The sequence below is a fragment of the Pseudomonas sp. BB438 genome (genome assembly GCF_057180225.1).
In genome coordinates this window covers 3,703,697-3,761,367 of the sequence record NZ_CM170001.1, presented here as the reverse complement: position 1 = coordinate 3,761,367, position 57,671 = coordinate 3,703,697, and the positions used below count along the sequence as shown (strand labels likewise).

The following is a 57,671-nucleotide window of genomic DNA, read 5'->3' as shown; positions in this document are numbered from 1 at the left end:
AGACCGATGATCGGGACCAGCAGTACCGCATTGAGGATGCCGCGCACCAGGTAGTAGCGGTAATCCAGCAGTGCCGAGCGATGCAGATGCACCTGGCTGCCACCGATGAACTGCCAGAACGACGTCGCCTGCGTCAGCCCGCGTTGCCGACGGACGCGGAATAGCGCGTAGGCGATGGCGCAGGAACATAGCAGGAAGACCACACCGACGCGGCCGCTCAGGTCGAAGAGGCCGGAGATCTGGTTGGTGACGGGAGTGATCACCCACTCTGACAGGTGACGGTGAACGTGCGAGAGATCAGGCATGGAAGCCAGCATGGGACGCGACGGTTTGTCCTGTCAAAGCTGGATGGCGCTATGAGGGGGCCAAATCGACGGGAGGTCCGGCAGGCGACACGTGGCGGCGGATTGGAGCGGTGTCGGGGAGGGGCGCGAAGCCAGGCGCCGGCGCTGCTGGACAACACGTGCAGCCACTGATCGCGGGCAAGGCACGGACCCGCAGGGAAAGGGGCAGGCTGGCGAGGACTGCCCCCTTTATGGGTCATGCCGCCGGAGGCGTGCCTTCGGCGTTGGCGACCACGGCGTCGATCTGGATCAGCGCCTCCTTGGCCAGGGCCGAGACACCAACGACGCGGCGGGCAGGAACGCCGCCGGGGAAGTAGGTGGCGTACACCTCATCGACGGCGACGAGGTCATCGATGTTCTTCAGGAAGATGTTGACCTTCACCACATCGGCGAGGGTGTGGTCGATGCTTTCGACGATGGCCTTGAGGTGCTTGAAGCATTGCGCGGCCTGCTCCTTGATGCCGCCTGCCACCCGTTCACCGGTCTTCACGTCCAGCGGTAACTGGGCGGAGATGTGGTTGTAGTGGGAGAAGGCTACCGTCTGGGTGGAGTACGGGCAGCGCGGTGCGGCATCGGTATTGCGGGCCTTGATGACGATGCCGTGGCGGTCTTCCACGGCTTGTGGCGGCGTGCCGTCGCCGTGGGAGACCACGGCCTCGACCTGCACCAGGGCATCCAGCGGCAGGGCTTGTGCCTGCACTACGGTGCGCGCGGGGACATAGCCAACGGCGCGGGCAATGGCCGAGTCGGGGAAGAAGGTGGTGTAGACCTTGTTCACGGCCGGCATGTCGGTGAGGTCCTTGACGTAGACGGTGATGCGCACGATGTCATCGAAAGGTACGTCGATGCTTTCGAGGATCGTCTTGATGTTGCGCAGGCACTGCCGGGTCTGTTCCTCGACGCCACCGACGACCAGTTTCCCTGTGCGCGGGTCGATGGGCAGTTGGGCGCTCAGGTTGTTGTAGTGGGAGAAGGCGACGGTCTGGGTAGACAGCGGGCTCAGTGGCGCGCTCTCGGTGTTGCCTTCGACCTTGATCAGGTCGCCGGCCTGCGGGGCGTTGGGGATGGTGCCTTCGCCGCACGTGATGAGGGCTTCGACCTGCACCTTGGCGCCCAGCGGTAACGCGGCCACGCAGACGCTGGTAAGGGTCGGCAGGTAATCCGGGAAGAAGGCGGCGTGTACCTTGGCCACGGCGTCGGCGTCGGCGATATCGGTCAGGAAGATCGAGATGCGGACGCTGTCGTCGAGCGTGTGGCCAATGCTGTCCACCACGGCCCTGAGGTTCCTGTAGCACTGCTCGGCCTGTTCCTTCGCACCGCCAGCGACCAGTTTGCCGGTGGCGGGGTCGACGGGCAGTTGTGCGGACAGGTTGTTGTAGTGGGAGAAGGCGACGGTTTGCGAATACGGGCCGAGGTTTTGCGGGGCCTTGTCGGTGTTGCGGGCGAGAACTGCGTTGTAGCCACTCATGTTGGTGCTCCCTTGTTCGCTGGGAATCCGTGGATTGGGTGGCAAACGCTTCGTCCAGTGCGATATCGGTCGTTGCCACTATCGGTTCAGACGACGGATATCAAGCTCGTCGAGAGGCGCGCAGACTATCGAGTCTTCCGGGGTGACCCCTTTGACTTAAGGCAAGCGTAGTGGGGTCTTCTTACCGGGTTGTTTCAATTGGCGATGTGCACGAGCTGGGATATGCCCACGGGGGCGCTCGGGAGTGCCATGACAGGCCTGTCCGCTGACTTCCGGCAGATTCCTGAGCGTCGTTGCATGGCCTTCCAGGCCTCCGGGGATGCCATCAGGCGCCTTCGTATACATGACCTGCCAGCTGTAGCGCGCCGCGGCAAGCGTGCTCCGGGATCGGCGGGCGGACGGCAATGGCCCCCTGGTTTTTCCTGGTCTAGTCTGAACCGCGGACGAACGTTGTGGTGCAGTCCTGCGTTCGAAGGTGACGGCAAGGCTTCACCACAATGTTCGAGGGAGGCCCGGGACCATGGCCGAGAAAATCAGGGTTCTGCTCGTCGACGACGAGAAACATGTCCGCCAGCTGATCAAGGCGGTTCTGATCCCACTCAACTGCGAGGTCGTGGGCGAAGCGGAGAACGGCCAGCAGGCCGTGACGCTCTACCAGGAAAAGCGCCCCGACTCGGTACTGCTGGATATCAACATGCCCGTGATGGACGGGCAGGATGCACTGCGCGCCATCATGGCCCTGGATAGCAGCGCGGTAGTCATCATGCTCACCTCGCTGTCGGATATCGGCAGCATCCAGACCTGCCTGGATGCCGGCGCCTCCCACTACATCCGCAAGGACACGCCGCCAGGGGAGATGCGCGAGATCATTCGTGAGACCTGGCAGCACAGCTTCTCCGAGAAGTTCCAGTAACGTCCCTCGCCGGGGAGTACGAACCATGCGTGAAAATGAAAAGTCAGCGGATGACCCGCGCTTCGACTTGCAGGCCATGCTCAAGGAACTGGAAGCCGAAGGCCCGGTGCACGCCAAGCCGACCGTGCAGCAGTCGGACATCAAGGATCTGGTGCGCAACCTGAGGAAGCGCGATCGTGAGCGGTGAGTCGGCGTTCATCCAGTCCCTGCTGGATCACCGCCTGGTCGACGAGGCGAGCCTGCGAGGCTTGCGCCTGTCGGTTGGGCCGGAGGAGTACGCCCTCGCCAGCCGCCTGTACGAGACGGCGGAGCTCCTGTCCGACCGCGAACTGATCAGCAAACTGTACGGCAGTAGCCTGGGCAAGGCGCACGTTCCGCTGGACCGTACGTTGTTCCAGGCTGGTGCGCTGGAGAAGCTGCTGCCGGAAATGGCGCGCCGGCTGCAGTGCATCCCGGTGTACTTCCTCGGTGAGGTGCTGACGGTGGCGATGACCCACCCGGACGATCCCGTTGCCGTGCAGAAGCTGGAGCGGATGACGGGGTGCCAGGTCAGCAGCGTGTTCGCCTTTCCCGAGGAAATCCAGAACAGCATCGATATCCAGTATGGCGGTGTTGCCGAGCTGGAAAAGCTGTCCGGGAATATTTCCAGTGCCTTGCCGGATATCCGTGTGGACTCCCAGCAACTGGCTAACCTGGCTTCATCCCAGGAGGTGGTGGAGCTGGTCCGCGGATTGATGCTGTATTGCCTGAAGAACCGGGCGAGTGACATCCACATCCAGCCGACATCGAAGACGCTGGAGGTGCGCTTCCGCATCGACGGACGGCTGCAGACACTGCTGAGCCTGGACAAATCACTGAATGCACCGGTGATTGCGCACCTGAAGATCAAGGCCAATTGCGACATGACCGAGCGCCGCCAGCCGCAGGACGGCCGGGTCAGTCTGGAGATGAAGGGGCGGCACTATGATTTCCGCCTGTCGACCGTGCCGACCGTTTTCGGCGAGAAGGCGGTGATTCGCGCCATCGGCTCGGCCGAGCAGGCGGTGAAAACGCTCGAGCAACTGGGGTTCACGCGGCGCAATCGGCAGTTGCTCGAGAGTGTGATCCACCAGCCCAACGGTATTTTCTTCGTCACCGGCCCGACGGGCTCGGGCAAGACCACCACCCTGTACTCGGTGTTGGCGATGCTGCAGGACCCGCATGTGAATATCGTGACGGTGGAAGACCCGGTGGAATTGCGCATGGATGGGATTTCGCAGATACAGACCAATGCGGCGGTCGGCCTGGATTTCGCCAAGGCCTTGCGTGCGGTGCTGCGCCAGGACCCGGAAATCGTGCTGATCGGCGAGATCCGCGACATGGAGACGGCGCGCATTGCCACCCAGGCCGCACTGACCGGGCACATGGTGATGGCGACCTTGCACACCAACAGTTCGTTGCAGGCGGTGACTCGGCTGATCGAAATCGGCGTGGACCCCTTCCTGGTAGCGCCGACAGTGCTCGGCTCGATGGGCCAGCGCTTGATGAGGCGTGTCTGCGAGCACTGCCGTGAGGCCTATGAGCCGGAGCCGGAGATACTCGACGCGCTGTTCTACAACCGCGATGGTGCACCGGTGCAGTTCTACCGTGCGAAGGGGTGTCCGGACTGCGGTAATACGGGCTATTCCGGTCGGGTCGCTATCCATGAGCTGTTCGTACCGACCAATATCATCCGCTCGATGATTGCGGACCGCGCCTCGATCATCGACATCGAGCGCGAAGCCGTGCGGCGCGGCTTCCGCTCGATGCGCTATGACGCGCTATTGAAAGCGCTGCAGGGGCAGACGACGCTGGAGGAGGTCTTCCGCGTCACCGGCGGCCTGCCGGTGAGCTGAGGGTTCTTCCGGCAAACCGCCTGCTCAGGGCGCTTTCTTCGGCAGCGGGATACGCGCCCAGAAGTAGGCACCCAGCCCGAGGGTACTGTCGCAGCCGACGGTTCCGTGGTGCAGTTCGACGATCGATTTGACAATGGAAAGGCCCAGCCCGGTGGACGATTCGCCGGCCGTGGGCCGCGCGCTCAACTTGCGGAACTTGCCGAACAACTTGGCCTTGTCGTCGTCCGTCAGTCCGGGACCCTGGTCCCTCACGCCGAATTCAAGCTGGGTTCCGCTTCCCGGAGGATCGCCGGGAACCACCTTCAGGGTGACCTCCACCGTCAGGCCCGGCGGGGAGTACTTGATGGCGTTGCTCAGGTAGTTGTCGAAGGCCTCGCGCAGACGGGTCTTGTCGCCCATCAGGAAGATCCCGGCAGCGATGTCGTCGCGCAGGGTAATGTTCTTCTTCATTGCAGCGTGGGTGTTGAACTTGAAGAGGCTCGAGCAGAGCTCGCTGACGTCGATCCAGTCGTGCACCAGGCTGAGCCCGCTCTGTTCCAGGCCTTCGGTGGAGAGGATGCCCTTGACGACTTCGGACATGTGGCTGGAGGCGTCGTGTATGGCCTGGAGGAACTCGATGGTCTGCTGAGAAGCGCCCGGATCGTTGCGCTTCATCTCCAGCAGGATTTCCGCAAGGCCGGTGATGGACGCCAGCGGGTTCTTCAGGTCATGGCTGGCGATGGCGAGCAACTCGCCCTTGGCCTTGTAGGCGGCCTCGGCGGCTTCCTTCTTGGCGCGCAGCTCTTCCTGTGCCTTGCGTTCGGTGATGTCGATGATCGCGGCGAGGACCATGACATCGCCGTTCACATCGAGGGGGTTGAGACCGATCTCGATGGGGATTTCCCAGCCGTCCTTGTGCCGCCCCAGCAGGTCACGCCCGGTCCCCATGTAACGAGCCTGGGGTCTGGCGAAGTAGCCGGCGAGCCAGCCGCCGTGCTCGCCGCGATAGCGCTCCGGCAGCAGCATTTCCACCGGCTGGTTGAGCATCTCCTGCTCCTCATAGCCGAACAGCTGGGTGACCTGGTGGTTCGCCAGGGTAATGATGCCCTCCCGGTTCACCAGGATGATGGCGCTGGGCGCCGAGTGGACCACCTGGCGAAAGCGCGCATCGGCAAGTTTGCGTTCGGTGATGTCGAGGATGGTGACCAGCACCCACGTCCCGTCGACCAGCACCAGCGGATTGAGGCCGATCTCCACGGGGAACTCGCTGCCGTCCCGGCGTTGGGCGAACAGCTCGCGGCCGACACCCATGGCGCGCATGGACGGAGCCTGGAAGAAACTGTTGCGCAGGGCCGGGTGGTTGGCGCGCAGCCGCTCGGGGATGAGCTTCTCGACCGAGCTGCTGATCAGCTCCCCTGCGGTGTAGCCGAACAGCTCCTCACACTGTCGGTTGACGTAGGCGATGGTGCCTTCGCGATTCACCAGGAGCACCGCATTGGGCGATGACTCGACAATCAGGTGGAAAGTGATTTCGGTGAGCTGAGAGCTTCGCGAATCCATGGCCAGGTGCCTCCTGGTGCTGAATTTCCTGTGCACGGCCGGACGGGCCGACACCGGTGTCGGGTAGAGCCTAGCGCCGACAGCCGGTCGTTGCGAAAACGTCCGTCGAACGGACACCTGCGCCAGCCCCTCGCGACGGCGCTGGCGCTGGAGCAGATCGCGCCGGGACGATGTCAGAAGATGTAGTCGGTGGTCAGGAAGCTCGAATCGCGGTCGCGGATGATCTGGCTGATCAGCGCCTTGTTGGCGTCGGTGAAGCGCGTGGCCACCAGCGTACGGATCGAGAAGGTGCGCAGGGCGTCGTGGACGGAAAGGGTGCCTTCGGCGGAGTTCTTGCGGCCGTTGAAGGGGTAGCTGTCCGGGCCGCGCTGGCACTGGGCGTTGATGTTGATGCGGCCGACCTGGTTGACGAAGGCGTCCACCAGCGGGCCGATCTGCTCGGGGTCGTCGCCGAACAGGCTGAGCTGCTGGCCGTAGTCGGACTGCAGGACGTAGTCGATCACCTCGTCCAGCTCTCGATAGGGCACGACGGGCACCAGCGGGCCGAACTGTTCCTCGTTGTACAGGCGCATGTCGGCGCGGACCGGGCTGAGCAGTGCGGGGTAGAAGAAGCTTTCGCGACTCTCCCCACCGCCAGGGTTGATGACCTTGGCGCCCTTGGCCAGCGCGTCCTGCAGCAGGCCGTTGAGGTAATCGACCTTGCCCGGCTCGGGCAGCGGCGTCAGGGCCACGCCGGGCTCCCAGGGCATGCCGGGTTTGAGTTCGGCGAGCTTGGCGCTGAACGTGTCGAGGAAGTTGTCCAGCACGTCCTCGTGGACGAAGAGGATCTTCAGCGCGGTGCAGCGCTGGCCGTTGAAGGAGAGGGCGCCGGTGATGGCTTCGCTGACGGCGTTGTCGAGATCGACGCTGGGCAGGACGATGCCGGGGTTCTTGGCGTCCAGGCCCAATGCGGCGCGCAGGCGGTGCGGGCGCGGGTGGAGCCTCTTCAGGTCGGCGGCGCCGGAGTGGGTGCCGATGAAGGCGAAGACATCGACCTTGCCGCTGGCCATGAGTGCGCTGACGGTCTCTCGCCCGCGCCCGTAGATGACGTTGATGACACCTGGCGGGAAGCTGTCGCGGAAGGCTTCGAGCAGCGGGCGTATCAGCAGCACGCCGAACTTGGCGGGCTTGAAGACCACGGTGTTGCCCATGATCAGCGCCGGGATCAGGGTGGTGAAGGTCTCGTTCAGCGGGTAGTTGTACGGGCCCATGCACAGCGCGACGCCCAGCGGCACGCGGCGGATCTGCCCGAGGGTGCCCTGTTCCAGTTCGAAGCGGCTGGAGCGGCGGTCCAGTTCCTTGAGCGCCTGGATGGTGTCGACGATGTAGTCGCAGGTGCGGTCGAATTCCTTCTCCGAGTCCTTGAGGTTCTTGCCGATCTCCCACATGAGCAGCTTGACCACGGCGCTGCGCTGCTCGCGCATGTGGGAGAGGAAGCGTTCGACGTGGGCGATGCGCTCGGCCACGCGCAGGTTGGGCCACTCGCCCTGGCCGTTGTCGTAGGCGGCCACGGCGGCGTCCAGCGCGGCGAGGGCGGCGTTGGCATCCAGCAGCGGCGTGCTGCCGAGGATCACCTGTTCGTCGCCCTGCTCGGTGGCGAGGAAGATCGGGCTGCGCACCGGCGCAAGCGGTCCGTCCCAGCGGCGCAGCTCGCCGTTGACCAGGTACTCGCGCTGCTCGACGGGCGCCTCGGGGCGCCAGGCATCGGGGATATCGGTGAGGCGGGGGAACAGATGGTCGAGCTTGTTGTTGTCGGGCATGACTCATCCCTCGGGGGAAGGTGGGCGACTGGTCTGTCTTGGAGCGTAGCTGTATTCAAGTAAATCGATTCAGCCAATAGTGCGATAGACGATGCCGGGGCGGGCCATGCGCGTGATTCGCGGGCATGGCCCGCCCCGGCAGGGAGCGGCAAATCGTCAGACGAACAGCGACAGCAGCAGGATGAAGCCCAGGCCGACCACCGAGAGGATGGTTTCCATCGCCGTCCAGGTCTTGAAGGTCTCCATCACGCTCATGTTGAAGTACTGCTTCACCAGCCAGAAGCCGGCGTCGTTGACGTGGGACAGGATCAGCGAGCCGGCGCCGGTGGCCAGCACCAGCAGCTCGCGATTGACGCCGGGAATCAGGTCGATCACCGGCACCACGATGCCCGCGCCGGTGATGGTGGCGACGGTTGCAGAGCCGGTGGCGATACGGATCACCGCGGCCACCAGCCAGGCCAGGAGGATCGGTGAGATCTGCGCCTGCACCGCCATGTGGCCGATCACGTCGCCCACGCCGCTGGCTACCAGCATCTGCTTGAAGCCGCCACCGGCGCCGATGATCATCACGATGGCGGCAGTCGGCGCGAGGCTCTGGTCGAGCAGCTTGAGAATCTTCTTCGAATCGAAGCCGCGGGCATGACCGAAGGTGTAGAGCGCCAGGAGCAGCGCCAGGAGCAGGGCGGTGATCGGGTGGCCGATCATGTCCAGCCAGGCGCGGATCACGTGGCCGTCGGCGAGCATGACGTCGGCGAAGGTCTTGAGCAGCATCAGGAACACCGGCAGCAGCACCGTCACCAGGGTGACGCCGAAGCTGGGCAGGTCGCTGGTATCCGGCTCGTGGGCGATCTGCGCCACCAGCTCTTCATTGGGCTGGCCGGGAATGTACGTCGCGATGAACTTGCCGAAGATCGGGCCGGCGATGGCGGCGGTGGGCAGGGCGACCAGCAGACCGTAGAAGATGGTCTTGCCGATGTCCGCACCGAACACGCCGATGGCCAGCAACGGGCCCGGGTGCGGCGGCACCAGGCCGTGCACGGCGGAGAGGCCGGCGAGCAGCGGGATGCCGATCTTGATCAGCGACACGCCGCTGCGCCGCGCCACGATGAACACCAGCGGCACCAGCAGGATGAAGCCGATCTCGAAGAACAGCGGGATGCCGACCAGGAAGGCGGCGAGCATCATGGCCCAGTGCACGCGTTCCTTGCCGAAGGCGCGGATCAGGGTGCGGGCGATCTGATCGGCGCCGCCGGACTCGGCCATCATCTTGCCGAGCATGGTGCCCAGCGCCAGGATGATGCCGACGAAGCCGAGCACGCCGCCGAAGCCGTCCTGGAAGGATTTGACGATGGTCGCCACGGGCATGCCGGAGGTGAGGCCGAGGAAGCCGGCGGCGATGATCAGGGCAACGAAGGGGTGAATCTTGAAGCGGGTGATCAGCAGGATCAGGCCGATGATGGTGACCACCGCATCCAGCAGCAGATAGGTGTCGTGGGACATGCCGAGCATGGGGCTCTCCTGTTGTTGTCGTTGTGCCGGAGCGGCTTTCTTCTGGTGTTATTTGAGATAGCGCTATCTTTCGCGGGCAGGCGCTAAAGCGTCAGGCGTTGCTGTGCTGTCGCCACCACAGGTGTGCGGCTTCCGCCAGTTCGTCGAGCGGGCGGGTGGCGTCGAGGCTCAGGGTCAGCGGTTCGCTGGTCGGTACTTCGAGGGCGGCGAACTGGCTGTCAATCAGGCTGGCCGGCATGAAATGGCCGGGGCGGGTAGCGACGCGCTGGGCGGCGGTTTCCGGAGTGAGTTCCAGGAACACCACACCCAGGCCGGGTACGGCGCGGCGCAGGCGTTCGCGGTAGATCAGCTTGAGCGCGGAGCAGGTGAGCACCGGGCGCTGCCCGGCGGCGATGGCTTTCTGCAGTTCGACGGCCAGGGTGTCGAGCCAGCCGGCGCGGTCCTCGTCGGTCAGCGGGATGCCGGCGCTCATCTTCTGGATGTTGGCTTCGGGGTGGAACGAGTCGCCTTCGATGGCGAAGGCGCCGCTGCGCAGGCACAGGGCCTCGCTGACGCTGGACTTGCCGCATCCGGCGACACCCATGATGAGCACGGCATCGATGGAGGGGAGCATGCAGGGCCTCGGTGTTGAGACAGCGCTATCTTTGGTGGGCGTAACGAAAAGCATCGGCTGCCTCCGTATTCTTGTCATTCTAGTCGGTGTGTCTCGCGCTCTCGACGGATGCTGCACTGGCAAGCACGCGTCAGCGGGCGGGGGGCCGGTGGGAGCCGGCCTCAGGCAATTGCCCTGGCTGCGAGACAGCGCTACCTTAGTGCCTCGATTTTTGTTTGGCAAGCCGCCCGATGACCGCCCAGAAGAACGACAAGAAAAACGACAGAAGCTCTCGCACCACCGGCAAACCGACCCTCAACGACGTGGCACGCAGTGCCGGCGTCAGCCCCATCACCGCCTCGCGCGCCCTGCGTGGCGTGAGCACAGTGGCCGAGGAACTGGTGGAAAAGGTACGCCGGGCCGCCGCCGACCTGGGCTACGTGGCCAACCCCGCCGCCCGTGCGCTGGCTTCCAAACAGAGTCACAACATCGTGGTGCTGGTGCCGTCGCTGGCGAACCAGTTGTTCATCGAAACCCTCGAAGCCATTCACGCCGTGATGCACCCGCGCGGCCTCGAAGTGCTGATCGGCAACTACCACTACTCCCGCGACGAAGAAGAAAACCTGCTGCGCAACTACCTCGCGTACCAGCCGCGCGGCCTGCTGCTGACCGGCTTCGACCGCACCGAGAGCGCCCGGCGGATGATCGAGGCCAGCGGTGTGCCGGCGGTCTACATGATGGACCTGGATCCCGGCGCGGGTCTGCATTGCGTGGGCTTCTCGCAGATCCGCGCGGGGGAGGCCGCGGCCAGACACCTGCTCAAGAGCGGGCGCAAGCGCCTGGCCTACATCGGCGCGCAACTGGATCAGCGCACCTTGCTGCGTGGCGAGGGTTACCGCCGTGCGTTGCAGCAGGCTGGCTGCTATGACCCGGCACTGGAAATCCTGACGCCGCGTCCGTCCTCTGTCGGCCTGGGCGGCGAGCTGTTCCGCCAGTTGCTGGCCAGCCATCCGCAGGTGGAAGGCATCTTCTTCGGCAACGACGACCTGGCCCATGGCGCCCTGCTGGAGGCCATGCGCCACGGCATCCGCATCCCCGAACAGGTCGCGGTACTGGGCTTCAACGACCTGCCCAGCTCTGAATTCATGGTGCCGCGCCTCTCCAGCATCCGCACCCCCCGCAAAGCCATCGGCACCCACGCGGCCGAGCGCCTGCTGGACCTGATCAACGACAAGCCTGTGAGCGAGCCGGTGATGGACCTGGGGTTCGAGTTGATGGTGCGCGAGAGCAGCTGAGCTCCGGTGCCCCACTGTAGGAGCGCGCCATCCTACGAAAGCGCTCCCTGCAAACCCTTTGCGCATAAAAAAGCCCGCTGGAGCAGCGGGCGTAGTGCGGAGGCAAAAGGTGCGCGGAGGCAAAACTTCGTCCCGACGGGCAAGCCGCCGGAGCAATCACTCAGTACGCATCGCTCATCCCATCGGTGATGGTGATGCCCTGCTTGCGCATTTCCTGGATCAACCCGGCACGGGTGCCCGGCAGGTTCATCAGGGCCTGGTAGCGCGTGGCTTTGACTTCCTCGGCGGTGTACGGCTTGAACTCGGCGGGCATGCTGTCGCCAGCCATGCCTTCCTTGCGCAGCAGCCAGTTGAGCAGGTCGGCCAGTTGCGCGTCGTTCAGGGCGGATTGGGACATGCCCGGCACGCGCACGAGGAACTGCCGGCCACCGTCCACCTTCAGGAAGTTGCCGACGAAGCCGTGCAGGCGCGGCGTGTCGTTGGCCTTGCTGCCGCTGCCCTCGGTGAGATGGCAGCCGGCGCATTGCAGCTGGTAGTTGGTGGCCGGGCTGTAGCTCTGCTGGGAGATCGGCTTCTGCACGAACTCGTTGCCGGGTGCCGGCCGTTGGTGCGGATCAGGGATCGCACGGGCCTGGGCCAACGGAGCGACCAGGCTGCAGAGCAGGGCGCCGACAACGAGACTGCGCATGGGCTTTTCTCCCGACTTCAGACCGCGACGCCGCGGATGATGGTGACGGTGCAGTTGTAGATGCGCGACTCCGCGCCCAGGCACCAGTTGACGTCGTTGTTGTTGAACGGACGGTACAGCGGTTCTTCGCTCTCGTTGCGGGTACAGGCGCACTGGGAGCAGCTGTGCTTACCGCAGCAGTCGTTGTAGGAAATGATGTAGTCCTTGCCGTCCGCCGGGTTGCGGCAGGTGCCGATCCAGGTCACCTGGGATGCATCGGTGCCGGGCGGGCAGGAAGTGGTGGTGCCGCCACAGCAGGAGCAGAGAAAGCCGTCGATGGAGCAGTAGCGCCAGTAGTCGCAGCTGTTCGGGTCGCCCGGATCGCCGGCCTTGGGTGCCTCGGCGGCCAGCGCCTTGGAGGTGCGGTCGATCGGCAGGATGATCGGCAGGGCCGCGCCGGCCACCAGCAGCGAGCCGAAGCGGCCCAGCAGCTTGCGCCGCGAGGTGACGTTGGCCACCTGGCGGGAGGAGCGCTCGAACAGGTTGTCGAGGAATTTCATTCTTGTTCTCTCCGTGATCAGTGGCTGTGGCCGTGGCTGGCGTCGTGGGTGTGCACGCCGTTGTGGCTGTGGCCATTCATGTACTGCTGCAGGGTGGCGCTGCCCAGGTGCTCGACCTCGAACAGGCTGTCCAGGTGTTCGCGGGAGTTCACCAGGCCCTTGGCACGCAGCACGCCCTTGCTGTCGATCAGCGCGGCGTAGGGCAGCTTGCCGATCTGGTAGGTCATGCCGACTTCCGGGCCGACCACGTAGGCAGCTTTCTCCAGACCATGCTCGGCGATCAGTGCCTGCTGAGCAGCCATGTCGCCGTCGCTGACGTAGATCACCTCCAGCTCGCCGGCCTTGTCCTTGGCGATGGACTTGATGGCCGGCAGCAGCGATTTGCAGATCGGGCAGGTCGGCGAGAGGAAGAACAGCAGCTGGCCGCGCTCGCCTTCATAGCCGAAGTTGACCGGACGACCGTGACGGTCGGCGGCGGTGACTTTCGGGGCGGGTTCGTTGACCGCCACGCCCTTGTCGACCATCAGCGCGCCAGCAGGAGCGATGCGGCCATGGAGGACGCCGATCTGGCGCACCAGCGCCATGACGGTGAAGGCGAGGGCGATGAGCAGCACCCAGAGAAGAATGTTGGAAACGATCAGACCTTCCATTTGTTCACCTTCCGATGAGTTTGAGCAGGCGAGGATGATTGGCCAGCAGGCCATCGGCCGCGGCATACAGGAGCAGGGCGACAGCACTGGCGGCGAGGATCACGAAGGCGTCGAACACGCCCATCTCGCGGGCCTGCGGAGCACAGGAGGCGATCAGGGCGAGCGCGGCGATGATCGCGTTGCGCAGCAGCAGCACCGGGCGCAGCGGTTGCATCTGGCCGGGGCCGGAGCAGCCGCAGTCGATGTCGCGGCGCCCGCGCCAGAGGTTGATGCCGATGGCGCCGGCATAGAGCAGGATCAGCGCCGTGGCGGCCAGGGCCGCGGCGTGGCGGCTCGCCAGCACCAGCAGGGCGAAGGCGATTGCGCCTTCGACCACCGGCAGCACGCGGGCCACCGGGCCGACCAGCGAGGCCGGCAGCAGGCCGTAGTCTTCGACCTGGCGGGCGAAGCGCATCGGCGCGCGCAGCTTGTGACTGGCGGCGCTGGCGAGCAGCACCGCAACGGCCACCGCACTGGCGATGATCAGGATCGGATCGGAAAACATTTCCGTACCTCTCGGGGATGACTTTCTGGAAAAGGCTTAGTGGCTCAGGACCAGGATCGGCGTCTTGGCGATCTTGTCCATGGAGCCGTTGTATTTGCCGGTCTTCAGGTCGAAGATCTGCAGTCCGCCTTCGACGTCGGTGCCCAGCAGCAGCGGCTTGTCGTCGGTGGTAGCGTGCAGGCTCCATACCGGCTTGGGCGCTTCCAGGGTGCCGATCTTCTTCTGGGTCTTCAGGTCGTAGATCCAGATGAACGGGCTCGGGTCTTCCCATTTGCCGGCGCTGTGCTCTTCATGCATCAGCACATACATGCGGTTCAGCTTGGGCGCCACGGCCATCAGCTGCCAGCCGCCGGTACCCCAGCCTTTCTTGCGCTCCTCGTCGGTGGTCAGCGACCAGCTCGGCAGCATCTTCGGCTTGTCGCCGGAGACGTCCACCGGCTTGACCATGCCGTCGGTGGTCACGAAGAAGTAGGTCTCGCCCACGGCCAGGCCGCGTTCGTTGAGCTTCTCCTTGTTCGGATCGAAGAAGGGCGTCTGGCTGCGACCGACTTCCTTGCCATCGTCACCGATCCTGGTGATCTGCAGCTGACCGTCACCGCACAGCGAGGCGAAGGCGCGCTTGCCCACCGGGTAGTTGAGCACGCAGCCGCTGATGGCGATTTCGCTGGCGACCTTCTTCTCCTGGGTGTCGACCACGGTGACCGAGGTGGACGGGGTGAAGTTGTAGATGTAGACGAAGCGGTCGTCGGAGCTGGTGCCCAGGGCGTACTTCTGGGTCAGGATCGAGGCGCGCTTGGCCGGGATTTCCACTTCCCACTTCGGGCGCAGGTTCGAGGTGTCCCAGGCGGTCAGCACGTCGGTGCGCACGCCGCGGGTGCCGCGGGAGTAAAAGGTGTCGGCGGAGTACAGGGTCTTCGCGTCGTGGCTCAGGGTGGACGGAGCCACGAAGCCGGTGCTGACCATGCCGAGCATCTTCTTCTGCTCGGGGTCGACCACGGTGACGCGGCCGGCGATGAAGTTCTCGAACTCCACGTCGACGATATAGGCGCGGTGCGGCGAGGGCGGGAACGGCAAGACGGACTCACCGATGCTCTCGGTCGGCAGCTCGGCGTGGGCTGCGCCCATCGCGAAGCATGTTGCCAGCGCGAGGACCGATGGAGCGAGGAACCTGGCGACGCTCATTGGCGGGTACTCCCTTTTTCTTGTTGGCGGGCTATCGGTTGCTGTTGGGCTGCCCGCCGGCGCTTGCAGGCGATTGCGGGCAGAAGACGGAACATTGAGGAGAGTCTGCCTGCGTCGGTTCGCGCCGGACTTGTTGTCCGTGCCATTTCCTTGTCTGGGGGTGACAGGGTGTCGCAGGGAGAAAGTGCAGACTGCCGTTGCGTTTCGAGGCTGGAAATCCGCCGAACGGCACAGGCATGGATCAAGGCTTCGTCAGGTTTTGGTGCGAAAAAGCTGCATCGTGCCCCGAAAATCCGCACAATGCACATTTGAGCTATCTTGAAACGCCGTTACACCCACCGGAAGTGTGCATTGTGAACAGTTCACAATGTTCGACATGCTCAAAATTTCCGCGTCGTTCCTGATTGGCTTTTCCGGCCCGCTATTTGCGTTGTGCCGGGAGTCCTCAACCAATCCTCGCGGAGACCCCGTCAATGAGTTCCCCCAGTGAGTTCCCCCTGAGCGCGACGCCCAGGGAAGGGCGCAAAGGCCTGCTGCCCATCGCCATGGTCCTGTTCAGCTTCACCTTCTTCACCGGCACCATGTTCGCCGGCGGCAAGATCGGCATGGCCTTCGACTTCGTCGACATGCTCTGGGTCGCCTTCATCGGCAACGTGCTGCTGGCCGTCTACGCTGCCGCCTTGGGCCTGATCGCCTCGCGCAGCGGCCTGAACACCGTGCTGATGGGGCGTTTCTGCTTCGGCGAGCGCGGCAGCAAGCTGTCCGACTTCCTCCTCGGCTTCGCCGAACTGGGCTGGTACGCCTGGGGCACCGCCACGGTGGCCATCGTGCTGGTGAAGATGCTGAGCCTGCCCGAGTGGCTGAATATCCCGCTGATGGTGGTCTTCGGCCTGCTGTTCTCGGTCACCGCGATCATCGGCTTCAAGGGCCTGGACATCATGTCCCGCGTGTCGGTCCCGCTGATGTTCATCCTGCTGGTGGCGTCGATGGTCATCGCGACCAACCACGCCGGCGGCTGGAGCGGCCTGCTGGCCAAGGAACCGAGCCAGACCCTGACCTTCTCCGCCGCCGTGACCATGGTCTTCGGCACCTTTGCCAGCGGCGCGACCCAGGCCACCAACTGGACGCGCATGGCCCGCAGCGGGCGCATCGCGGTGATCGCCAGCGTGGTCGCCTTCCTCATCGGCAACGGCCTGATGATCGTTGCCGGCGCCTGGTGTGCCATCGTCTACCAGAACGCCGATATCGTCGAAGTGATGGTGCTGCAGGGGCTGTCGTTCGCCGCGGTGATCATGCTCTGCCTGAACCTCTGGACCATCCAGGGCCCGACCATCTACAACGTCTCGGCCGCCGCCTGCCACCTGGTGCGCAGCGAGCGTCGCCGCACCATGACCCTGCTGGCCGCCGGTATCGGCATCATCCTGGCCATCGGCGGCATGTACGAATGGCTGATTCCGTTCCTGGTGCTGCTGGGCTCGATCATCCCGCCGCTGGGCGGCGTGATCATGGCGGACTATTGGTACCGCAACCGCGGTGAATACCCGGCGCTGGTAGGCACTCACATCCCGGCGTTCAACGTGTCCGGCCTCGTGTCCTACGCGGTCGGTGCGGGCCTTGCCTACGCCTCGCCGTGGATCGCGCCGCTGGTGGGCATCGCTGCGTCGGCCCTCTGCTACATCGTCCTCACCGAAGTTACCCGCGCCCGTGGGCCGGTGGCCGAGCCGCGCGCTTGAGCCTGAGCGTCGAGGAAATCCTCCGTCTGCCGGGGCTGGAAAGCCTCGCGCTGCGGGCCGGCGCGCGCAACCTGCATCGCAGCGTGCGCTGGTCCTACGTGGCGGAGAACGTCGGCATCGCCGACTGGGTGATGGGCGGCGAGCTGGTGTTCGTCACCGGCATCAACCACACCCGTGACGAAGCCAACCTGCTGCAACTGGTGCGCGAAGGTGTCGCCAGCGGTATCGCCGGCATCGTCATCCTCACCGGCGACGAGTTCATCCAGCGTATCCCGCCGTCCGTGGTTCATCTGGCGGAAGCGGAAGGACTGCCGCTGATCGAACAGCCCTACGCGCTGAAAATGGTCATCGTCACCCACCTGATCGGCACGGCGCTGGTGCAGATGACCCAGGTGAAGACCTCGCGCCGCGACATCCTCGGCCAACTGCTCAGCGGCGATTACCCGAGCCTGGAGATCGTCCGACGCCGCGCCCAGCACCTGGAGCTACCGCTGGAAACGCCGCGCCGCCTGGTGGCGTTGCGGCTGTCGGGGGTCGATACGCTGTTCCAGCAGCAGGAGCCGGAAGAGGCCGAACGCGCGCTGCAGCTGACCCGCCAGCGTCTGCTCGACCACCTGGAGAACTGGCAGCAGGAACGCCCCGAGCGTCTGCCGGTGGTGATCCAGGGGGACCTGTTCGTCCTGCTGCTGGGCGCTTCCGACAATGCCGAGCGTGCCGAACTGCACGCCCTGGCCGCCGAACTGCAACAAGAGTTGGCGCCGTTGCGCGCCTATCTCGGCTTGTCCGCCCGCGCCGAGTCCTGCGCGGAATTCCCCCGCGCGTTGCTCGAGGCCCGCCAGGCGCTGGACGTCGCCGAAGGCATGCAGGCGCCCGGTGGCGTCTGCGACTACCGTGAGCTGGGCGTGCTGCGCCTGCTGCGGGCGATCCCCGATCGCGCGGTGGTCGAGCAATTCATGAAGGATACCCTCGGCCCGCTCCATGACGCGGGCCGCAAACAGCCGCACCTGTTGATCGAGACACTCGACGCGCTCGTCCAGGAAGGCGGCAACGCGCTCAGGGCGGCTCAGCGCCTGGGCATCCACCGCAACACCCTGAACCAGCGGATTGCGCGCATCGAGGCACTCAGTGGCCAGTCCCTGGACGACGCGCAATTCCGCCTGAATACCTCCGTGGCGCTGCTCATCTGGCGCATGTCGAATGCGCCGCGCCACGAATAGCCTGAATAGGAAGAAAAGCCCATGAAGATCATCAACGCCTCGCTGCGCAAGCAGACCGGTCTGTTCACCATCCGCTGCGACGGCGACGTCATCGCCGATGTGGTGCAGCAAGCCGGCACCGTGGCCGCCAGCGGCGACGATATCGACGCCCGTGGCAACCTGGCCATCGCCCCGCTGGTGGAGCCGCATATCCACCTCGACGCCACCCTGACCGCCGGCGAGCCGGAATGGAACATGAGCGGCACGCTGTTCGAGGGCATCGAGCGCTGGGCCCAGCGCAAGGAAACCATTACCCACGAGGACACCAAGTCCCGCGCCCACACCACCATCCGCATGCTGGCCGCCCATGGTATCCAGCACGTGCGCACCCATGTCGACGTGACCGATCCAACCCTGGCCGCGCTCAAGGCCATGGTGGAGGTTCGTGAAGAGGCGCGGCACCTGGTGGACCTGCAGATCGTCGCCTTCCCGCAGGAGGGCATCGAGTCCTACGAGGGCGGCCGCGAGCTGATGGAAGAGGCGATCCGCCTCGGCGCGGACGTGGTCGGCGGTATCCCGCACTTCGAAAACACCCGCGAGCAGGGCGTCAGTTCGATCAAGTTCCTGATGGACCTGGCCGAGCGCACCGGCTGCCTGGTCGACGTGCACTGCGACGAGACCGACGACCCGAACTCGCGCTTCCTCGAAGTGCTCGCCGAGGAAGCTCGCGTGCGCGGCATGGGCGGCCGCGTCACCGCCAGCCACACCACGGCCATGGGTTCCTACGACAACGCGTACTGCTCCAAGTTGTTCCGCCTGCTCAAGCGTTCGGGCATCAACTTCGTCTCCTGCCCGACCGAGAGCATCCACCTGCAGGGCCGCTTCGACACCTTCCCGAAACGCCGTGGCGTGACCCGCGTGGCCGAGATCGACCGCGCCGGCATGAACGTCTGCTTCGGCCAGGATTCGATCAAGGACCCGTGGTACCCGCTGGGCAACGGCAACATCCTGCGCGTGCTGGATGCCGGCCTGCACATCTGCCACATGATGGGCTTCGATGACCTGCAACGCGCGCTGGACCTGGTCACCGACAACAGCGCTCGCGCGCTGAACCTGGGCGCTCGCTACGGTATCGCCGCCGGCCGTCCGGCCAACCTGCTGGTGCTCGGTGTGGACAGCGACTACGAAGCGGTGCGCCAGCAGACCAAGGCGCTGTACTCGATCCGCAATGGCCGCGTGCTGATGAAGCGCGAGCCGGGGCAGGTGGCGCTGATCGAAGGCTGATCGGCTTCCTGTAGGAGCGAGCTTGCTCGCGAAGCTTGGCCTCGTTGCACGGCCGTTCGCGAGCGAGGACTGGGCGTCCCCCTCGGCCCTACGAGATCAAAATCCCCTCTCCCTAGCCCTCTCCCGCAAGCGGGAGAGGGGACCATTCGGTGAAAGATGCTGGCCGCTGTGTCAGCCGGAACGGGCAACTCCCTCTCCCTTCAGGGAGAGGGTTGGGGAGAGGGTCACCGCACAGACTTTTCCAACGGCGCAGGGCGGATAACCCTCGCCGGATGTTGCGTCCTGCTCGGGCAGGCTCAGGGCACCATCGCCATGCCCACGCCGAAGCGGTTCCAGGCATTGATGGTGGCAATGGCCAGGGTCAGGTTGGCGATCTCGGCATCGCTGAAGTGCTCGCGCAGGGCGTCGAACCGGTCCTGCGGGGCGTGTTTCTCCGGCAGGCGGGTGAGGCTTTCGACCCAGGCCAGGGCAGCGCGCTCGCGCTCGGTGAAGAAGCGGGTTTCCTCCCAGACGCTCAGGGTCTGCAGTCGCGCCTCGGTTTCGCCGGCCTTTCGCGCGTCATTGGCGTGCATGTTCACGCAATAGGCGCAGCCGTTGATCTGCGAGGCGCGCAGGCGGATTAGCTCCAGCAGCGAGTTCTCCAGCCCGGACTTGGCCAGGGCCTGCTCCAGGCCGAGCATGGCCTTGTAGGCGTCGGGGGCGGCTTTGGCCCATTCGATTCGTGCGCTCATGGCGATCTCCAGTGGGGCCCGCGGTTGTGCGGGAATGACGCTACGTTACCGCTCGCGGCGCCGCCATCGAATAGCCAATTCCCGGCAATACCGGCAGACCAATGGAGCCAATCCCGGCGACCTGCCGGCGGTCAGTCCCAACCGCCGGGGCAACCCTTGCAGCCCGCCATGTTGCTGCCCTGGAAGTTGCCGAAGCGCTGGCGGCTGCCACGCAGGTCGGCGTCTTCCAGGTTGGCTTCGGCCAGCTTCACTTCCTGCAGGTTGGCGTCGCGCAGGTCGGCGCCCTTGAGGTCGGCGCGGGACAACCAGGTCATTTCCAGGTCGGCAGCACGCAGGTTGGCCTGGTGCAGCTTGCCGCCGCTCAGGCGGGCGAACTCGAGGTAGGCAGCGGTCAGGTCCGCGCCTTGCCATTGCGCGCCCTGGGCGAACAGGCCCCAGGCCTGGATGGCGACCAGTTTCGCACCGCTGAGGTCGGCTCCGCGCAGGTCCGCCTGTTGGAGGCTGGCGCGGGTCAGGTCGGCGCCGTTGAGGTGGGCCTTCTGCAGGTTGGCCAGGTCCAGCCTGGCGTGGCGCAAGTCTGCCCCCGCGAGGTTGGCGCCGGACAGGTTCATGCGGGTCAGGTCCTGGTTGCGCAGGTCGGCGCCACGCAGGTCGACGTTGGGACACTGGCTGTCCGCTTCGATGCGGCAGCCGGCGATGACGGTGACCTCGTCGTCATCGGGTATTTCCGCCGGTTGGCTGGTGGCGAAGGCAAGGGTGGAAAGAGGGAACAGCAGGCAGGCGAGCAGTCGCATGGCGATCTCCTGGCGAAATGAGAAGGGCCCGCACCGGGTTCGGTGCGGGCCTGGGCATCAGCGGCTGGCGGTCTTGTTGTCCCAGCTGGGCAGCTTGAACACCCAGAAGGAGCCGCCCTGGGCCACCGGCTTGGTCAGCTCGGCCATGTCGCCGCCCCACAGCGGTACCGCGCCGCCGTAGCCGACGGTCACGCCGATGTACTGCTCGCCGTCCTGCTCCCAGGTGATGGGCGGGGAGACGATGCCGCTGCCGGTCTGGAACTGCCACAGCTCCTTGCCGGTCCTGGCGTCGAAGGCCTTGAAGAAGCCCTCGCCCGTGCCGGTGAACACCAGGTTGCCGGCGGTAGCCAGTACACCGGCCCAGAGCGGCAGGTGGTCCTTGTATTCCCACTCGACCTTGCCGGTGGTGGGGTTCATGGCGCGCAGGGTGCCGACGTGGTCGTCATACATGCGCTTGATGCGGAAACCCATGCCCAGGTAGGCGCTGCCCTTGGCGTAGTTCACTTCCTCGGTCCAGTAGTCCTCCTTCCAGTGGTTGGCGGGGACGTAGAACAGCCCGGTGTCCTGGCTGTAGGCCATGGGGTTCCAGTTCTTGCCGCCGAGGAAGGGCGGCGAGACTTCCACGGCCTTGCCGTGCTTCTGCCCAGGCTCGGGCAGCGGCGGGCGCTGGCCCTCGTTCTCGACTGGGCGGCCGGTCTTCAGGTCGATGTGGCTGGCCCAGGTGATGTTGTCGACGAAGGGGAAGGCGTTCTGCAGTTTTCCGTTGGTCCGGTCCACCACGTAGAAGAAGCCGTTGCGGTCGGCGTGGGCGGTGGCCTTGACGATCTTGCCGTCCTTGGCCTTGTAGTCGAACAGCACCAGCTCGTTGTTGCCGGAGAAGTCCCAGGCGTCGTTCGGCGTGTGCTGGTAGAACCACTTCACCTCGCCGGTGCTCGGGTCGACGCCGACCTGGCCGGAGGTGTAGAGGCTGTCGTAGTCGTGCGGGTTGCCGCCCTTGGCGGTGCGCGCCCAGGTGTTCCAGGGGCCGGGGTTGCCGGCGCCGACGATGATGGTGTTGGTCTCGGCATCGAAGCTCGCGCTCTGCCACGGGGCGCCACCGCCGTGACTCCAGGCTTCCACCTTGCCGGTGGGCGAGTTCTTGTCCTCGGGCCAGGACGGCGCCTTCACGTCGCCGGTGGGCGTACTGTCCTTGCCATTCAGGCGACCCATGTGGCCTTCGACGAAGGGCCGCATCCACACCTCTTCGCCGGTGTCCGGGTCGCGGGCGAACAGGCGGCCGACCACGCCGAACTCGTCGCCGGAGCTGCCGTGGATCAGCAGCACCTTGCCGGTCTTGCCGTCCTTCACGATGGTCGGTGCGCCGGTCATGGTGTAGCCGGCGCCGTGGTCGCCGAACTTCTTCTTCCAGACCACCTTGCCGGTCTTCTTGTTCAGCGCCACGACGGAGGCGTCGAGGGTGCCGAAGTAGATCTTGTCGCCATAGATGGCGGCGCCGCGGTTGACCACGTCGCAGCACGGGCGGATGTCGTCGGGCAGGCGATGGTTATAGGTCCACAGGCGCTTGCCGGTCTTCGCGTCGAGGGCAAACAGGCGCGAGTAGGAGGCGGTCACGTAGACCACGCCGTCGCTGACGATGGCCTGGGACTCCTGGCCGCGCTGCTTCTCGTCGCCGAAGGAGTAGGACCAGGCCGGGGTCAGCTTGAACACGTTGTCGGCGTTGACCTGCTTGAGCGGGCTCCAGCGCTGGGCGTTGGTGCCCATGCCGTACTGCAGCACATCGCCGGTGGTCGTGTGGTCGTTGGCGATGTCGTCCCAGGTCACGTCCTTGGCCAGCGCAGAGCCGCCGGTTGTCAGTGCGATGGCGCAGGCGAGGCTGCTGAGGGCGAGGCGCAGGGAAGCGGCGGCGGGGGAGATTGTTGTTCTCATTGGTTGGATTCCCGTGGTGGATGACGGCAGGCCGCTGCACGTGCCGCGGCGAATCCATGGTGGGAGGCGGGGCGCTCGGCGGGAACGGAAATAGTCCCGCAAAGGCCGGGAAGTCTTCCCGGTGCGGCCATGACTTGGGCGTGCTGCCAAAGCGCGAGGAGTGGCCGACCGCCGTTCTAGTACGAAGGGAGTAGACGGGAGCATCCAAAGCAGGATTCGGCCGTTGGCCGCGCGTTCTTACCATCGTCATCACTGGCGTCGTTCCGGGCGCCGTGCCTTGCCAAGCATCTCGATGAGAGGATGAAGTGATGAACAACAAGAACGTGCTGTGTGGCCTGCTGTTAGTGGCCGGCCTGGGTGTCTCGGGTCTGGCCCTGTCCCACGGCAATGTGACGCCCCAGGCAGTGGATACCACGGGGCTGGAACCGCTGGGCAAGGAATGGCGCGACACCAACCCCTACCGCGAGCCCTACGCCAACCACGCCAAGGCGGTGGAGATCGGCGCGTCGGCCTACAACCAGAACTGCGCGCGCTGCCACGGCCTGGAAGCCAAGTCCGGCGGTATCGCCCCCGACCTGCGCATGCTCGATGCCGGCGCCGAGGGCGACGAGTGGTTCAAGGAACGCGTGATCAACGGTGCGGTGCGTGATGGCGCGGTGTACATGCCGAAGATGGCCGACTTCATCAGCCAGGAAGGCCTCTGGGCGATCCGCACCTACCTGGACAGCGTGCACGTGGAAGAGTGATCGCCATGCGCCTGCCCAGCCTGCTCTGCGGCGTGTTTCTGAGCCTGGCCCTGTGCCTGCTGAACGGGCAGGCGCAGGCCAAGGTGCGCCCCTACGAGGACATGGTCGCCAGCGGCGTGCTGCGGGTGGCCGTGTACGAGAACTTCCCGCCCTACAGCTTCATGCAGGATGGGCAGGCGCACGGCATCGACATTGACCTGGCGACGCGCCTGGCCAGTGGCCTGGGCCTGCGTCCGGAGTTCCTCTGGGTCAACCCTGGCGAGCGCCTCGACGACGACCTGCGCAACTTCATCTGGAAGGGTCACTACCTGCGCCCCGGGGTGGTCGCCGACGTGATGCTGCGCGTGCCCTACGACCGCCAGTACGCCAATCGGCGCAATGACGTGGGCGAGCTGGCCAACGAGCAGGTGGTGATGTTCGGTCCCTACCAGCGTGAGCGCTGGCAGGTGGTCAGTGACGACCGCCGCCTGCCCGAGGTGGACACCATTGCCGCCTTCCGCGAGCACCGCATCGGTGTCGAGTTGGACAGCGTGCCGTCCTTCTACCTGACCTCGGTGCTCGGTGGTCAGCTCAGCCGCATGACCGTGCACTTCCCCAGTACCCAGGCAGCCTTCGACGGCATGCGCGCAGGCAAGGTGGATGCGGTGATGGCCTTGCGTGGCGAGCTGGACTGGATGCGCGCGCAAGCCGCCGACGAGCACCTGAAGAACGCCGAGAACACCTACCCCAATCTCGGCCAGCCTGAGTGGGATATCGGCATGGCGGTGCATGAAAGCAATCGCCAGCTCTCCAACGCCCTGGACGGCGAGCTGGAGGAGCTGGTGCGCAGTGGCGAGATGGAAAAGCTCTACGCAGTCTACGGCGTGCGTTACGAACTGCCGGGACTCTATCAGGACGTGCAGTGAGGGAGAGATGATGCACCGGCGCGAACTGCTGCTCGTGATCTGCGCACTGCCCTTGCTGGCGGCAGCCGTGGAGGGCGACCCGATGCCCTCGGTGATGTGGGAGTACCACCACAAGCGCCTGTTGAACGGCGAGCCCTACGTCTTCGATGAGCGGGTGAAGCTGGGCGTGCCACCGTTTGCCGAGGACTCTCGGCAGGTACCGGTGGAGGTGGACGCCCGCGCCTTGCCGGGGCGATTCGACCGCCTGCTGCTGTGGGCCGAACTGAATCCGATTCCCCATGTGCTGACGCTCTATCCGGGCGAACACCTCGAGCCGCTGCTGGCGGTGCGTATCCGCATCGAGCAGGCCACGCCGATCCGCGCCGCGCTGCGCGACGAGAAGGGCGTCTGGCATGTCGGCTCCGCCTGGATCGACGCCGCCGGTGGCGGCTGCACCGCGCCCAGCGTGGTACGCGCGCAACCGGGCTGGGAAGACCGCCTCGGCCAGGTGCACGGCGGCGCCTACCCCAGGGGCGAATACAGCCGGGTGCGCCTCTCGGTCTCGCACCCGATGGACAACGGCCTGGTCGGCGGCATCCCCGAGTTCTACCTGGATCACGCCGAACTGCGGGGTCCGGACGGGGAGGTCTTCGCCCGGCTGGACCTGTTCCCGGCGGTGAGCGAGAACCCGACCTTCACCTTCGAGGTACGCGGCCACCCGCACACCGAACTCTGGCTGCACGACAACAACGGCAACGAATTCCAGGCCGCTCTGCGCTGACCCCGCACCGAGCTGGCGCCGCCCTGTGCTGACGAGGTGCCCATGCGTTTCCTCCTGATCGCCCTGGCCTGCCTGTGCCTGCCCGCACTGGCCGACCTGCAGTACCACCTCGAGCCGCGGCAGATCGCCGAGGGCACCTGGCTGGTGGAAGGCAGTACCGACAACTTCGGCAAGGACAATGGCGGCGCCATCGTCAACGTCGCCTTCGTCGACACCGGTGACGGTGTGCTGGTGATCGATACCGGCCCGTCGAAGCGCTACGGCGAAGCCCTGCGTGCGTTGATCCAGCAGACCACCGGCAAGCCGGTGAAGCGCGTGCTGCTGACCCATCACCACCCCGACCATGTGCTGGGCAACCAGGCCTTCACCGACGTGCCCATCGGTGCGCTGGCCGGCACCAGCACGCTGCTGAAGGAGCAGGGCAACGCCATGGCGGAGAACATGTACCGACTGGTCGGCGACTGGATGCGCGGCACGGAGGTGGTGCTGCCGAGTGAAACGGTGGCGCCGGGCGAGTTGCAGATGGGCAACCATCGATTCCGTCTCGTGGGGCTGCGCGGTCATACCGGCGCGGACCTGGCAATCCTCGACGAGACCACCGGCGTGCTGTTCGCCGGCGACATCGTGTTCTACCAGCGGGCGCTGACCACACCGAACAGTCCGGGGCTGGACGTGTGGCTGGGCGACCTCGATACGCTGCAGCAGTTGCCGTGGACGCTCATTGTCCCTGGTCACGGCCCCATCGCCACCGATGCCGCACCCTTTGCGCAGATGCGCGACTACCTTGGCTGGCTCGACAGCGTGATGCGCGACGGCATCGCCCAGGGCGCCGACATGAACGACCTCCTGCGCACACCCATCCCCGAGCGTTTCGCCGGTGTCAGCCTGACGCGCTACGAGCTGATCCGCAGCGTCAGTCATCTCTATCCGCGCTACGAGCAGAAGGCATTGCCGCGCGTCGACGACGAGCAGTGATTCCGCTCTCGCAGGATGGTGTGGAGCGAAGCGATACCCATCAATCCGTGTGCCGACAGGATGGGTTTCGCTCCGCTCTATCCATCCTGCAGGAGCACTCCCAGCCGCTCCTACGCAAGCCTTGAGTTTCGCGCCGTTGCGGCAAGGTATTGCTACCAAGGAACTAGGAAATTCGGCACTGCGTTCAATTGTTGGTGCGGCCCACCAAACCAAGAATCTGCGACAGACCGGGAAAATTTCCCGGGTACAACAACAATCGCAGAGGCGCACCGCCATGAGACAGCTTCAACCTTTCGCCCGCACCGTGCTGTTCACCGCCATCAGCCTGGCCTCCCTGGGCGCCCACGCCGGGGTGACCGACCAGGACATCAGCGATTCCGCCAAGCGTACCGACCAGATCGTGGTCAACGGGATCAACCAGCAAGGCCAGCGCTTCAGCCCGCTGAACACCCTGAACAGCGACAACGTGAAGGAGCTGCGGCCGGTCTGGGCGCTGTCCTTCGGCGGCGAGAAACAGCGTGGCCAGCAGGCGCAGCCGCTGCTCAAGGACGGTGTGATGTACGTCACTGCCTCCTACTCACGGGTATTCGCGGTGGACGCGCGCACCGGGCGCAAGCTGTGGCAGTACGATGCGCGCCTGCCCGATGGCATCATGCCCTGCTGTGACGTGATCAACCGCGGCGTGGCCCTGTACGGTGACCTGGTGATCTTCGGCACCCTCGACGCCAAGCTGGTCGCCCTGAACAAGGACACCGGCAAGGTGGTGTGGAAGAAGACCGTGGCCGACTACAAGGCCGGTTATTCCATCTCCGCCGCACCGCTAATCGCCAAGGGCAAGCTGATCACCGGCGTGGCCGGCGGCGAGTTCGGCGTGGTCGGCAAGATCGAGGCGTACAACCCCACCAACGGCGAACTGCTGTGGAGCCGCCCGACCGTGGAAGGCCATATGGGCTACGTCTACAAGGACGGCAAGCCGGTCGAGAACGGCATCTCCGGCGGCGAGGCAGGCAAGACCTGGCCAGGCGACCTGTGGAAGACCGGCGGCGCCGCGCCCTGGCTGGGCGGCTACTACGACCCGAGCACCGATTCGCTGTTCATCGGCACCGGCAACCCGTCGCCGTGGAACTCGCACCTGCGTCCGGGCGACAACCTGTTCTCCTCGTCGCGCCTGGCGCTGAACCCCGAGGACGGGTCGATCAAGTGGCACTTCCAGACCACCCCGCACGATGGCTGGGACTTCGACGGCGTGAACGAGCTGGTGTCCTTCGACTACACGGACGGCGGCAAGACCGTGAAGGCAGCGGCCACCGCCGACCGCAACGGCTTCTTCTACGTACTCGACCGCACCAACGGCAAGTTCATCCGTGGCTTCCCCTTTGTCGACAAGGTGACCTGGGCCAAGGGCCTGGATGAGAACGGCCGGCCGATCTACGACGACGCCCACCGTCCGGGAGCGCCGGGTGAGGGCGGCGAGAAGGGCTCGTCGGTGTTCGTCGCGCCGTCCTTCCTCGGCGGCAAGAACTGGATGCCCATGGCCTACAGCCAGGACACCGGTCTGTTCTACGTGCCGTCCAACGAGTGGGGCATGGACATGTGGAACGAGAACATCGCCTACAAGAAGGGCGCGGCCTACCTCGGCGCGGGCTTCACCATCAAGCCGCTGAACGAGAAGTACATCGGCGTGCTGCGTGCCATCGATCCGAAGACCGGCAAGCAGGTCTGGCGCTACGAGAACTACGCGCCGCTGTGGGGCGGCGTGCTGGCGACCCACGGCAACCTGGTGTTCACCGGCAACCCCGAGGGCTACCTGATGGCCTTTGACGCCAAGTCCGGCAAGAAGCTCTACGAGTTCAACACCGGCTCGGGCGTGATCGCCTCGCCGATCACGTGGGAGATGGACGGCGAGCAGTACGTCACCGTCCTCTCCGGCTGGGGCGGCGCGGTGCCGCTGTGGGGTGGCGAGGTGGCCAAGCGCATCAAGGACCTGGACCAGGGTGGGATGATCTGGACCTTCAAGCTGCCGAAGGATCTGGTGGCCAAGAAATGATGTTCGCGTGATCCGAGCAGAGGGCTGGCCATTGTGCCGGCCCTTTGTTTTTGACGTCGTTTGTCGACGCCGTTCGCAGGCATGACCTGCTCCTTCAATCAGCGCCGCAGCCGGCTCTGGTTTTTGCTTTGGCTCGCCAGGATTTCCAGAGAAACAGCCGCACGCTCCGATGTGCCCCTTTCAGGAGGCCTCGTTGGATTGGAGTTTCAGGGGTTGAGCGGCATGGATGCCGCGAGAGCCGCGATGGGCCAGGGATGGCCCTTCGCGGCGTGCCCCTGAAACTTCGATCCAACGAGGGAATTTTTCGCCTAAGCGAAAAACCGGATGGAGGGGCAAGACCTTTTGGTTCCTTTTGTGGCGTTTGACAAAAGGGACTCGCCCGAGGGGGCGAAACAAAGCATCTCAGCGCACGCTGAAGCGGCGCAGAAACTCCGAAGTCAAAGCGGCATAGAACAATCAGCGCCTTGCCAGCGGTTCGCGAGCAAGCTCGCTCCTACGGCCTGTGCATTCCCAAGCGACGTTGAAACGCCCAAGCACGAACAAGAGCATCGCGGAGAAGCTTCGCTCCTACGAGAGCCCAAGCGCTAGGGTAAGCCAGCAGGAGCAGTCAGCGGGCGCGATCGCGGGCATGGCCCGCTCCTGCAGTGTTACCGATTGCCTGGGGTGCAAGACAGCCCGGCGCTTCTACTACCAAATGAGTAACCCACCACTCCCATGGGTGCATTCCGGGGCGGGAAGGGCGCTGCCTAAGATCGCTCCATGACCTGGCCGATGGAGGCCGGGAACCGACAGGAGAGCATCCCCATGATCTACGCCGCACCCGGAACCCCAGGCGCCGTCGTCACCCTCAAGCCGCGCTACGGCAACTACATCGGCGGCGAGTTCGTCGCGCCGGTGCTGGGCCAGTATTTCAGCAACACCTCGCCGGTGAACGGCGAAGTCATCGCCGAGTTCCCGCGCTCCACCGCCGAAGACATCGAGCGCGCCCTGGACGCCGCCCACGCCGTCGCCGGCAGCTGGGGGCGCACCTCGGTGCAGGACCGCGCGCTGATCCTGCTGAAGATCGCCGACCGTATCGAACAGAACCTGGAGCAACTCGCCGTCGCCGAAACCTGGGACAACGGCAAGGCCGTGCGCGAGACCCTGAACGCCGACGTGCCGCTGGCCGCCGACCACTTCCGCTACTACGCCGGTTGCATCCGTGCGCAGGAAGGCGGCGCCGCCGAGATCAACGAGAACACCGTCGCCTATCACATCCACGAGCCGCTGGGCGTGGTCGGGCAGATCATCCCGTGGAACTTCCCGCTGCTGATGGCCGCCTGGAAACTCGCTCCGGCCCTGGCCGCCGGCAACTGCGTGGTGCTCAAGCCAGCCGAGCAGACGCCGCTGTCGATCATGCTGCTGGCCGAAATCATCGGCGACCTGCTGCCGCCGGGTGTGCTGAACATCGTCCAGGGTTTCGGCAAGGAAGCGGGCCAGGCGCTGGCCACCAGCAAGCGCATCGCCAAGATCGCCTTCACCGGCTCGACCCCGGTCGGCTCGCACATCCTCCACTGCGCGGCGGAGAACATCATCCCGTCCACCGTGGAGCTGGGCGGCAAGAGCCCGAACATCTTCTTCGAGGACATCATGCAGGCCGAACCGGCCTTCATCGAGAAGGCCGCCGAGGGCCTGGTGCTGGCCTTCTTCAACCAGGGCGAAGTCTGCACCTGCCCGTCGCGGGCACTGGTGCAGGAGTCGATCTTCGAGCCGTTCATGGTCGAGGTGATGAAGAAGATCAAGGCGATCAAGCGCGGCAACCCGCTGGACACCGACACCATGGTCGGCGCCCAGGCTTCGCAGCAGCAGTACGAGAAGATCCTGTCCTACCTCGACATCGCCCAGGGCGAAGGCGCCGAGCTGCTCACCGGTGGTTCCAGCGAGCGCCTGGAGGGCGACCTGGCCAGCGGTTACTACATCCAGCCGACGCTGCTCAAAGGGCACAACGGCATGCGCGTGTTCCAGGAGGAAATCTTCGGCCCGGTGGTGGGCGTGACCACCTTCAAGGACGAAGCGGAAGCCCTGGCGATCGCCAACGACACCGAGTTCGGCCTGGGCGCGGGCGTCTGGACCCGCGATATCAACCGCGCCTGGCGCATGGGCCGTGGCATCCAGTCCGGCCGCGTGTGGACCAACTGCTACCACCTGTACCCGGCCCACGCGGCGTTCGGCGGCTACAAGAAGTCCGGTGTCGGCCGCGAAACCCACAAGATGATGCTCGACCACTACCAGCAGACCAAGAACCTGCTGGTCAGCTACGACATCAACCCGCTGGGCTTCTTCTAACACGTTACTGCAAGCCGGCGAGCCTTCCCCCATCGGGTTCGCCGGCCTCCCTCTCTGGTGTAAAGCCCGGCACTCCACCGGGTATCCCTTGTGTCGACGCGCCCGTTCGGGCGGCCGTCCGCTTCCGTGCCCACTTCCATGGGCGACGGCCTTCGTCGAACGCGGCTTCTGCCGCGTTTTCTTTTTCCCGGTCAGCTTCTGTTCGCTGCAGCACCCCGTACCAATCCCGCCATCCTACAAAGGCTCCTCCCGTGTTCCGCCCGCGCAACACCTGCCTTGCTCGCGCGCAACACCTGTAGCGCCCGCAGTACCCGCATCGCGACCGGCCGAAAGCTCCAGAAGCCCCGAACGGCGAGCCTTCCAGCCAAAATCGAAAACCCTGGCACAGCGGTTGCTCTGAGCCTTGCAAGCCGCGGCGATCGATCCGCGGCACCAACAAGAATCGGAGAACCTCCATGAGATCGATTGGCCTGCACGTGCCTTCCGTTCGCCTGCAACCCGCCCTGCGTCATTCCCTGCTGACCGCCTCGCTGCTGATGGCCGGTCTGTCCCCGAATCTCCACGCTGCTGACGTCCCGGCTGACGTCGATGGCAAGCGCATCGCTGCCGCCGACAAGGAACCCGGCAACTGGATGGCCACCGGCCGCACCTACGACGAGCAGCGCTACAGCCCGCTCAAGCAGATCGACCAGAGCAACGTCGGCGGCCTGGGCCTGGCCTGGAGCTACAAGCTGGACATCGACCGCGGCGTGGAAGCCACGCCCATCGTGGTGGACGGCGTGATGTACACCACCGGGCCGTTCTCCATGGTCTACGCGCTGGACGCCCGTACCGGCACGCTGCTGTGGAAGTACGACCCGCAATCCGACCGCAGCCGCGCCGGCGAAGCCTGCTGCGACGCAGTGAACCGCGGCGTGGCGGTGTGGAAGGGCAAGGTCTACGTCGGCGTGCTCGACGGCCGCCTGGAAGCCATCGACGCCAAGACCGGCAAGCGCGTCTGGAGCGTCGATACCCGGACCGATCCGTCGCGCAGCATCACCATCACCGGCGCGCCGCGCATCGTGAAAGGCAAGGTGATCATCGGCAACGGTGGTGCCGAGTTCGGCGTGCGCGGCTACATCACCGCCTACGACGCCGAGACCGGCAAGCAGGACTGGCGCTTCTTCACCGTGCCCGGGGACCCTAAGGAAATGCCGAAGGGCAAGGGCATGGAAATCGCCGCCAAGACCTGGTTCGGCGACAACTTCCACAAGCAGGGCGGTGGTGGCACCGTGTGGGACTCCATGTCCTACGACCCCGAGCTGAACCTGCTGTACATCGGCGTCGGCAACGGCTCCTCGTGGAACCCGCGTATCCGCAGCGAAGGCAAGGGCGACAACCTGTTCCTCTCGTCCATCGTCGCGATCAACCCCGACAACGGCGAGTACGTCTGGCACTACCAGACCACGCCGGGCGACGCCTGGGACTTCACCGCCACCGCGCACATCATGCTGGTGGACATGGAGATCAACGGCAAGCAACGCAAGGTGCTGATGCAGGCGCCGAAGAACGGCTTCTTCTACGTCATCGACCGCGAGACCGGCGAGCTGCTCTCGGCCAACAACATCGTGCCGATCAACTGGGCCACCGGTGTTGACCTCAAGACCGGCCGGCCGATCCGCAACGAGAAGGTGTCCGACTACTGGAAGGACCCTGAGAAGAAGGCCCGCATCATCCAGCCGGCCTTCTGGGGCGCCCACGACTGGCAGCCGATGTCCTGGAACCCCAACACCGGCCTGGTCTACATCCCGGCACACATCATGTCGGCCTACTACCAGGACGTCGACGGCGCGCCGCCGCGCTCCACGTTCAAGAGCATCTACCAGCTCGACGTCAACACCGGGATGATGCCCGAGGACCCCGAAGGCCTGCGCAAGATCGCCGATACCTGGACCGGCAAGCTGATCGCCTGGGACCCGGTGAAGCAGGAAAAACGCTGGGAAGTGCCGTACAGCACCATCTTCAACGGCGGCACCCTGAGCACCGCCGGCAACCTGGTATTCGAAGGCACCGCCGACGGCCGCGTGGTGGCCTACGCCGCCGAGACCGGCAAGAAGCTCTGGGAGTCCCCGGCCAACACCGGCGTGATGGCCGCGCCGATCACCTATGAGGTCGACGGCGAGCAGTACGTGACCTTCATGGCCGGCTGGGGCGGCGCCTTCTCCACCTTCGCCGGCGCCCTGTCGCTGCGCGCAGGCGTGAAGCCCAATGCCCAGGTGCTGACCTACAAGCTGGGCGGCACCGCCAAGCTGCCGGACATCAACTACAAGTGGGCCGACCGCAAGCCCGAGCCGCCAGCGCTGACCGGCACCACCGCACAGATCGACCAGGGCCGCGAGCTGTTCAACTCCAGTTGCTCGCAGTGCCACGGCATCAACGCCATCAGCGGCGGCGTGGTCCCCGACCTGCGCACCCTCAGCGCGGAAAACCACCAGCGCTTCCTCGGCATCATCTACGGCGGACGCATTCCCGACGGCATGCCGTCGTTCCAGGGCCACCTCGACCTGCAGCAGGCCGAGGCCGTCCACCAGTACCTGATCAAGCGCGCCTACGACCTCAAGGAACAACTGGCCGGCGCGCAGAAGACTGCCGCCAAGTGACCGTCTTACAGGAGACCGACGCATGACTGACGTGACGACCTACCAGCACTACATCGACAACCGCTTCGTCGCCGGCGAGCCGTTGATCGAGGTGCACAACCCGGCCAACGGCGAGCTGCTGGCGCGTATTCCCGAGGCCAGCGCGGCCCAGGTGGACGCCGCCATCGGCGCCGCCCGCGCGGCGCAGAAAGGCTGGGCGGCCAAGCCTGCCATCGAGCGCGCCGGCTACCTGCGCAGGATCGCCGAGAAGGTCCGCGCCAACGCGCCGCGCCTGGCCAGGATCATCACCGCCGAGCAGGGCAAGGTGGGCGCGCTGGCGGAAGTGGAAGTGAACTTCACCGCCGACTACCTCGACTACATGGCCGAGTGGGCACGCCGGCTGGAAGGCGAAGTGCTGACCAGCGACCGCGCCGGCGAGCACATCTTCCTGCTGCGCAAACCGCTGGGCGTGGTGGCGGGCATCCTGCCGTGGAACTTCCCGTTCTTCCTCATCGCCCGGAAGATGGCGCCGGCGCTGCTGACCGGCAACACCATCGTCATCAAGCCCAGTGAAGAAACCCCGATCAACTGCTTCGAGTTCGCCCGCCTGGTGGCGGAAACCGACCTGCCCACCGGCGTCTTCAACGTCGTCGGCGGCACCGGGGCCAGCGCCGGCAGCGCACTGACCAGCCATGCCGGGGTAGACCTGATCAGCTTCACCGGCAGCGTCGCCACCGGCTCGCGGATCATGGCCGCGGCCGCGCCGAACATCACCAAACTGAACCTGGAGCTGGGCGGCAAGGCGCCGGCCATCGTCCTGGCCGATGCCGACCTGGAGCTGGCGGTGAACGCCATCAAGGCCTCGCGGGTGATCAACACCGGGCAGGTGTGCAACTGCGCCGAGCGCGTCTACGTGCAGCGCCAGGTGGCCGATCTGTTCATCGAGAAGATCGCCGCCGCCATGGCCGCCACCCGCTTTGGCGACCCGAACGTGCAGGCAGACCTGGACATGGGCCCGCTGGTCAACCGGATCGGCCTGGACAAGGTCGCGCAGATGGTCCGCACGGCAACCGGGGAGGGCGCCCAGATCATCACCGGCGGCGCCGTCGCCGACCTGGGCAAGGGCTTCCACTACCAGCCCACCGTGCTCGCCGGCTGCAAGGGTGACATGGAGATCATGCGCAAGGAGATCTTCGGCCCGGTACTGCCGATCCAGGTGGTGGACGACCTCGACGAAGCCATCGCCCTGGCCAATGACAGCGACTATGGCCTGACCTCGTCGATCTACACCCGCAACCTGAGCGCCGCGCTCAAGGCCAGCCGCGAGCTGGACTTCGGCGAGACCTACATCAACCGTGAAAACTTCGAGGCGATGCAGGGCTTCCATGCCGGCACCCGCAAGTCCGGGATCGGCGGGGCGGATGGCAAGCATGGGTTGTACGAGTACACCCATACGCATGTGGTTTACGCGCAGGAGTAAGCGGACGTTTTGATTGGGCGGGTCTTCCTTGCCAGGTGAGGCTCGCTCCTTTTTCCCTGCGCTTGGAATCTGTCGAGCGCAGGGAAAAGGGAAACGATCAATACAGCGCGTTGGGCTGCACAATGCCGTGCTTCTTCATCTTCCGATACAGGGTCGACCGGGCAATGCCGAACTGTTCCGCCACCGCACTGATGTTCCACTGCCGCTCGCGCAGCACCGCGAGCAGGTGGCGGGCTTCGTCGTCGTCCAGGCGGGCGGCGAGGGCGGTCGTGGCGGCTGTCTGCGGTGCTTCGGCAACGACGGCGGGAGCAGCCTGATGCAACTCCATCGGCAGGCAGTCCAGATCGATGCGGCCATCCTCGGCGAGGGCGGCGGCGTAGCGCAGGCAGTTCAGCAACTGGCGGATGTTGCCCGGCCACGGATGGCCGCGCAGCCGCTCACGCACGGTGGCGTCGAGGTGCAACGTGCCACCCAGGCCCGCCAGGAGGTCGTCGATCAGCGCTTCGCGGTCGGAGCGTTCGCGCAGTGCTGGAAGTTGCAGGGTCATGCCGGCGAGGCGGTAGAAGAGGTCCTCGCGGAAGCCCTTGGCGCGGATCATCTCGGCCAGGTTCTGGTGGGTCGCGGAAACGACCTGCACGTCCAGCGCCACCGGTGTTTCGGCGCCCAGCGGGAGGATTTCGCGCTCGGCCAGGACACGCAGCAGGCGCGTCTGCAGGTGCGCCGGCATGTCGCCGATCTCGTCGAGGAACAGGGTGCCGCCGTTGGCCAGCTCCAGCTTGCCTTTCATGCCTTTCTTGCTGGCGCCGGTGAAGCTGCCGCCGCGGTAGCCGAAGAGTTCGCTCTCGATCAGGCTTTCCGGAATCGCCGCGCAGTTCAGCGCGACGAAAGGGCCGGCGTGGCGTGCGCTGGCCTGGTGGATGGCGCGGGCGAAGGCTTCCTTGCCGGTGCCGGTCTCGCCGGTGACCAGGATGGAGATGCCCTTGTCGAGCACCTTGCGCAGCTTGCGCACGCCGTCCTGCAGGCGCGGGTCGGCGCCGGCGAGGCGGGCGAGATCGGGGTGCTCCGGGCATTTCACGGCAGTGGTGGCCGGCGTGCCGCGGCGTGGCGGGCTGGCCGGCGTGCGCAGGCCCACGTCCACCAGCGCGTGGTCGGCCAGGGTGCGCAGGCGGATACCCCGTGCGCCGCCCTGGCTCAGGTCGAGCAACTGGTCGACGTCCGCTTCCAGCAGCTGCTCGATGCGGCTGCCCAGCAGCTCGCCGCGGCAGGCGGTGAAGGCGGCGTGGTTGCCGCCGATCACCCGGCCCTGTTCGTCGAGGGCGATCAACTGCTCGTTGGCCAGGTCCGACACTTCATCGCGGGCCTTCACCGAGAGGGTCAGGCGGTCGCGGTAGCGCTGGCGGAAGCTGGCGTTCTCGATCAGCCGGGCATACAGGATCACCAGTTGCAGGGTCAGGTACTGCGCATCCTTGGGCCCGTCGTTGTACAGGCAGGTGGCGTTCAGGCAGCCGCGCAGGCGGTGCTGGGCGTCGAAGATCGGCGCCACCGAGCAGCTCAGGCGGAAATTGCTCACCAGGAAGTGCTCCTGGCGATGGATGGTCAGCGCTTCGCCGGCGGCCAGCGCGGTGCCGATGCCGTTGGTGCCGGCGATGGACTCGTCCCAGCGCGCGCCGACGATCAGCCCGGCCTGGGTGTAGCGATCACGTTCGCTGGGCAGGCGTGCATCGAGGGTGATGCCGCGCTCGTCGCTGAGCAGCACCGCGAAGCCCGCCGGCAGTACGCGTCGGGCGAGACCGGTGACGCCCTGGCTGGCAATAGCCAGGTAGTCCTGGTGCAGGCCCTGGTGTTCGCGGATTTCCCCGGCGGTGAGGATGTGCTTTTCCGCCCGCGCGCGGGGGTCGAGACGGTGCTCCATCACGCTGCGGTACCAGGAGCGCGCGATGGCGCCCTCGGGCTGGATGTCACGCTCGCCGAAGTGATCGGCGATGAAGGCGGCAAGGTCGTTCGGGCAGTTTTCCAGGGATTGCGGGTGCATGGTCACTCCCGGCGGCCGTCAGTCGGACTGCGGCGCGTTGTTGTTTTTAGAAACCAGTGCGTCGTAGGACCGGTCCTAGGAAGGGCTAGTCTAGACCGGTCGGTCACGGGCGACGAGAGCCTGAGCAAGGGCTGTGCCGAAATACACCGTGCGGGGCGCCCAGCCCCGCGCCAGACCGTCCGCCGCCAGAGGGCGCGGGCGCGACGGGGCAACGGCTGTCGCAGCGATGGGACAGTTGTAGCGGCGGGGCGCGACAGCTGTCGCAGGCCCGCTACCAAATCAGGGGGGAATCTCCTTCGAAAGTATCATTCGGAGTGCCTGACCCTGGTGTTTAACTCGACTTGCCGGTCCTGCCGGCACCTTGCCTAACAAAAAAATAGAGGACAGACCCATGTGGACCAAGCCTAGCTTCACCGACCTGCGCCTTGGCTTCGAAGTGACCCTGTACTTCGCCAACCGCTGATCCACTCGGCCCCGGTTCGCCGGGGCCCCTGCCCACGGGGCACTGTCATGCATATCCGGATTCTCGGGTCGGCCGCCGGTGGCGGCTTTCCCCAGTGGAACTGCAATTGCCGCAACTGCCGCGGCGTCCGCGACGGCAGCGTGATCGCGCAGCCACGCAGCCAATCGTCCATCGCGCTGTCCGACGACGGCGTGAACTGGATTCTCTGTAACGCCTCGCCCGATATCCGCGCCCAGCTGGCGTCCTTCCCGGCGCTGCAACCGGCGCGGCGCCTGCGCGATTCGGCGATTGCCGCCGTGGTCCTGCTGGACAGCCAGATCGACCACACCACCGGCCTGCTCAGCCTGCGTGAAGGTTGCCCGCATGAAGTCTGGTGCACGGAGATGGTCCACCAGGATCTTTCCACCGGCTTTCCGCTGTTCCCCATGCTGTCGCACTGGAACGGCGGGCTGAAGCACAACCTCATCGAGCTGGATGCCGAGCCCTTCGTCATCCCGGCCTGCCCGGGCCTGCGAATTACTGCCATCGCCCTGCGCAGCAGTGCGCCGCCGTATTCGCCGCACCGCGGCAACCCGCATCCGGGAGACAACATCGGCTTGTTCGTCGAGGACACCGCCACCGGCGGCACGCTGTTCTACGCGCCGGGCCTGGGCCAGGTGGACGACGGCCTGCTGGCGTGGATGCGCCGTGCCGACTGCCTGCTGGTGGACGGCACGCTCTGGCGCGACGACGAGATGCGCGTCTGCGAGGTGGGCGACAAGCTCGGCAGCGAAATGGGCCACCTGGCCCAGAGCGGCCCCGGCGGCATGATCGAGGTGCTCGACGGCATCGACGGGCCGCGCAAGGTGCTCATCCACATCAACAACACCAATCCCATCCTCGACATCGCCTCGCCCGAACGCGCCGAACTGGACGCGCGCGGCATCGAAGTGGCATTCGACGGGATGGGGATTTTCCTTTGATGGCTCTTTTTTCCAGAGGGAACCTCGCGATGACCCGCGAAGCCATGAGCCCCGCCGAATTCGAGCAGGCGCTGCGCGCCAAGGGCGCCTGCTACCACATCTTCCACCCGTACCACGTGGCCATGTACGAAGGCCGCGCGACCCGCGAGCAGATCCAGGGCTGGGTGGCGAACCGCTTCTACTACCAGGTGAACATCCCGCTCAAGGATGCGGCGATCCTCGCCAACTGCCCGGACCGCGACGTGCGCCGCGAGTGGCTGCAGCGCATCCTCGACCACGACGGCGCGCCCGGCGAGGAGGGCGGCATCGAGGCCTGGCTGCGCCTGGCCGAATCCGTGGGGCTGGATCGCGAGCAGGTGCTGTCCCAGGAACGGGTACTGCCTGGTGTTCGCTTCGCGGTGGACGCCTACGTCAACTTCGCCCGCCGTGCCAGCTGGCAGGAAGCGGCCAGCAGCTCGCTGACCGAGCTGTTCGCCCCGCAGATCCACCAGTCGCGCCTGGACAGCTGGCCGCAGCACTACCCGTGGATCGATGCCACCGGCTACGACTACTTCCGCAAGCGCCTGTCGCAGGCGCGCCGCGATGTCGAGCACGGCCTGCGCATCACCCTGGAGCACTACCGCACCCGCGAGGCCCAGGAGCGCATGCTGGAGATCCTGCAATTCAAGCTCGACGTGCTCTGGAGCATGCTCGACGCGATGAGCATGGCCTATGAACTGGAGCGCCCGCCGTACCACACGGTCACGACCGAGCGTGTATGGCACAGGGGGTTGCTGTGATGAGTCTGCCTTCGCTGGACAGCATCCCGGCGCTGCGCCGGGGTTTCCGCCTGCAGTTCGAACCGGCCCAGGGTTGCCACGTGCTGCTCTATCCTGAAGGGATGGTGAAGCTCAACGACAGCGCCGGGGCGATCCTCGACCGCGTCGATGGCCAGCGCGACGTCGCCGGCATCATCGACGGCCTGCGTGCCGATTTCCCCGGCGTGCCGGGCATCGACGAAGACATCCTGGCATTCCTCGAGGTGGCCCATGCTCAATTCTGGATCGAGCTGCGCTGAAGTGCCGGTGGGCCCGCCGCTCTGGCTGCTGGCCGAGCTGACCTACCGTTGCCCGCTGCAGTGCCCGTACTGCTCCAACCCGCTGGACTTCGCCAAGGGTGGCGAGGAGTTGAGTACCGCGCAGTGGATCGAGGTGTTCCGCCAGGCGCGCGACATGGGCGCGGCGCAGCTGGGCTTCTCCGGCGGCGAGCCGCTGGTGCGACAGGACCTCGCCGAGCTGATCGCCGCTGCGCGCGGACTGGGCTTCTACACCAACCTGATCACCTCTGGTATCGGGCTCAACGAGAAGCGCCTGAAGGAGTTCGCCGACGCTGGCCTGGACCATATCCAGATCAGTTTCCAGGCCGCCGACGAAGAGGTGAACAACCTGCTCGCCGGCTCGCGCAAGGCCTTTGCCCAGAAGCTCGCCATGGCCCGCGCAGTGAAGGCGCATGGCTATCCGATGGTGCTGAACTTCGTCACCCACCGGCACAACATCGACAGCATCGACCGCATCATCGAGCTGTGCATCGAGCTGGAGGCCGACTTCGTCGAGCTTGCCACCTGCCAGTTCTACGGATGGGCGGAGCTGAACCGTGCTGGCCTGTTGCCGACCCGTGAGCAACTGCAGCGGGCCGAGCGGATCACCGCGCAGTACCGCGAGCGCCTGGCCGCCGAAGGCAACCCGTGCAAGCTGATCTTCGTGGTGCCCGACTACTACGAGGAGCGCCCCAAGGCCTGCATGGGCGGCTGGGGCAGCGTGTTCCTCGATGTCACCCCCGACGGCACCGCGCTGCCGTGCCACAGCGCGCGGCAACTGCCGGTGAAGTTCCCCAACGTGCGCGAGCACAGCCTGCAACACATCTGGTACGAGTCCTTCGGCTTCAACCGCTTCCGCGGCGATGCGTGGATGCCCGAGCCGTGTCGTTCCTGCGATGAGAAGGCGCGCGATTTCGGTGGCTGTCGCTGCCAGGCCTTCATGCTCACCGGCGACGCCGAGGCCACCGACCCGGTGTGCGCCAAGTCGGCTCACCACGATCTCATCCTCGACGCCCGCCGCGAGGCGGAAGTCGCGGCCGCTCCGCTCAGTGCGCTGACCCTGCGCAACGAGCGGGCGTCGCAGTTGATCTGCAAGGCCTGAGATGGACCGCAGCGACTGGAGCGCCGAGCGTGCGGTGGCCGCCGCGGGGGACTTTGCCGAGCTGCACGTGGCGCACGGCGGGCTGCTGTGGGCTGCGTTCGATCCTGCCAGTGCGCGCTGCCGGCTGTTCCTCCGGCGTGAAGGCCAGAGTGTCGAGCTGACCCCGCCCGGCGCCTCGGTGCGCAGCCGTGTCTACGAGTACGGCGGCGGTTCCTGCTGCGCCACGGCCGACGGTGTGGCCTGGGTGGAGGAGGGTGACCAGCAGGTTCACTGGCTGCGATTGGGCGGCGTGCCGAGGCCGCTCACCCACCGCGATGATTGCCGTTATGGCGACCTGCACTACGTGCCGGTGTGGAACGCGATACTCGCCGTGGAGGAGGAGAACGGCAGCGGCGGTGTGACTCACCGCATCGTCCGCCTCGACGCCGACGGCCGGCGCCGAGTGATCGCGTCGGGCGCGGACTTCTATGCGTCCCCGGCTGCGGACGGCAGTGCCAAACGCATCGCTTGGGTGGAATGGGATCGCCCGCACCAACCCTGGACGCGCACGCGGCTATGCGAGTCCTTCGCGGGTGAGCAGCGTTGCCTGGCCGGACAGACCCGCCATGAGTCCATCCAGCAGCCGCGTTTCGCCGAGGACGGACGCCTGCATTGGCTGAGCGATGGCGACGGCTACTGGCAGCCCTGCCACGAAGGCCACGGCACCTTGCCCTGCGCGGCGGCCGACCACGCCGGCGCGCCGTGGCAACTGGGTGGGCGTACCTTCCTGCCGCTGGCGGGCGGCACGCTGCTGGCAACCCATTACGTGGATGGCTGCGGCCTGCTGGTGGTGTACGACGAGCGTGGCAGGCAGCACCGGCTCGCACCGGAGTACAGCCGTTTTCGCGCGCTGGCGGCGGATGAACGGCATTTCTATTGCATCGCCGCCGCGCCGGATCGACTGCCGACGCTGCTGGCGATCCGCCGGGTGGATGGCTCGATCCAGGTGCTGGCCGGTGGCGAGAAGCCGCTGCCCGAGAGCGAGCTGTCCCGTGGCGAGGCCTTCCGCTACCCGGTGGGCGGGGACGAGTGCGGGCATGGGTTCTTCTATCCGCCCCGCGCGGGCGACCCTGCGCCGCCGCTGGTGGTGTTCCTGCATGGCGGGCCGACGTCCGCCAGCTACCCGGTGTTCGACGGGCGTATCCAGTTCTGGACGCGCCGTGGCTTCGCCGTCGCCGACATCAACTACCGCGGCAGCAGCGGTTATGGTCGTGCCTATCGCGAACGCCTGCGCCTGGGCTGGGGTCAGGTGGAAGTGGAAGACATCGGCGCGGCGCTGGACTGCCTCGCCAAGGCCGGTCGCATCGACCGCCAGCGGGTGTTCGTCCGCGGCGCCAGTGCCGGTGGTTACAGCGCGCTGATGGCCCTGGCACGGCTGCCGGGCCTGCGCGGCGGCGCCAGTCTCTACGGGGTGAGCGACCCGCAGGCGCTGGCGCGGGTGACCCACAAGTTCGAGGCGGACTACCTGGACTGGCTGATCGGCGATCCGCAACAGGACGCCGAGCGCTACCGCGAGCGAACGCCCGTGCTGCAGGCCGAGCACATCCATGCGCCGGTGATCTTCTTCCAGGGCGAACTGGACGCGGTGGTGGTCCCGGCGCAGACCGATGCCATGGTCGACAGCCTGCGCCAGCGCGGCGTGCCGGTAGAGGTACACCGCTATGCCGGGGAGCGGCATGGGTTCCGCCAGGCCGCCAACCTGGCCCATGCGCTGGAGGCGGAGTGGCGCTTCTACCAGGCGCTTCTGGCGGGTTGAACCGGGGCTCCTGACTGTCTGCCAAGGTCGCATTGCAATACCTGACGGATACAGTAGGCTGCCGGAAATATCCCATAACAATAACGACAGAGCCCACGATGCCTCACGAGCTCAGCCAGCTGCGCAAGTTCGTCTCGCCAGAGATCATTTTCGGTGCCGGATGCCGGCACAATGTTGCCAATTACGTGAAAACCTTCGGTGCCCGCAAGGTGCTGGTCGTGTCGGACCCCGGTGTCGTTGCCGCCGGCTGGGTCGCCGACATCGAAGCCAGTCTGGCCGCCCAGGACATTCCCTACTGCCGCTATACCGATGTCTCGCCCAATCCGCGCGTCGAGGAAGTCATGCGCGGCGCCGAGGTCTACCGCAGCGAAGGCTGCAATGTGATCGTCGCGGTCGGCGGTGGCAGTCCGATGGACTGCGCCAAGGGCATTGGCATCGTCGCCGCCCACGGCCGCAACATCCTCGAGTTCGAGGGCGTGGATACCCTGCGCGTGCCCAGCCCACCGCTGATCCTGATCCCGACCACTGCCGGCACCTCGGCGGACGTCTCGCAGTTCGTGATCATCTCCAACCAGGACGAGCGGATGAAGTTCTCCATCGTCAGCAAGGCGGTGGTGCCCGACGTGTCGCTGATCGACCCGGAGACCACCCTGACCATGGACCCGTTCCTCTCCGCCTGCACCGGCATCGACGCCCTGGTGCATGCCATCGAGGCCTTCGTCTCCACCGGCCACGGGCCGCTCACCGATCCCCACGCGCTGGAGGCCATGCGGTTGATCGACGGCAACCTGGTGCAGATGATCGCCAATCCCGCGGACATCGCCCTGCGCGAAAAGATCATGCTGGGCAGCATGCAGGCCGGACTGGCGTTCTCCAACGCGATCCTCGGGGCGGTGCACGCCATGTCCCACAGCCTGGGCGGCTACCTCGACCTGCCGCACGGGCTGTGCAACGCCGTGCTGGTCGAGCACGTGGTGGCCTTCAACTACAGTGCGGCGCCGGAGCGCTTCAAGGTGATTGCCGAGACCTTCGGCATCGACTGTCGCGGCATGAACCACGCCCAGATCCGCCAGCGCCTGGTGGAACACCTGATCGCCCTGAAGAACGCCGTGGGCTTCCATGAAAGCCTCGGCCTGCACGGCGTGGGCAGTTCCGATATTCCCTTCCTCTCGCGCCATGCGATGCAGGACCCGTGCATCCTCACCAACCCGCGCCAGTCCAACCAGCGTGACGTCGAGGTGGTGTATGGCGAGGCCCTCTGACGAGCACCAACAGGCCCTTGCCGGGCTGCTCGGCCTGGGTAGCCATTCCGCGCGCAAGAGTCACTACCCCGAGCTAGTAGCGCGACTGGACGAGCTGGAAGCCGAGCGCAATCGCTACAAATGGCTGTTCGAGCACGCTGTCCACGGCATTTTCCAGGCCAGCCTGAGCCAGGGGCTGCGCGCGGCCAACCCGGCGTTGGCGCGGATGCTCGGCTACGACGATCCGCAGCAGGTGCTGTGGAACCTGCAGGACATGGCCAACCAGCTGTTCGTCGGCGGCGAGGCGGAGATGCGCCGGATCCGCGCCCTGCTGCGTGAGCGCGACGGCCTGTTCGGTTACGAGACGCGCCTGTACCGTCGCGATGGCAGCCATGTCATCGTCCTCATGAACCTGCTGATCAAGCCTGACGAAGACGGCCTGGTGGAAGGCTTCGTTGCCGACATCACCGAGCGCGTCCAGGCCCAGCAGCGCCTGCAGAGTCTCAACGAGGAGCTGGAGCAGCGCGTCGCCGAGCGCACCCGTGAGCTGGAGGGGCTGAACCAGCAGCTGCGCGAGGCGCGCGATGCCGCCGAAGCGGCCAACAACAGCAAGGACAAGTACCTGGCCGCCGCCAGCCACGACCTCTTGCAACCGCTGAATGCCGCGCGACTGCTGGTGTCCACCCTGCGCGAACGCACGCTGCCGGGTGCCGAGCAGGTGTTGGTGGAGCGCACTCACCAGGCGCTGGAAGGCGCCGAAGACCTGCTCACCGACCTGCTGGAAATCGCCCGCCTGGACCAGAGCGCGATTCGCCCGGACCTCGATGTGCATCTCCTGGACGAGCTGCTCGGTCCGCTGGTCTCCGAGTTCGACGAAGTCGCCCGCGCCGCCGGCCTGCGCTTGCGCAAGCGGATTCCGGCGCTGGCGGTGCGCACCGATCACCGGCTGCTCTCACGCATCCTGCGCAACTTTCTCAGCAATGCCTGCCGCTACACCGAGCGCGGCAGCGTGATGCTCGCGGCGCGGCGACGGGGGGACAGCGTTCGGGTGGAAGTCTGGGACACCGGGCGGGGCATTCCCGCGGATCAGCTGGAAGCGATCTTCCTCGAGTTCAACCAGCTGGATGCCGGCCGCGCTGCGGACCGTCGGGGTGTCGGACTGGGACTGGCGATCGTCGATCGCATCGCCGGCATCCTGGGCTGCCGTGTGCAGGTGCACTCGGTGCCTGGGCGCGGATCGGTGTTCGCCATCGAGGTGCCGCTGGTGCGCGACCTGCCGAAGGCCGGGCCGGTCGAGAACGGCCCGCGCCCGGTCACCGGCGACCCGCTGCCGGGCCGCCGGCTGCTGGTGATCGACAACGAGGAAGCCATCCTTCTCAGCATGGCTGCACTGCTCGGGCAGTGGGGCTGCGAGGTGCTGGTGGCAACCAGCTACGAGGAGGCGCTGAGGGTTCTGGATGACAAGGCGCCGGAGGTGATCCTGGCGGATTACCACCTCGACCGCGGCCGCACCGGCTGCGAGGCGGTGCGCGGGCTGCGCGAGCATTTCCGTCGCCAGCTGCCGGCAGTGATGATCACGGCAGACCGCAGCGACGATTGCCGTCGTGCCCTGCAGCGGCTGGGAATGCCGCTGCTGAACAAACCGGTAAAGCCCGGCAAGCTGCGCGCGGCGTTGAGCCTGCTGGTGAGCAACTGATCAGGCGTCTCGGCGCCCCAGCATGCCGTTGACCTTGTCGCGCAGCGCGTCGATGGAGAACGGCTTGGCGATCATCGACATGCGCGTGGCCAGCTCGCTGCCGTCGATATGGACGATCTCGGCGAAGCCGGTGGCGAACAGGATCGGTAGCTCCGGCCGAGCTTCGCGCGCGGCCACGGCCAGTTCCTCGCCGTTCATGCCCGGCAGGCCGACATCGGTGAGCAGCAGGTCGATGACGGTCTCGCCCTGCAGGATCGGCAGCGCCTCTTCGGCGTCCTCGGCCTGCAGGACCTGGTAGCCGATCTCTTCCAGCACTTCCACGGTGAGCATGCGTACCAGATCGTTGTCCTCCACGACGAGGACGCACAGTTGCTGGTTGGCCGGATCGTTGGGCGTCGCGGGAATGTCGGGGATGCTGACCACTGAGGTGCCTCTCGGGAAGTAGAGTGTGACGCAGGTGCCCTGGCCGGGCTCGCTGCGCAGGCGGATGTGACCGCCGGATTGCTTGATGAAGCCGTAGACCATGGACAGGCCCAGCCCGCTGTTGGGGCCGATGCCCTTGGTGGTGAAGAAGGGATCGAAGACGTGGGTCAGGATCGACTCGCTCATGCCCTGGCCATCGTCCTGCAGGGCGAGGGCGAGGTAGTCGCCGGCCGGCAGGTCGCTGTCGCCGCCGACGACCTCCTGGCGGCGCAGGGTGACGGCCAGGTTGCCGCCGCCGGGCATGGCGTCGCGAGCGTTGTCGACCAGATGCTGCAGGACCTTGTGCAACTGCTCGCGGTCGCTGAGCACGTTGTCGCTGGTTTCGCTGGCCAGGGTCAGGCGCACGCGGGTGCCGGCGCGTTCGGCCAGTTCGGGGAGCCAGTCGCGCAGCAGCCGGCCCAGCTCCACCGGGTGCATGGCCAGCGCCTGGCGCCGGGCGAAGGCAAGCAGGTTGTGGGTCAGCTCGGCGGCGCGCTCGGTGGCCTGGGTGGCGGCATGCAGGATGTGGCTCAGCTCCGGCTGGGCGTTGGCTGGCGCGCGGCGGGTGATCAGGTCGAGGCTGAAGCGGATGCTCGCCAGCAGGTTGTTGAAGTCGTGGGCGATGCCGCCGGTGAGTTGGCCGACGGCTTCCATGCGCTGGGCGTTGGCCAGAGCAGACTGTGCCTGCTCGAGCAGCTCGGCGGCGCGGCGCTGCTCGGTAACGTCGCGGCCGCAACCGTAGATGAGACCGCTGTCTTCGCTGGCGTGCCAGGAAATCCAGCGGTAACTGCCATCAGCGTGGCGCATGCGGTTCTCGAAGTGCTGCAGGCGTTCGCCGCGCGCCAGGCTGGTGCGGGTCTCGAGGCTCGGCGTGAGGTCGTCCGGGTGGACCAGTTCGGCGCTGTTGAGGCCGGTCAGTTCGTCTTCGTGCCAGCCCAGTGTGCTGCTCCACGCCGGGTTGACGCTGCGCAGGATGCCCCGGTGGTCCAATACGCAAAGCAGGTCCTGACTCATCGCCCAGACCCTATCACGCTCCTGGGTGCGCTGGCGCACCTCCTCCTGAACGGCCTCCTTGAGCCGGCGCTCCTCGGCGCGCTGGGTGGCTGCCGCCAGGGCGTGCCCGAGCAGGGTGGCGACTTCGTTGAAGAAGGTCGCGTAGTGTTCGTCCAGGCGCCGCCGCGGGCTGATGCCGAACACCGCGAAGCTGTCGGGGTGGCCGTCCAGCGGGGTGGCGTAGGTGCTGTCGAGGGCTTCCGGCCAGGGCGAGAAGGCGCGCACATACTGGCTGCCCAGCGGCGACTGTTGGGCGCCCTTCAGGCCATTGAACAGGTGCAGCGGGTCGTCGTCGATGCTCAGATGCGCCGGGGCGAAACGGTCGCTGGCGTCGGTGCCGCAGGCGCCGAGCAGCGTGCCGGCCTGGTAGAGCAGGCAGAAGGGCACGTCATGGCTGGCCTCGGCGAGCAGGGCGAACGCCTGGGCGCAGATCTGCGGGGTGTCGTCGGCCTGCCCGAGGCGCTCGGCCAGGCGGGTGAGCAGGCGCTGGCGGCGCTGCTGGATGACGTTGCTGGTGGTCTCGACGGCCGTGTTGAACAGGCCGATGGGCTTTCCGTCCTGGCCGAAGATCGGGCTGACGTTGTAGGTGAAATAGGCCTCCTCGACGTAGCCGAAGCGCACCATGGGCAACAGGCGGTCTTCCTCGTGCGCGGCGACGCCGGTCTGCAGGATGCCGTTGTACATGGGGTCGAGGATCGACCAGATGTCCGACCAGGCGACGCGCGCCGGTTGGCCCAGGCAGGCGGGGTGCTTGTCGCCGGGAATGGCGCTCCAGGCGTCGTTGTACAGCAGGACGAATTCCGGGCCCCAGTAGATGCAGACCGGCAGGCGCGAGTTGAGGCCCACCTCGAGGATGCCCTTGAGCGTGGCCGGCCACTGATCCATCGGGCCGAGCGAGGTAGCCGCCCAGTCGTGCTGGCGGATCAGCGGCGCCATGGTGCTGCTGCTGTTGAGGAAGTCGCCCTGGCCCTGCACTGGTGAAAGGGAGGTATCCCCTGGGGAGCTTGGCATCGAGCAAACCCTGCGACCAATCGGTCTTTTGTGTCTTGTCGAACGTTGGAAAGGCGCGCCGACAGATAATTCCACTTTTCTCCGGCCCAGGCCGTGAAAAGTTCGAACGTCCCACAAGAGTGGCTGTCAATTCGCCAGTCGGTGTGTAGCCTACAACGCTTAGCGTTATCATTTCCGCTGTTTTAAGAACGTTCTTACAATAACTTCAAATACTTACCTGGCTTCCGTCGCAACCTCCGTCATACCGGCCGAGTGCATCCAGGGAAGAAATGCCATCAGGGAATCCCGTAGATGAACCAGAAAGCCATGGCCGACGAAAGCGCCTTCCGCCGCATCCTCGCGCGCAACATGGCGCTGCCGCTCGGCATCTGCCTGCTCGGCGCGGTGCTGTTCGTCGGCTTGATCCTCTACATGCTCGATGTGCTCGGCTGGGTCGAGCACACGGACCGGGTGATTTCCAGCGCCAACGAGATGCAGCGCCTGAGCGTGGATCAGGAAAGTGGCCTGCGCGGCTTCCTGATCACAGGAGATCCACGCTTTCTCGAACCGCTGGAGCAGGCCCGGCCGCGCATCAATGCGGGCCTCAAGAGCTTGTCCGAACTGGTGGCGGACAACCCGCCGCAGGTCGAGCGGGTGGGGCGCCTGGCCTCGATGCAGGACGAATGGATGACATTCGCCCAGCAGATGATCGAGCAGCGCCGCCAGGGTCAGGACACCTCTGACGCGATCAAGGCCGGGCGCGGCAAGAGCATGATGGATGCGATCCGCGCCCAGTACGCCTCGCTGATCAACACCGAGCAGCAGTTGCGCCATGACCGCAACCAGTTCGCCTCCAGTCTTTCCACCGGCGTGGTCATCCTTTATCTGGTGTTCAGCATCGTGGTCGGCACGCTGCTGGCATATTTCGGCCGCCGGCAACTGGTCAGCCTGTCCGAGTCCTATGCCGAGTCCCTGCGTCGCCAGGTGCAGCACAACGAGACGTTGGCGCGCCAGGCCTGGCTGCGTGATGGCCAGAGTCGCCTGGGCGAGCAACTGATCGGCAAGCAGTCGCTGCCGGCCCTGGGTCGCAGCCTGATGGACTTCCTCGGCGAGTTGGTCGCCTCCCCGGTGGGCGCACTCTATGTGCGCGACGATCGCGGTGGGCTGTGTCTGTCCGGCACCTTCGGCTTCGCCGCCGATGCCCAGGGCGAGGACTACTTCGCCCCGGATGAAAGCCTCATCGCCCAGGCGGCCCGCCAGCGCAAGCTGCGTGTGGTGGAGGGTTTGCCGCCGGACTACCTGAAAGTGAACTCAGCACTGGGCAACGGCCAGCCGGTGAGCGTGGCGCTGCTGCCGCTGCTCAACGACGGTGGTGTGGTCGGTGTGCTGGAGCTGGGCTTCCTGCGACCGCTGGAAGAGCGCGACCAGGCCTTCCTGCAGAACGTCGCCGAGACCCTCGGCAGCGCCATCGCCGCCGCCCAGTATCGTCAGCGCCAGCAGGACCTGCTGGCGGAGACCCAGCAGCTCAACGAAGAGCTGCAGGTGCAGCAGGAAGAGCTGAAGACCGCCAACGAGGAGCTGGAAGAACAATCGCGGGTGCTCAAGGAATCCCAGGCGCACCTGGAAGCCCAGCAGGCGGAGCTGGAGCAGACCAACGAACGCCTCGCCGAGCAGACCCAGGAGCTGGCCGCCCAGCGCGACGACCTCGACGGCAAGAACACCGAACTGAACCAGGCGCGCCTGGACCTGCAGGGGCGCGCCGACGAGCTGCAACGGGCCAGCCGCTACAAGTCCGAGTTCCTCGCCAACATGTCCCACGAGCTGCGCACGCCGCTGAACAGCTCCTTGATTCTCGCGCGCCTGCTGGCGGACAACGAGCAGGGCAATCTCGATGACGAGCAGGTGAAGTTCGCCGAGTCGATCTATGGTGCCGGCAACGACCTGCTCAACCTGATCAACGACATCCTCGACATCTCCAAGGTCGAGGCCGGCAAACTGGAAGTGCGCCCGGAGAACGCCAGCGTGCGCCGCCTGGTGGAAGCGGTGGAAGGGCTGTTCCGCCCGCAGGCCGACGACAAGGGGCTGCGTTTCGTCGCCGAGGTGGCCGACGATGCCCCGGCGCTGCTGTTCAGCGACCGCCAGCGGGTCGAGCAGATCCTCAAGAACCTGTTGTCCAACGCGTTCAAGTTCACTGATGCCGGGGAGGTCGCCCTGCGCGTGAGCGCCGCGCCCGAGGGCCTGCGTTTCGATGTGCGCGACAGCGGCATCGGCATCGCCGAGGACCAGCTGCAGCGCATCTTCGAGGCCTTCCAGCAGGCCGATGGCGCCACCAATCGCCGCTACGGCGGCACTGGCCTGGGCCTGTCGATTTCCCGTGACCTCGCGCACCTGCTGGGCGGCAGCATCATCGTCAGCAGCCAGCCAGGCAAGGGCAGCGTGTTCAGCCTGCTGCTGCCGCTGAACTACGAGGCGCCGGCCGAAGGCGAGGTGGTCAGCGCGCCTGCGCCGATCGTTGCGATTGCGCCAACTCCCGTCGCGCCACCGGTGGCGCGTGCGCCCGTCGCAGCAGCGTTCGCCGATGACCGGGATCAGCTCAACATCGGCCAGCGCTGCGTGCTGGTGGTGGAGGATGAGCCGAAGTTCGCCCGTATCCTCTATGACCTGGCCCGCGAGCTGGGTTACCGCTGTCTGGTGGCCATGGGCGCCGAGGAAGGCCTGCGCCTGGCCGACGAGCACGGCCCGGACGCCATCCTGCTGGACATGCACCTGCCCGATGAATCCGGCCTCGCCGTGCTGCAGCGCCTCAAGGCCAACCCGCGCACCCGCCATGTGCCGGTGCATGTGGTGTCCGTGGAGGACCGCAGCGAAGCGGCCCTGCACCTGGGCGCCATCGGTTATGCGCTGAAACCCACCACCCGCGAGCAGCTGCGCGAGGTGTTCGGCAAGCTGGAGGCCAAGCTGACCCAGGAGGTCAAGCGCATCCTGCTGGTCGAAGACGACCCGCTGCAGCGTGACAGCGTCTCGCGCCTGATCGGCGACGACGATATCGAGATCACTGCGGTAGAGCAGGGCGAGCAGGCCCTGGAGCTGCTGCGCCGGAATATCTACGACTGCATGATCATCGACCTCAAGCTGCCGGACATGCAGGGCAACGAATTGCTGCGGCGCATGGGCGAGGAGGACATCTGTTCCTTCCCGCCGGTGATCGTCTACACCGGGCGCAACCTCACCCGCGACGAGGAAGCCGAGCTGCTCAAGTACTCGCGCTCGATCATCATCAAGGGAGCGCGCTCGCCGGAGCGCCTGCTGGACGAGGTGACGCTGTTCCTGCACAAGGTCGAGTCGCAGCTCTCCAGCGAACGCCAGCGCATGCTGCGCACCTCGCGCAACCGCGACCGGGCCTTCGAGGAGCGGCGCATCCTGCTGGTGGACGACGACGTGCGCAACATCTTCGCCCTCACCAGCGCCCTGGAGCACAAGGGCGCACGCGTGGAAGTGGCGCGCAACGGCCGCGAGGCCATCGAGAAGCTCGGTGAAGTCGGCGATATCGACCTGGTGCTGATGGACGTGATGATGCCGGAGATGGATGGCTACGAAGCGACCCGCCTGATCCGCCAGGATGCGCGCTGGAAGAAGCTGCCGATCCTCGCGGTAACCGCCAAGGCGATGAAGGACGACCACGAGCTGTGCCTGCGCGCCGGCGCCAACGACTACCTGGCCAAGCCCATCGATCTCGACCGCCTGTTTTCGCTGATCCGGGTCTGGTTGCCGAAGCTGGAGCGCATCTGACATGCCTGATCGCAGCCAGGACATCGAGCTGCGCCTCCTGATCGAGGCGATCTACCTGAAGTACAGCTACGACTTCCGCGATTACTCCGGTACGTCGTTGAAGCGTCGCGTGCTGCACGCCACCAAGCTGTTCGAGTGCCGCAGCATCTCGGCGCTGCAGGAGCGCATCCTGCACGACCCGCACGCCTTCCACGAGCTGCTGCAGTACCTCACGATTTCGGTGAGCGAGCTGTTCCGCGACCCCGGCTACTTCCTGGCGCTGCGCCAGGAGGTGGTGCCGGTGCTGCGTACCTACCCGTCGCTGCGCCTGTGGGTCGCCGGTTGCAGTACCGGCGAGGAGGTGCATTCGCTGGCCATTCTCCTGCACGAGGAAGGCTTGCTGGAGCGCACGCTGATCTACGCGACCGATATCAACCCGCGCTCGCTGGAGCAGGCCCGACGCGGCATCTATGCGGTGGACGACCTGGCCCAGGCCAGCGATAACTACCGCGCTGCCGGCGGCAAGGGCTCGCTCTCGGACTATTACACGGCGGCCTACGACGGGGCGCTGTTCGACAAGATGCTGCGCGCCAACGTGACCTTCGCCGACCACAGCCTGGCCACCGACAGCGTGTTCTCCGAGACGCACCTGATTTCCTGCCGCAACGTGCTGATCTACTTCAATCGCCAGTTGCAGAACCGCGCCATCGGCCTGTTCCACGAGTCGCTGTGCCACCGGGGTTTCCTCGGCCTGGGCAGCAAGGAAAGCCTGGACTTCACCGATTTCGCCTCGGAATTCGAGGTGGTGAATCGCCGCGAACGGGTGTTCCGCAAGCGATGAATGCGCAACGGGATGTTCAGCGAGAGGTCCAGGCCGTGGTCATCGGCGCCTCTGCGGGGGGCGTGGACGCGCTGTTCCGGCTGTTCGGCGGACTGCCGGCGGACTTCGCATTGCCCCTGGTGGCCGTGCTGCACCTGCCGGAAAACCATGAGAGTCAGTTGGTGGACCTGTTCGCCCGGCGCCTGACTATCCCTGTGTGCGAAGCCCGCGACAAGGCGCCGGTGGAGGCGGGCACGCTGTACTTCGCCGCCGCTGGCTACCACCTGTCGATCGAGCAGGATCGCACCTTCGCCCTGAGTCGCGAGGCGCCGCGGAATTTCTCCCGGCCGTCCATCGACATCCTCTTCGACTCGGCGTCCGATGCCTACCGCGAGTGCCTGGCCGGCGTCCTCCTGACCGGGGCCAATCAGGACGGTGCCGAAGGGTTGGCGCACATCGGCCGCGAAGGCGGACTCACCATCGTCCAGGACCCGGCCGAAGCCGCCGTGTCCACCATGCCGGAGGCGGCCATTGCGCTGCGCGCCCCGGACCATATTCTTCCCCTGCGCGAGATCCACGCGCTCCTGAGCCGAATGGGCACCCATCATGTTGCGTAACCAGGGAAGCAAACTGCTGATCGTCGACGACCTGCCGGAGAACCTGCTGGCGCTGGAGGCGTTGATCAAGGGCGAGGGCCGCGAGGTGTTCAAGGCCTCCTCGGCGGACGAAGCACTGTCGCTGCTGCTGGAGCACGAATTCGCCCTGGCGCTGCTGGACGTGCAGATGCCGGGCATGGACGGCTTTGCCCTCGCCGAACTCATGCGCGGTACCGAGCGCACCAAGAACATCCCCATCGTCTTCGTTACCGCCGCCGGACGCGAGTTGAACTATGCGTTCAAGGGCTACGAGAGCGGCGCGGTGGACTTCCTCTACAAGCCGCTGGACAACCATGCCGTGCGCAGCAAGGTGAACGTCTTCGTCGACCTCTATCGGCAGCGCAAGGTGCTGGCGCGGCAGCTGGAAGCGCTGGAGCAGGCGCGCACCGAGCAGGATGCCCTGCTGGCGGAGCTGCGCGAGACCCAGGTCGAACTGCAGCGTGCCGTGAAAATGCGCGACGACTTCATGTCCATCGTCTCCCACGAACTGCGTACGCCGCTCAACGGCCTGATGCTGGATACGCAGCTGCGCCGGCTGTACTTGTCCAGGGGCAAGCTGGAGCACTTCGCCCAGGAGCGCCTGGGTGTCCTGTTCGAGCGCGACGAACGCCAGCTTGCCGGGTTGAACCGCCTGATCGAGGACATGCTCGACGTGTCGCGCATTCGTACCGGCAAGCTGTCGATCCGCCCCGAACCGGCCGATCTCGCCGACATCACCCGCCGTGTATTGGGCAATTTCGCCGTGCAGGCCCAGGCGGCCGGCTGCGAGCTGAGCCTGGCGTCGCCCGAGGTGGTGGAAGGCGTGTGGGATGCCTATCGCCTGGAACAGGTGATCAGCAATCTGGTCAGCAATGCCTTGCGCTATGGCCCGGGCCAGCCGGTGGAGGTGACTGTTACGGTGCAGGGAGGTCAGGCGCAAGTCTGTGTGCGTGACCACGGCGAGGGCATCAGTGCCGACGAGCAACGGCGCATCTTCCAGCAATTCGAACGCGGCGCCGGCGCCGCGCGCGTCGCCGGCCTGGGGTTGGGGCTGTACATCTCCGAGCAGATCGTCCAGGCCCATGGCGGGCGTATCGAGGTGCGCAGCGAGCCGGGACAGGGCGCGGCATTCAGCGTCTACCTGCCGCTGGAGTGAGCCCCGATGTTCAGCGGGGCGTGGCAGGGGACTCTGTCCGCGATCCGTCCGCCCTGCGTCCCGCCCGGCATCGGGGCGATAAGACAATCGTGGCGGCAGTCCGCCCCACGCTCGATTGAGCATTTCACGCTCGGGTTGCACCTTTTCCAGCTCTGGCACGAACACTGCTTTGCTCCTGCCGTCCGGCCTTCCATTGCGGATTGCAGCCGGGCGAGCCCTTGGCCGTGCTCCGTTTGGTAGCGCCTGGTGTGGGAAATGTCACCGGTTGCACCGGTTCTGCGCGTACGACCAAAGGCTTGTTCTTGTTGGGTTGCACCTGGTTGCACCTTGCGATTCGGCGGTATAACCTTGCGCCGATTTTCAGGCACACCTTCTAACAACAGGAAGCCCCATGGCCACCACCACCCTTGGCGTGAAGCTCGACGACGCCACCCGCGAGCGCCTCAAGCTGGCTGCCCAGCAACTCGACCGTACCCCGCACTGGCTGATCAAGCAGGCCATCTTCTCCTACCTGGAGCAGGTGGAAGGCGGTCTGACCCCGGCCGAGCAATCCGGCCTGGCTGCGGCGGCGGGCGAAGAGTCGTTGGACGCGCTGAACGAACAAGGGCTGCAGGTCTTCCTCGATTTCGCCGAAAGCATCCTGCCGCAGTCCGTGCTGCGTGCGGCCATCACCGCCGCCTACCGCCGCCCGGAAACCGAAGCGCTGCCAATGCTGCTGGACCTGGCCCGCCTGCCGAAGGAGCAGGCCGGCGCCGCCAGCAAGATGGCGCTGGGCATCGCCGAGAAGCTGCGCAACCAGAAGAACGCCGGCGGCCGCCAGGGCCTGGTGCAGGGCCTGCTGCAGGAGTTCTCGCTGTCGTCCCAGGAAGGCGTGGCACTGATGTGCCTGGCCGAAGCGCTGCTGCGCATCCCGGACAAGGCCACCCGTGACGCGCTGATCCGCGACAAGATCAGCAACGGCAACTGGAGTCAGCACCTGGGCCAGAGCCCATCGATGTTCGTCAACGCGGCCTCCTGGGGCCTGCTGATCACCGGCAAGCTGGTGGCGACCCACACCGAAGCCGGCATGTCCTCGTCGCTCAACCGCATCATCGGCAAGTCCGGCGAGCCGCTGATCCGCAAGGGCGTGGACATGGCCATGCGCCTGATGGGCGAGCAGTTCGTCACCGGCGAAACCATCGCCGAGGCCCTGGCCAATGCGGCGAACATGGAGTCCCGTGGTTTCCGCTACTCCTACGACATGCTCGGCGAAGCCGCGCTGACCGATGAAGATGCCAAGCGCTACCTGGCGTCCTACGAACAGGCCATCCACGCCATCGGCAAGGCCTCCCACGGCCGTGGCATCTACGAAGGCCCGGGCATCTCGATCAAGCTCTCCGCCCTGCACCCGCGCTACAGCCGCGCCCAGTACGACCGCGTGATGGACGAGCTGTACCCGACCGTGCTCGGTCTGGTGAAGATGGCCCGTGACTACGACATCGGCATCAACATCGATGCCGAGGAAGCCGACCGCCTGGAGATCTCCCTCGACCTGCTGGAGCGCCTGTGCTTCGAACCGTCGCTGGCCGGCTGGAACGGTATCGGCTTCGTCATTCAGGCCTACCAGAAGCGCTGCCCGTACGTGATCGACTACGTCATCGACCTGGCCAAGCGCAGCCGCCATCGCCTGATGATCCGGCTGGTGAAGGGCGCCTACTGGGACAGCGAGATCAAGCTGGCCCAGGTCAACGGCCTGGAAGGCTATCCGGTCTACACCCGCAAGCCGTACACCGACGTGTCGTACCTGGCCTGCGCGCGCAAGCTGCTGGCGGTGCCGGAATCCATCTACCCGCAGTTCGCCACCCACAACGCCCACTCGCTGTCGGCCATCTACCAGCTGGCCGGGCAGAACTACTACCCCGGCCAGTACGAGTTCCAGTGTCTGCACGGCATGGGCGAGCCGCTGTACGAGCAGGTGGTGGGCAAGGTCGCCGACGGCAAGTTCAACCGTCCGTGCCGTATCTACGCGCCGGTCGGCAGCCACGAAACCCTGCTGGCGTACCTCGTTCGCCGCCTGCTGGAAAACGGCGCCAACACCTCCTTCGTCAACCGCATCGCCGACCACAGCATCTCCCTCCAGGACCTGGTACTGGACCCGGTGCTGCAGGTCGAGCAGATGGCCGCGCAAGAGGGCATCCTGGGCCTGCCGCACCCGCGCATCCCGCTGCCACGCGACCTCTATGGCGAATCCCGGCTGAACTCCGCCGGCATCGACCTGGCCAACGAGCACCGCCTGGGTTCGCTGTCCTCGGCGCTGCTGTCGAGCACCAACACCGTCTACGTCGCCGAGCCGATGCTGGGCCTGGCCGATGCGGCTCCGGGCGAGCCGCAGCCGGTGCGCAACCCGGCCGACCTCCGCGACGTGGTGGGCCATGTGCGTGAAGCCAGCGAGGCCGACGTGAACAATGCCATCCTCGGCGCGTTGTCCAGCGCGCAGATCTGGCAGTCCACCCAGCCGGCCGAGCGCGGCGCCATCCTGCAGCGCGCCGCCGACCTGATGGAAGCCGAGATCCAGTCGCTGATGGGCGTGCTGGTGCGCGAGTCGGGCAAGACCTTCGCCAACGCCATCGCCGAAGTACGCGAGGCGGTGGACTTCCTGCGCTACTACGGCGTCCAGGCCAGCACCCACTTCGCCAACGACAGCCACCGCCCGCTGGGCCCGGTGGTCTGCATCAGCCCGTGGAACTTCCCGCTGGCGATCTTCAGCGGCCAGGTCGCCGCGGCCCTGGCCGCGGGCAACACCGTGCTGGCCAAACCCGCCGAGCAGACTCCGCTGATCGCCGCGCAAGCCGTGCGCATCCTGCTGGAAGCCGGCGTACCCGCTGGCGCCGTGCAACTCCTGCCGGGCCGTGGTGAAACCGTCGGTGCCCGTCTTGTCGGAGACGAGCGCGTGCGCGGCGTGATGTTCACCGGCTCCACCGAAGTGGCCGGCATCCTCCAGCGCAACATCGCCGGCCGCCTCGATGCCCAGGGCCGCACCATCCCGCTGATCGCCGAAACCGGCGGCCTCAACGCGATGATCGTCGACTCCTCGGCGCTGGCCGAGCAGGTGGTGGTGGACGTGGTGAACTCCGCGTTCGACAGCGCCGGCCAGCGCTGCTCCGCGCTTCGCGTGCTGTGCGTGCAGGAAGACGCCGCCGACCGCGTGGTGCAGATGCTCAAGGGCGCCATGGCCGAGTATCGCGTCGGTGCGCCGGAGCGCCTGCACACCGACATCGGTCCGGTGATCGACGAGGAAGCCAAGGGCAACATCGACAAGCACATCCAGACGATGCGCGACAAAGGCCGCAAGGTGTTCCAGAGCGCTCGCGTGGACGCCGAGGAAATCAAGCGCGGCACCTTCGTTGTGCCGACGCTGATCGAGCTGGACAGCTTCAGCGAGCTCAAGCGCGAAATCTTCGGCCCGGTGCTGCACGTGGTGCGCTACCAGCGCGCGGATCTCGACCAGTTGCTCGCGCAGATCAACGAATCCGGCTACGGCCTGACCCTGGGCGTGCACACCCGTATCGACGAGACCATCGCCCAGGTCGTGGGCACCGCCCATGTCGGCAACCTCTACGTGAACCGCAACGTGGTCGGCGCCGTCGTCGGTGTGCAGCCCTTCGGTGGTGAAGGCCTGTCCGGCACCGGCCCGAAGGCCGGCGGCCCGCTGTACCTGTACCGCCTGCTGTCGACCCGTCCGCAGGATGCGGTGGCCAACCAGCTCAAGGGCGACGGCGCCCAGGCGCTGCCGCGTCCGAAGGATGCCCAGCAGGCCGTGGACGCCCTGGCTAAATGGGCAGGGCAGAAGGACGCCGCCCTGGCGAGCCTGCTCGGTGGCTACGGCGAACTGGCACAGAGCTTCACCCAGCAGGTGCTCACCGGCCCGACCGGCGAGCGCAATACCTACACCCTGCTGCCGCGTGAGCATGTGCTGTGCCTGGCGG

The 57,671-nt window shown here is 66.1% G+C and carries 44 protein-coding genes (2 of these 44 running past the window's edge); 28 read left to right on the top strand and 16 right to left on the bottom strand.

The window, feature by feature from the left end:
- Window positions 1–305, bottom strand: partial view of a sterol desaturase family protein gene (locus AC1ZV1_RS17205; protein ID WP_484292767.1) — the 5' end (the start) only. The gene continues 730 nt to the left of window position 1, outside the view; 305 of the gene's 1,035 nt are visible here — the first part of the coding sequence; its start codon is at window positions 303–305; its stop codon lies beyond the left edge, outside the window.
- Between the two features lie 235 nt (window positions 306–540).
- Window positions 541–1,812: a RidA family protein gene (locus AC1ZV1_RS17200; protein ID WP_484292766.1), complete on the bottom strand. Its 1,272-nt coding sequence runs from the start codon at window positions 1,810–1,812 to the stop codon at window positions 541–543.
- A 520-nt stretch (window positions 1,813–2,332) separates the two neighbouring features.
- Here AC1ZV1_RS17200 and AC1ZV1_RS17195 point away from each other — a divergent pair.
- From AC1ZV1_RS17195 to AC1ZV1_RS17185, 3 genes are read left to right on the top strand one after another with little or no spacing between them, the layout of a single operon-like run.
- Window positions 2,333–2,725 (top strand): response regulator transcription factor, encoded by a 393-nt coding sequence (locus AC1ZV1_RS17195; RefSeq protein WP_484292765.1) that lies wholly within the window; start codon window positions 2,333–2,335, stop codon window positions 2,723–2,725.
- A gap of 25 nt (window positions 2,726–2,750) precedes the next feature.
- On the top strand, window positions 2,751–2,912 hold the full coding sequence (locus AC1ZV1_RS17190; RefSeq protein WP_484292764.1) for a hypothetical protein: 162 nt from the start codon (window positions 2,751–2,753) through the stop codon (window positions 2,910–2,912).
- On the top strand, window positions 2,902–4,599 hold the full coding sequence (locus AC1ZV1_RS17185; RefSeq protein ID WP_484292763.1) for a GspE/PulE family protein: 1,698 nt from the start codon (window positions 2,902–2,904) through the stop codon (window positions 4,597–4,599). The genes AC1ZV1_RS17190 and AC1ZV1_RS17185 overlap by 11 nt, the downstream gene beginning before the upstream one ends.
- 24 nt (window positions 4,600–4,623) lie before the next feature.
- On the opposite strand, the gene AC1ZV1_RS17180 is transcribed toward AC1ZV1_RS17185, so the two are convergent.
- From AC1ZV1_RS17180 to AC1ZV1_RS17165, 4 genes are all read right to left on the bottom strand, one after another.
- Window positions 4,624–6,138, bottom strand: coding sequence for a PAS domain S-box protein (locus AC1ZV1_RS17180; protein WP_484292762.1), 1,515 nt, complete (start codon window positions 6,136–6,138; stop codon window positions 4,624–4,626).
- 173 nt (window positions 6,139–6,311) lie between these two features.
- Window positions 6,312–7,937 carry an NADP-dependent glyceraldehyde-3-phosphate dehydrogenase gene (locus AC1ZV1_RS17175; RefSeq protein WP_484292761.1) on the bottom strand — a complete coding sequence of 542 codons (1,626 nt, stop codon included), beginning with the start codon at window positions 7,935–7,937 and terminating at the stop codon, window positions 6,312–6,314.
- 156 nt (window positions 7,938–8,093) lie between these two features.
- Complete coding sequence (locus AC1ZV1_RS17170) at window positions 8,094–9,446, bottom strand: GntP family permease (protein WP_484292760.1); 1,353 nt, start codon at window positions 9,444–9,446, stop codon at window positions 8,094–8,096.
- Between the two features lie 91 nt (window positions 9,447–9,537).
- On the bottom strand, window positions 9,538–10,059 hold the full coding sequence (locus tag AC1ZV1_RS17165) for a gluconokinase (protein ID WP_484292759.1): 522 nt from the start codon (window positions 10,057–10,059) through the stop codon (window positions 9,538–9,540).
- A gap of 230 nt (window positions 10,060–10,289) precedes the next feature.
- Here AC1ZV1_RS17165 and gntR point away from each other — a divergent pair, with 230 nt between their 5' ends.
- A complete protein-coding gene (gene gntR, locus AC1ZV1_RS17160; protein ID WP_484292758.1) occupies window positions 10,290–11,333 on the top strand; it encodes an HTH-type transcriptional regulator GntR in 1,044 nt (347 codons plus the stop codon).
- Between the two features lie 160 nt (window positions 11,334–11,493).
- Here gntR and AC1ZV1_RS17155 read toward each other — a convergent pair whose 3' ends face one another.
- From AC1ZV1_RS17155 to AC1ZV1_RS17135, 5 genes are read right to left on the bottom strand one after another with little or no spacing between them, the layout of a single operon-like run.
- A complete protein-coding gene (locus AC1ZV1_RS17155; RefSeq protein ID WP_484292757.1) occupies window positions 11,494–12,021 on the bottom strand; it encodes a c-type cytochrome in 528 nt (175 codons plus the stop codon).
- 17 nt (window positions 12,022–12,038) lie between these two features.
- Complete coding sequence (locus AC1ZV1_RS17150; RefSeq protein WP_017518360.1) at window positions 12,039–12,560, bottom strand: methylamine dehydrogenase light chain; 522 nt, start codon at window positions 12,558–12,560, stop codon at window positions 12,039–12,041.
- Between the two features lie 17 nt (window positions 12,561–12,577).
- Window positions 12,578–13,210 carry a methylamine dehydrogenase accessory protein MauD gene (mauD, locus tag AC1ZV1_RS17145; RefSeq protein WP_054910258.1) on the bottom strand — a complete coding sequence of 211 codons (633 nt, stop codon included), beginning with the start codon at window positions 13,208–13,210 and terminating at the stop codon, window positions 12,578–12,580.
- A gap of 4 nt (window positions 13,211–13,214) precedes the next feature.
- Window positions 13,215–13,754 carry a MauE/DoxX family redox-associated membrane protein gene (locus AC1ZV1_RS17140; RefSeq protein WP_484292756.1) on the bottom strand — a complete coding sequence of 180 codons (540 nt, stop codon included), beginning with the start codon at window positions 13,752–13,754 and terminating at the stop codon, window positions 13,215–13,217.
- A gap of 36 nt (window positions 13,755–13,790) precedes the next feature.
- Window positions 13,791–14,936, bottom strand: a complete 1,146-nt coding sequence (locus AC1ZV1_RS17135) for an amine dehydrogenase large subunit (RefSeq protein ID WP_484292755.1) — start codon at window positions 14,934–14,936, stop codon at window positions 13,791–13,793.
- A gap of 473 nt (window positions 14,937–15,409) precedes the next feature.
- Between AC1ZV1_RS17135 and codB the strand changes: the two genes are divergently transcribed.
- From codB to codA, 3 genes are read left to right on the top strand one after another with little or no spacing between them, the layout of a single operon-like run.
- A complete protein-coding gene (codB, locus tag AC1ZV1_RS17130) occupies window positions 15,410–16,669 on the top strand; it encodes a cytosine permease (protein WP_484292754.1) in 1,260 nt (419 codons plus the stop codon).
- On the top strand, window positions 16,666–17,886 hold the full coding sequence (locus tag AC1ZV1_RS17125) for a PucR family transcriptional regulator (RefSeq protein WP_484292753.1): 1,221 nt from the start codon (window positions 16,666–16,668) through the stop codon (window positions 17,884–17,886). The genes codB and AC1ZV1_RS17125 overlap by 4 nt, the downstream gene beginning before the upstream one ends.
- Window positions 17,887–17,907: 21 nt before the next feature.
- On the top strand, window positions 17,908–19,149 hold the full coding sequence (codA, locus tag AC1ZV1_RS17120) for a cytosine deaminase (protein ID WP_484292752.1): 1,242 nt from the start codon (window positions 17,908–17,910) through the stop codon (window positions 19,147–19,149).
- Window positions 19,150–19,445: 296 nt separating this feature from the next.
- Here the strand turns inward: codA and AC1ZV1_RS17115 are convergent, their stop codons facing one another.
- The 3 genes from AC1ZV1_RS17115 to exaA form a co-directional block, all read right to left on the bottom strand.
- The gene (locus tag AC1ZV1_RS17115) at window positions 19,446–19,880 is read right to left on the bottom strand and encodes a carboxymuconolactone decarboxylase family protein (RefSeq protein ID WP_484292751.1); all 435 of its coding nucleotides are present in this window, start codon (window positions 19,878–19,880) and stop codon (window positions 19,446–19,448) included.
- A 131-nt stretch (window positions 19,881–20,011) separates the two neighbouring features.
- Window positions 20,012–20,674: a pentapeptide repeat-containing protein gene (locus tag AC1ZV1_RS17110; protein WP_484292750.1), complete on the bottom strand. Its 663-nt coding sequence runs from the start codon at window positions 20,672–20,674 to the stop codon at window positions 20,012–20,014.
- A gap of 57 nt (window positions 20,675–20,731) precedes the next feature.
- On the bottom strand, window positions 20,732–22,600 hold the full coding sequence (gene exaA, locus AC1ZV1_RS17105; RefSeq protein WP_484292749.1) for a quinoprotein ethanol dehydrogenase: 1,869 nt from the start codon (window positions 22,598–22,600) through the stop codon (window positions 20,732–20,734).
- A gap of 308 nt (window positions 22,601–22,908) precedes the next feature.
- On the opposite strand from exaA, the gene pedF reads away from it, so the two are divergent.
- The 8 genes from pedF (at window position 22,909) to aldA (ending at window position 34,456) form a co-directional block, all read left to right on the top strand.
- A complete protein-coding gene (gene pedF / locus AC1ZV1_RS17100) occupies window positions 22,909–23,346 on the top strand; it encodes a cytochrome c-550 PedF (RefSeq protein WP_192431045.1) in 438 nt (145 codons plus the stop codon).
- Window positions 23,347–23,351: 5 nt separating this feature from the next.
- The gene (locus AC1ZV1_RS17095; RefSeq protein WP_484292748.1) at window positions 23,352–24,251 is read left to right on the top strand and encodes a substrate-binding periplasmic protein; all 900 of its coding nucleotides are present in this window, start codon (window positions 23,352–23,354) and stop codon (window positions 24,249–24,251) included.
- 7 nt (window positions 24,252–24,258) lie between these two features.
- Window positions 24,259–25,011 (top strand): quinoprotein dehydrogenase-associated SoxYZ-like carrier, encoded by a 753-nt coding sequence (locus tag AC1ZV1_RS17090; RefSeq protein WP_484292747.1) that lies wholly within the window; start codon window positions 24,259–24,261, stop codon window positions 25,009–25,011.
- Window positions 25,012–25,053: 42 nt separating this feature from the next.
- The gene (locus tag AC1ZV1_RS17085) at window positions 25,054–25,986 is read left to right on the top strand and encodes a quinoprotein relay system zinc metallohydrolase 1 (RefSeq protein WP_484292746.1); all 933 of its coding nucleotides are present in this window, start codon (window positions 25,054–25,056) and stop codon (window positions 25,984–25,986) included.
- Window positions 25,987–26,260: 274 nt separating this feature from the next.
- Window positions 26,261–28,033, top strand: coding sequence for a methanol/ethanol family PQQ-dependent dehydrogenase (locus AC1ZV1_RS17080; RefSeq protein WP_484292745.1), 1,773 nt, complete (start codon window positions 26,261–26,263; stop codon window positions 28,031–28,033).
- 804 nt (window positions 28,034–28,837) lie between these two features.
- Complete coding sequence (exaC, locus tag AC1ZV1_RS17075; protein WP_081519750.1) at window positions 28,838–30,358, top strand: acetaldehyde dehydrogenase ExaC; 1,521 nt, start codon at window positions 28,838–28,840, stop codon at window positions 30,356–30,358.
- Between the two features lie 455 nt (window positions 30,359–30,813).
- On the top strand, window positions 30,814–32,997 hold the full coding sequence (locus tag AC1ZV1_RS17070) for a PQQ-dependent dehydrogenase, methanol/ethanol family (RefSeq protein WP_484292744.1): 2,184 nt from the start codon (window positions 30,814–30,816) through the stop codon (window positions 32,995–32,997).
- 22 nt (window positions 32,998–33,019) lie between these two features.
- Window positions 33,020–34,456 (top strand): aldehyde dehydrogenase, encoded by a 1,437-nt coding sequence (gene aldA / locus AC1ZV1_RS17065; RefSeq protein WP_484292743.1) that lies wholly within the window; start codon window positions 33,020–33,022, stop codon window positions 34,454–34,456.
- Window positions 34,457–34,553: 97 nt separating this feature from the next.
- Here the strand turns inward: aldA and AC1ZV1_RS17060 are convergent, their stop codons facing one another.
- Window positions 34,554–36,488, bottom strand: a complete 1,935-nt coding sequence (locus AC1ZV1_RS17060) for a sigma-54-dependent Fis family transcriptional regulator (RefSeq protein ID WP_484292742.1) — start codon at window positions 36,486–36,488, stop codon at window positions 34,554–34,556.
- 391 nt (window positions 36,489–36,879) lie between these two features.
- On the opposite strand from AC1ZV1_RS17060, the gene pqqA reads away from it, so the two are divergent.
- The 8 genes from pqqA to AC1ZV1_RS17020 all read left to right on the top strand — a co-directional run bounded on the left by pqqA (window position 36,880) and on the right by AC1ZV1_RS17020 (window position 44,822).
- Complete coding sequence (pqqA, locus tag AC1ZV1_RS17055; RefSeq protein WP_003106462.1) at window positions 36,880–36,951, top strand: pyrroloquinoline quinone precursor peptide PqqA; 72 nt, start codon at window positions 36,880–36,882, stop codon at window positions 36,949–36,951.
- Between the two features lie 47 nt (window positions 36,952–36,998).
- On the top strand, window positions 36,999–37,913 hold the full coding sequence (pqqB, locus tag AC1ZV1_RS17050; RefSeq protein WP_484292741.1) for a pyrroloquinoline quinone biosynthesis protein PqqB: 915 nt from the start codon (window positions 36,999–37,001) through the stop codon (window positions 37,911–37,913).
- Window positions 37,914–37,942: 29 nt separating this feature from the next.
- Window positions 37,943–38,692, top strand: a complete 750-nt coding sequence (pqqC, locus tag AC1ZV1_RS17045) for a pyrroloquinoline-quinone synthase PqqC (RefSeq protein ID WP_484292740.1) — start codon at window positions 37,943–37,945, stop codon at window positions 38,690–38,692.
- Window positions 38,692–38,970, top strand: coding sequence for a pyrroloquinoline quinone biosynthesis peptide chaperone PqqD (pqqD, locus tag AC1ZV1_RS17040; RefSeq protein WP_184588530.1), 279 nt, complete (start codon window positions 38,692–38,694; stop codon window positions 38,968–38,970). The genes pqqC and pqqD overlap by 1 nt, the downstream gene beginning before the upstream one ends.
- Window positions 38,942–40,090 carry a pyrroloquinoline quinone biosynthesis protein PqqE gene (pqqE, locus tag AC1ZV1_RS17035; protein ID WP_484292739.1) on the top strand — a complete coding sequence of 383 codons (1,149 nt, stop codon included), beginning with the start codon at window positions 38,942–38,944 and terminating at the stop codon, window positions 40,088–40,090. The genes pqqD and pqqE overlap by 29 nt, the downstream gene beginning before the upstream one ends.
- A 1-nt stretch (window position 40,091) precedes the next feature.
- Complete coding sequence (locus AC1ZV1_RS17030; RefSeq protein ID WP_484292738.1) at window positions 40,092–41,885, top strand: S9 family peptidase; 1,794 nt, start codon at window positions 40,092–40,094, stop codon at window positions 41,883–41,885.
- A 98-nt stretch (window positions 41,886–41,983) separates the two neighbouring features.
- Window positions 41,984–43,147 carry an alcohol dehydrogenase-like regulatory protein ErcA gene (ercA, locus tag AC1ZV1_RS17025; protein ID WP_484292737.1) on the top strand — a complete coding sequence of 388 codons (1,164 nt, stop codon included), beginning with the start codon at window positions 41,984–41,986 and terminating at the stop codon, window positions 43,145–43,147.
- Window positions 43,131–44,822 (top strand): PAS domain-containing hybrid sensor histidine kinase/response regulator, encoded by a 1,692-nt coding sequence (locus tag AC1ZV1_RS17020; protein ID WP_484292736.1) that lies wholly within the window; start codon window positions 43,131–43,133, stop codon window positions 44,820–44,822. Before ercA ends, AC1ZV1_RS17020 begins: the two co-directional genes overlap by 17 nt.
- On the opposite strand, the gene AC1ZV1_RS17015 is transcribed toward AC1ZV1_RS17020, so the two are convergent.
- Entirely contained in the window at window positions 44,823–47,348 is a 2,526-nt protein-coding gene (locus tag AC1ZV1_RS17015; protein ID WP_484292735.1) for an ATP-binding protein, read from the bottom strand.
- Window positions 47,349–47,639: 291 nt separating this feature from the next.
- Between AC1ZV1_RS17015 and AC1ZV1_RS17010 the strand changes: the two genes are divergently transcribed.
- The 5 genes from AC1ZV1_RS17010 to putA form a co-directional block, all read left to right on the top strand.
- A complete protein-coding gene (locus AC1ZV1_RS17010) occupies window positions 47,640–51,116 on the top strand; it encodes a response regulator (protein ID WP_484292734.1) in 3,477 nt (1,158 codons plus the stop codon).
- Between the two features lies 1 nt (window position 51,117).
- The gene (locus AC1ZV1_RS17005; RefSeq protein ID WP_484292733.1) at window positions 51,118–51,936 is read left to right on the top strand and encodes a CheR family methyltransferase; all 819 of its coding nucleotides are present in this window, start codon (window positions 51,118–51,120) and stop codon (window positions 51,934–51,936) included.
- Entirely contained in the window at window positions 51,933–52,532 is a 600-nt protein-coding gene (locus AC1ZV1_RS17000) for a chemotaxis protein CheB (RefSeq protein WP_484292732.1), read from the top strand. The genes AC1ZV1_RS17005 and AC1ZV1_RS17000 overlap by 4 nt, the downstream gene beginning before the upstream one ends.
- The gene (locus AC1ZV1_RS16995; RefSeq protein ID WP_484292731.1) at window positions 52,522–53,706 is read left to right on the top strand and encodes a hybrid sensor histidine kinase/response regulator; all 1,185 of its coding nucleotides are present in this window, start codon (window positions 52,522–52,524) and stop codon (window positions 53,704–53,706) included. Before AC1ZV1_RS17000 ends, AC1ZV1_RS16995 begins: the two co-directional genes overlap by 11 nt.
- A gap of 391 nt (window positions 53,707–54,097) precedes the next feature.
- Window positions 54,098–57,671, top strand: the 5' portion of a protein-coding gene (putA, locus tag AC1ZV1_RS16990) for a trifunctional transcriptional regulator/proline dehydrogenase/L-glutamate gamma-semialdehyde dehydrogenase (RefSeq protein ID WP_484292730.1). Its footprint extends 365 nt past the window's final position; only the first 3,574 of its 3,939 coding nucleotides appear in the window; the start codon lies at window positions 54,098–54,100; the stop codon falls past the right edge of the window.

What these genes read in the sequence shown, in the direction of transcription:
- AC1ZV1_RS17005 (WP_484292733.1), top strand. Translation starts at nt 51,118, where the DNA reads ATGCCTGATCGCAGCCAGGACATCGAGCTGCGCCTCCTGATCGAGGCG.
- AC1ZV1_RS17155 (WP_484292757.1), bottom strand. Translation starts at nt 12,021, where the DNA reads ATGCGCAGTCTCGTTGTCGGCGCCCTGCTCTGCAGCCTGGTCGCTCCG.
- exaA (WP_484292749.1), bottom strand. Translation starts at nt 22,600, where the DNA reads ATGAGAACAACAATCTCCCCCGCCGCCGCTTCCCTGCGCCTCGCCCTC.
- AC1ZV1_RS17110 (WP_484292750.1), bottom strand. Translation starts at nt 20,674, where the DNA reads ATGCGACTGCTCGCCTGCCTGCTGTTCCCTCTTTCCACCCTTGCCTTC.
- aldA (WP_484292743.1), top strand. Translation starts at nt 33,020, where the DNA reads ATGACTGACGTGACGACCTACCAGCACTACATCGACAACCGCTTCGTC.
- AC1ZV1_RS17115 (WP_484292751.1), bottom strand. Translation starts at nt 19,880, where the DNA reads ATGAGCGCACGAATCGAATGGGCCAAAGCCGCCCCCGACGCCTACAAG.
- AC1ZV1_RS17175 (WP_484292761.1), bottom strand. Translation starts at nt 7,937, where the DNA reads ATGCCCGACAACAACAAGCTCGACCATCTGTTCCCCCGCCTCACCGAT.
- AC1ZV1_RS17180 (WP_484292762.1), bottom strand. Translation starts at nt 6,138, where the DNA reads ATGGATTCGCGAAGCTCTCAGCTCACCGAAATCACTTTCCACCTGATT.
- AC1ZV1_RS17170 (WP_484292760.1), bottom strand. Translation starts at nt 9,446, where the DNA reads ATGCTCGGCATGTCCCACGACACCTATCTGCTGCTGGATGCGGTGGTC.
- AC1ZV1_RS17000 (WP_484292732.1), top strand. Translation starts at nt 51,933, where the DNA reads ATGAATGCGCAACGGGATGTTCAGCGAGAGGTCCAGGCCGTGGTCATC.
- AC1ZV1_RS17080 (WP_484292745.1), top strand. Translation starts at nt 26,261, where the DNA reads ATGAGACAGCTTCAACCTTTCGCCCGCACCGTGCTGTTCACCGCCATC.
- AC1ZV1_RS17085 (WP_484292746.1), top strand. Translation starts at nt 25,054, where the DNA reads ATGCGTTTCCTCCTGATCGCCCTGGCCTGCCTGTGCCTGCCCGCACTG.
- AC1ZV1_RS17150 (WP_017518360.1), bottom strand. Translation starts at nt 12,560, where the DNA reads ATGAAATTCCTCGACAACCTGTTCGAGCGCTCCTCCCGCCAGGTGGCC.
- AC1ZV1_RS17015 (WP_484292735.1), bottom strand. Translation starts at nt 47,348, where the DNA reads ATGCCAAGCTCCCCAGGGGATACCTCCCTTTCACCAGTGCAGGGCCAG.
- pqqB (WP_484292741.1), top strand. Translation starts at nt 36,999, where the DNA reads ATGCATATCCGGATTCTCGGGTCGGCCGCCGGTGGCGGCTTTCCCCAG.
- codB (WP_484292754.1), top strand. Translation starts at nt 15,410, where the DNA reads ATGAGTTCCCCCAGTGAGTTCCCCCTGAGCGCGACGCCCAGGGAAGGG.
- mauD (WP_054910258.1), bottom strand. Translation starts at nt 13,210, where the DNA reads ATGGAAGGTCTGATCGTTTCCAACATTCTTCTCTGGGTGCTGCTCATC.
- AC1ZV1_RS17070 (WP_484292744.1), top strand. Translation starts at nt 30,814, where the DNA reads ATGAGATCGATTGGCCTGCACGTGCCTTCCGTTCGCCTGCAACCCGCC.
- AC1ZV1_RS17135 (WP_484292755.1), bottom strand. Translation starts at nt 14,936, where the DNA reads ATGAGCGTCGCCAGGTTCCTCGCTCCATCGGTCCTCGCGCTGGCAACA.
- AC1ZV1_RS17060 (WP_484292742.1), bottom strand. Translation starts at nt 36,488, where the DNA reads ATGCACCCGCAATCCCTGGAAAACTGCCCGAACGACCTTGCCGCCTTC.
- AC1ZV1_RS17090 (WP_484292747.1), top strand. Translation starts at nt 24,259, where the DNA reads ATGATGCACCGGCGCGAACTGCTGCTCGTGATCTGCGCACTGCCCTTG.
- ercA (WP_484292737.1), top strand. Translation starts at nt 41,984, where the DNA reads ATGCCTCACGAGCTCAGCCAGCTGCGCAAGTTCGTCTCGCCAGAGATC.
- AC1ZV1_RS17095 (WP_484292748.1), top strand. Translation starts at nt 23,352, where the DNA reads ATGCGCCTGCCCAGCCTGCTCTGCGGCGTGTTTCTGAGCCTGGCCCTG.
- AC1ZV1_RS17030 (WP_484292738.1), top strand. Translation starts at nt 40,092, where the DNA reads ATGGACCGCAGCGACTGGAGCGCCGAGCGTGCGGTGGCCGCCGCGGGG.
- gntR (WP_484292758.1), top strand. Translation starts at nt 10,290, where the DNA reads ATGACCGCCCAGAAGAACGACAAGAAAAACGACAGAAGCTCTCGCACC.
- pqqC (WP_484292740.1), top strand. Translation starts at nt 37,943, where the DNA reads ATGACCCGCGAAGCCATGAGCCCCGCCGAATTCGAGCAGGCGCTGCGC.
- exaC (WP_081519750.1), top strand. Translation starts at nt 28,838, where the DNA reads ATGATCTACGCCGCACCCGGAACCCCAGGCGCCGTCGTCACCCTCAAG.
- AC1ZV1_RS17165 (WP_484292759.1), bottom strand. Translation starts at nt 10,059, where the DNA reads ATGCTCCCCTCCATCGATGCCGTGCTCATCATGGGTGTCGCCGGATGC.
- codA (WP_484292752.1), top strand. Translation starts at nt 17,908, where the DNA reads ATGAAGATCATCAACGCCTCGCTGCGCAAGCAGACCGGTCTGTTCACC.
- AC1ZV1_RS17020 (WP_484292736.1), top strand. Translation starts at nt 43,131, where the DNA reads ATGGCGAGGCCCTCTGACGAGCACCAACAGGCCCTTGCCGGGCTGCTC.
- AC1ZV1_RS16995 (WP_484292731.1), top strand. Translation starts at nt 52,522, where the DNA reads ATGTTGCGTAACCAGGGAAGCAAACTGCTGATCGTCGACGACCTGCCG.
- AC1ZV1_RS17140 (WP_484292756.1), bottom strand. Translation starts at nt 13,754, where the DNA reads ATGTTTTCCGATCCGATCCTGATCATCGCCAGTGCGGTGGCCGTTGCG.
- AC1ZV1_RS17010 (WP_484292734.1), top strand. Translation starts at nt 47,640, where the DNA reads ATGAACCAGAAAGCCATGGCCGACGAAAGCGCCTTCCGCCGCATCCTC.
- pqqD (WP_184588530.1), top strand. Translation starts at nt 38,692, where the DNA reads ATGAGTCTGCCTTCGCTGGACAGCATCCCGGCGCTGCGCCGGGGTTTC.
- pqqE (WP_484292739.1), top strand. Translation starts at nt 38,942, where the DNA reads ATGCTCAATTCTGGATCGAGCTGCGCTGAAGTGCCGGTGGGCCCGCCG.
- pedF (WP_192431045.1), top strand. Translation starts at nt 22,909, where the DNA reads ATGAACAACAAGAACGTGCTGTGTGGCCTGCTGTTAGTGGCCGGCCTG.
- AC1ZV1_RS17190 (WP_484292764.1), top strand. Translation starts at nt 2,751, where the DNA reads ATGCGTGAAAATGAAAAGTCAGCGGATGACCCGCGCTTCGACTTGCAG.
- AC1ZV1_RS17200 (WP_484292766.1), bottom strand. Translation starts at nt 1,812, where the DNA reads ATGAGTGGCTACAACGCAGTTCTCGCCCGCAACACCGACAAGGCCCCG.
- AC1ZV1_RS17195 (WP_484292765.1), top strand. Translation starts at nt 2,333, where the DNA reads ATGGCCGAGAAAATCAGGGTTCTGCTCGTCGACGACGAGAAACATGTC.